The organism is Cyanobacterium sp., from assembly GCF_054166785.1.
This window is the reverse complement of sequence record NZ_JBSZCP010000035.1, coordinates 1-57,671: the sequence shown is the minus strand read 5'-3', so window position 1 is coordinate 57,671 and position 57,671 is coordinate 1. Positions and strand designations below refer to the sequence as shown.

At 38.8% G+C, this 57,671-nt stretch carries 50 protein-coding genes and 1 riboswitch (1 of these 51 running past the window's edge); of the genes, 21 read left to right on the top strand and 29 right to left on the bottom strand.

Annotated elements, in window-relative coordinates:
• On the bottom strand, window positions 1–44 hold the 5' end (the start) of the coding sequence (gene pdxA / locus ACXITR_RS06905; RefSeq protein WP_457996544.1) for a 4-hydroxythreonine-4-phosphate dehydrogenase PdxA. The gene continues 943 nt to the left of window position 1, outside the view; only the first 44 of its 987 coding nucleotides appear in the window; the start codon lies at window positions 42–44; the stop codon falls past the left edge of the window.
• Between the two features lie 153 nt (window positions 45–197).
• Between pdxA and ACXITR_RS06900 the strand changes: the two genes are divergently transcribed.
• On the top strand, window positions 198–785 hold the full coding sequence (locus tag ACXITR_RS06900; protein ID WP_457996501.1) for a DUF4126 domain-containing protein: 588 nt from the start codon (window positions 198–200) through the stop codon (window positions 783–785).
• On the opposite strand, the gene ACXITR_RS06895 is transcribed toward ACXITR_RS06900, so the two are convergent.
• The 6 genes from ACXITR_RS06895 to ACXITR_RS06870 form a co-directional block, all read right to left on the bottom strand.
• The gene (locus ACXITR_RS06895; RefSeq protein ID WP_457996500.1) at window positions 760–1,422 is read right to left on the bottom strand and encodes a Na(+)/H(+) antiporter subunit B; all 663 of its coding nucleotides are present in this window, start codon (window positions 1,420–1,422) and stop codon (window positions 760–762) included. The two genes, ACXITR_RS06900 and ACXITR_RS06895, sit on opposite strands and share 26 nt — an antisense overlap.
• A gap of 169 nt (window positions 1,423–1,591) precedes the next feature.
• Entirely contained in the window at window positions 1,592–2,686 is a 1,095-nt protein-coding gene (locus ACXITR_RS06890; protein WP_457996499.1) for a Get3/ArsA fold putative tail anchor-mediating ATPase NosAFP, read from the bottom strand.
• A gap of 67 nt (window positions 2,687–2,753) precedes the next feature.
• Window positions 2,754–2,954 carry a cytochrome b6f subunit PetP gene (petP, locus tag ACXITR_RS06885; RefSeq protein WP_457996498.1) on the bottom strand — a complete coding sequence of 67 codons (201 nt, stop codon included), beginning with the start codon at window positions 2,952–2,954 and terminating at the stop codon, window positions 2,754–2,756.
• Between the two features lie 234 nt (window positions 2,955–3,188).
• The gene (gene dps, locus ACXITR_RS06880; RefSeq protein WP_457996497.1) at window positions 3,189–3,674 is read right to left on the bottom strand and encodes a DNA starvation/stationary phase protection protein Dps; all 486 of its coding nucleotides are present in this window, start codon (window positions 3,672–3,674) and stop codon (window positions 3,189–3,191) included.
• A gap of 167 nt (window positions 3,675–3,841) precedes the next feature.
• The gene (gene tadA / locus ACXITR_RS06875; RefSeq protein WP_457996496.1) at window positions 3,842–4,315 is read right to left on the bottom strand and encodes a tRNA adenosine(34) deaminase TadA; all 474 of its coding nucleotides are present in this window, start codon (window positions 4,313–4,315) and stop codon (window positions 3,842–3,844) included.
• 8 nt (window positions 4,316–4,323) lie between these two features.
• Window positions 4,324–4,698: a hypothetical protein gene (locus ACXITR_RS06870; RefSeq protein ID WP_457996495.1), complete on the bottom strand. Its 375-nt coding sequence runs from the start codon at window positions 4,696–4,698 to the stop codon at window positions 4,324–4,326.
• Between the two features lie 319 nt (window positions 4,699–5,017).
• Between ACXITR_RS06870 and ACXITR_RS06865 the strand changes: the two genes are divergently transcribed.
• Entirely contained in the window at window positions 5,018–6,400 is a 1,383-nt protein-coding gene (locus ACXITR_RS06865) for a DUF4912 domain-containing protein (RefSeq protein ID WP_457996494.1), read from the top strand.
• A 62-nt stretch (window positions 6,401–6,462) separates the two neighbouring features.
• On the opposite strand, the gene argF is transcribed toward ACXITR_RS06865, so the two are convergent.
• Window positions 6,463–7,386, bottom strand: coding sequence for an ornithine carbamoyltransferase (gene argF, locus ACXITR_RS06860; protein WP_457996493.1), 924 nt, complete (start codon window positions 7,384–7,386; stop codon window positions 6,463–6,465).
• Between the two features lie 117 nt (window positions 7,387–7,503).
• On the opposite strand from argF, the gene ACXITR_RS06855 reads away from it, so the two are divergent.
• Together ACXITR_RS06855 and ACXITR_RS06850 are read left to right on the top strand one after the other, a co-directional pair.
• The gene (locus ACXITR_RS06855; protein WP_457996492.1) at window positions 7,504–7,773 is read left to right on the top strand and encodes a YciI family protein; all 270 of its coding nucleotides are present in this window, start codon (window positions 7,504–7,506) and stop codon (window positions 7,771–7,773) included.
• An 83-nt stretch (window positions 7,774–7,856) separates the two neighbouring features.
• A complete protein-coding gene (locus ACXITR_RS06850) occupies window positions 7,857–9,041 on the top strand; it encodes an ATP-dependent 6-phosphofructokinase (protein ID WP_457996491.1) in 1,185 nt (394 codons plus the stop codon).
• A 164-nt stretch (window positions 9,042–9,205) separates the two neighbouring features.
• On the opposite strand, the gene ACXITR_RS06845 is transcribed toward ACXITR_RS06850, so the two are convergent.
• The gene (locus ACXITR_RS06845; protein WP_457996490.1) at window positions 9,206–10,654 is read right to left on the bottom strand and encodes a DUF3084 domain-containing protein; all 1,449 of its coding nucleotides are present in this window, start codon (window positions 10,652–10,654) and stop codon (window positions 9,206–9,208) included.
• Between the two features lie 119 nt (window positions 10,655–10,773).
• Window positions 10,774–11,733: a pentapeptide repeat-containing protein gene (locus ACXITR_RS06840; RefSeq protein ID WP_457996489.1), complete on the bottom strand. Its 960-nt coding sequence runs from the start codon at window positions 11,731–11,733 to the stop codon at window positions 10,774–10,776.
• Between the two features lie 304 nt (window positions 11,734–12,037).
• Between ACXITR_RS06840 and adhE the strand changes: the two genes are divergently transcribed.
• From adhE to ACXITR_RS06825, 3 genes are all read left to right on the top strand, one after another.
• A complete protein-coding gene (gene adhE, locus ACXITR_RS06835) occupies window positions 12,038–14,629 on the top strand; it encodes a bifunctional acetaldehyde-CoA/alcohol dehydrogenase (protein WP_457996488.1) in 2,592 nt (863 codons plus the stop codon).
• A gap of 181 nt (window positions 14,630–14,810) precedes the next feature.
• Window positions 14,811–14,958, top strand: a riboswitch (cobalamin riboswitch).
• Between the two features lie 585 nt (window positions 14,959–15,543).
• Entirely contained in the window at window positions 15,544–17,799 is a 2,256-nt protein-coding gene (metE, locus tag ACXITR_RS06830; RefSeq protein ID WP_457996487.1) for a 5-methyltetrahydropteroyltriglutamate--homocysteine S-methyltransferase, read from the top strand.
• Between the two features lie 224 nt (window positions 17,800–18,023).
• On the top strand, window positions 18,024–19,376 hold the full coding sequence (locus tag ACXITR_RS06825) for a DUF697 domain-containing protein (RefSeq protein ID WP_457996486.1): 1,353 nt from the start codon (window positions 18,024–18,026) through the stop codon (window positions 19,374–19,376).
• A gap of 68 nt (window positions 19,377–19,444) precedes the next feature.
• Here the strand turns inward: ACXITR_RS06825 and ACXITR_RS06820 are convergent, their stop codons facing one another.
• From ACXITR_RS06820 to rpiA, 5 genes are all read right to left on the bottom strand, one after another.
• Window positions 19,445–19,540, bottom strand: a complete 96-nt coding sequence (locus tag ACXITR_RS06820; RefSeq protein WP_069790288.1) for a photosystem II reaction center protein T — start codon at window positions 19,538–19,540, stop codon at window positions 19,445–19,447.
• A gap of 89 nt (window positions 19,541–19,629) precedes the next feature.
• Window positions 19,630–21,165, bottom strand: coding sequence for a photosystem II chlorophyll-binding protein CP47 (gene psbB, locus ACXITR_RS06815; protein WP_457996485.1), 1,536 nt, complete (start codon window positions 21,163–21,165; stop codon window positions 19,630–19,632).
• A gap of 326 nt (window positions 21,166–21,491) precedes the next feature.
• Entirely contained in the window at window positions 21,492–22,487 is a 996-nt protein-coding gene (gene egtD / locus ACXITR_RS06810; protein WP_457996484.1) for an L-histidine N(alpha)-methyltransferase, read from the bottom strand.
• Window positions 22,488–22,583: 96 nt separating this feature from the next.
• On the bottom strand, window positions 22,584–22,922 hold the full coding sequence (locus ACXITR_RS06805; RefSeq protein WP_457996483.1) for a hypothetical protein: 339 nt from the start codon (window positions 22,920–22,922) through the stop codon (window positions 22,584–22,586).
• Window positions 22,923–23,034: 112 nt separating this feature from the next.
• Complete coding sequence (gene rpiA / locus ACXITR_RS06800; protein ID WP_457996543.1) at window positions 23,035–23,745, bottom strand: ribose-5-phosphate isomerase RpiA; 711 nt, start codon at window positions 23,743–23,745, stop codon at window positions 23,035–23,037.
• Between the two features lie 205 nt (window positions 23,746–23,950).
• On the opposite strand from rpiA, the gene ACXITR_RS06795 reads away from it, so the two are divergent.
• A complete protein-coding gene (locus ACXITR_RS06795) occupies window positions 23,951–24,910 on the top strand; it encodes an orange carotenoid-binding protein (RefSeq protein WP_457996482.1) in 960 nt (319 codons plus the stop codon).
• Between the two features lie 167 nt (window positions 24,911–25,077).
• On the opposite strand, the gene ACXITR_RS06790 is transcribed toward ACXITR_RS06795, so the two are convergent.
• Together ACXITR_RS06790 and ACXITR_RS06785 are read right to left on the bottom strand one after the other, a co-directional pair.
• Window positions 25,078–25,665, bottom strand: coding sequence for a Uma2 family endonuclease (locus ACXITR_RS06790; RefSeq protein WP_457996481.1), 588 nt, complete (start codon window positions 25,663–25,665; stop codon window positions 25,078–25,080).
• A gap of 209 nt (window positions 25,666–25,874) precedes the next feature.
• Window positions 25,875–27,959 (bottom strand): M3 family metallopeptidase, encoded by a 2,085-nt coding sequence (locus ACXITR_RS06785; RefSeq protein ID WP_457996480.1) that lies wholly within the window; start codon window positions 27,957–27,959, stop codon window positions 25,875–25,877.
• Window positions 27,960–28,095: 136 nt separating this feature from the next.
• Between ACXITR_RS06785 and ACXITR_RS06780 the strand changes: the two genes are divergently transcribed.
• Entirely contained in the window at window positions 28,096–28,728 is a 633-nt protein-coding gene (locus tag ACXITR_RS06780; protein WP_457996479.1) for a hypothetical protein, read from the top strand.
• A 68-nt stretch (window positions 28,729–28,796) separates the two neighbouring features.
• Here ACXITR_RS06780 and bioU read toward each other — a convergent pair whose 3' ends face one another.
• Window positions 28,797–29,780, bottom strand: coding sequence for a (S)-8-amino-7-oxononanoate synthase BioU (gene bioU, locus ACXITR_RS06775; RefSeq protein WP_457996478.1), 984 nt, complete (start codon window positions 29,778–29,780; stop codon window positions 28,797–28,799).
• 167 nt (window positions 29,781–29,947) lie between these two features.
• Between bioU and ACXITR_RS06770 the strand changes: the two genes are divergently transcribed.
• Together ACXITR_RS06770 and ACXITR_RS06765 are read left to right on the top strand one after the other, a co-directional pair.
• Complete coding sequence (locus ACXITR_RS06770) at window positions 29,948–32,350, top strand: GH116 family glycosyl hydrolase (RefSeq protein ID WP_457996477.1); 2,403 nt, start codon at window positions 29,948–29,950, stop codon at window positions 32,348–32,350.
• A 99-nt stretch (window positions 32,351–32,449) separates the two neighbouring features.
• Entirely contained in the window at window positions 32,450–33,550 is a 1,101-nt protein-coding gene (locus tag ACXITR_RS06765) for a glycosyltransferase (protein WP_457996476.1), read from the top strand.
• A gap of 66 nt (window positions 33,551–33,616) precedes the next feature.
• On the opposite strand, the gene ACXITR_RS06760 is transcribed toward ACXITR_RS06765, so the two are convergent.
• The 3 genes from ACXITR_RS06760 to ACXITR_RS06750 form a co-directional block, all read right to left on the bottom strand.
• Window positions 33,617–34,558 (bottom strand): hypothetical protein, encoded by a 942-nt coding sequence (locus ACXITR_RS06760; RefSeq protein ID WP_457996475.1) that lies wholly within the window; start codon window positions 34,556–34,558, stop codon window positions 33,617–33,619.
• Between the two features lie 141 nt (window positions 34,559–34,699).
• A complete protein-coding gene (locus ACXITR_RS06755; protein ID WP_457996474.1) occupies window positions 34,700–36,127 on the bottom strand; it encodes a hypothetical protein in 1,428 nt (475 codons plus the stop codon).
• A 340-nt stretch (window positions 36,128–36,467) separates the two neighbouring features.
• Window positions 36,468–38,054 carry an IS1634 family transposase gene (locus ACXITR_RS06750; protein WP_457996473.1) on the bottom strand — a complete coding sequence of 529 codons (1,587 nt, stop codon included), beginning with the start codon at window positions 38,052–38,054 and terminating at the stop codon, window positions 36,468–36,470.
• Window positions 38,055–38,196: 142 nt separating this feature from the next.
• On the opposite strand from ACXITR_RS06750, the gene ACXITR_RS06745 reads away from it, so the two are divergent.
• Window positions 38,197–38,700, top strand: a complete 504-nt coding sequence (locus ACXITR_RS06745; RefSeq protein ID WP_457996472.1) for a salt stress protein, Slr1339 family — start codon at window positions 38,197–38,199, stop codon at window positions 38,698–38,700.
• A gap of 62 nt (window positions 38,701–38,762) precedes the next feature.
• On the opposite strand, the gene ACXITR_RS06740 is transcribed toward ACXITR_RS06745, so the two are convergent.
• The 3 genes from ACXITR_RS06740 to ACXITR_RS06730 all read right to left on the bottom strand — a co-directional run bounded on the left by ACXITR_RS06740 (window position 38,763) and on the right by ACXITR_RS06730 (window position 41,371).
• On the bottom strand, window positions 38,763–40,574 hold the full coding sequence (locus ACXITR_RS06740) for an aspartate kinase (RefSeq protein WP_457996471.1): 1,812 nt from the start codon (window positions 40,572–40,574) through the stop codon (window positions 38,763–38,765).
• Between the two features lie 97 nt (window positions 40,575–40,671).
• The gene (locus ACXITR_RS06735; RefSeq protein ID WP_457996470.1) at window positions 40,672–41,052 is read right to left on the bottom strand and encodes a type II toxin-antitoxin system PemK/MazF family toxin; all 381 of its coding nucleotides are present in this window, start codon (window positions 41,050–41,052) and stop codon (window positions 40,672–40,674) included.
• Window positions 41,042–41,371: a type II toxin-antitoxin system Phd/YefM family antitoxin gene (locus ACXITR_RS06730; protein WP_457996469.1), complete on the bottom strand. Its 330-nt coding sequence runs from the start codon at window positions 41,369–41,371 to the stop codon at window positions 41,042–41,044. The genes ACXITR_RS06735 and ACXITR_RS06730 overlap by 11 nt, the downstream gene beginning before the upstream one ends.
• Before the next feature lie 201 nt (window positions 41,372–41,572).
• Between ACXITR_RS06730 and ACXITR_RS06725 the strand changes: the two genes are divergently transcribed.
• The 7 genes from ACXITR_RS06725 (at window position 41,573) to ACXITR_RS06695 (ending at window position 52,435) form a co-directional block, all read left to right on the top strand.
• On the top strand, window positions 41,573–43,675 hold the full coding sequence (locus ACXITR_RS06725; RefSeq protein WP_457996468.1) for an IMS domain-containing protein: 2,103 nt from the start codon (window positions 41,573–41,575) through the stop codon (window positions 43,673–43,675).
• Between the two features lie 9 nt (window positions 43,676–43,684).
• Window positions 43,685–44,176, top strand: coding sequence for an adenylyltransferase/cytidyltransferase family protein (locus ACXITR_RS06720; protein WP_457996467.1), 492 nt, complete (start codon window positions 43,685–43,687; stop codon window positions 44,174–44,176).
• 42 nt (window positions 44,177–44,218) lie between these two features.
• On the top strand, window positions 44,219–44,929 hold the full coding sequence (locus tag ACXITR_RS06715) for a GUN4 N-terminal ARM-like repeat domain-containing protein (protein WP_457996466.1): 711 nt from the start codon (window positions 44,219–44,221) through the stop codon (window positions 44,927–44,929).
• Between the two features lie 380 nt (window positions 44,930–45,309).
• On the top strand, window positions 45,310–46,374 hold the full coding sequence (locus ACXITR_RS06710; protein WP_457996465.1) for a mechanosensitive ion channel family protein: 1,065 nt from the start codon (window positions 45,310–45,312) through the stop codon (window positions 46,372–46,374).
• A gap of 197 nt (window positions 46,375–46,571) precedes the next feature.
• Window positions 46,572–48,599: a cation:proton antiporter gene (locus ACXITR_RS06705; protein ID WP_457996464.1), complete on the top strand. Its 2,028-nt coding sequence runs from the start codon at window positions 46,572–46,574 to the stop codon at window positions 48,597–48,599.
• 88 nt (window positions 48,600–48,687) lie between these two features.
• On the top strand, window positions 48,688–50,751 hold the full coding sequence (locus ACXITR_RS06700) for a thioredoxin domain-containing protein (protein WP_457996463.1): 2,064 nt from the start codon (window positions 48,688–48,690) through the stop codon (window positions 50,749–50,751).
• A 100-nt stretch (window positions 50,752–50,851) separates the two neighbouring features.
• Complete coding sequence (locus ACXITR_RS06695; protein WP_457996462.1) at window positions 50,852–52,435, top strand: Hsp70 family protein; 1,584 nt, start codon at window positions 50,852–50,854, stop codon at window positions 52,433–52,435.
• 42 nt (window positions 52,436–52,477) lie between these two features.
• On the opposite strand, the gene ACXITR_RS06690 is transcribed toward ACXITR_RS06695, so the two are convergent.
• The 3 genes from ACXITR_RS06690 to rsfS all read right to left on the bottom strand — a co-directional run bounded on the left by ACXITR_RS06690 (window position 52,478) and on the right by rsfS (window position 54,537).
• Window positions 52,478–53,431: an asparaginase gene (locus ACXITR_RS06690; protein ID WP_457996461.1), complete on the bottom strand. Its 954-nt coding sequence runs from the start codon at window positions 53,429–53,431 to the stop codon at window positions 52,478–52,480.
• 36 nt (window positions 53,432–53,467) lie between these two features.
• Window positions 53,468–53,953, bottom strand: coding sequence for a CGLD27 family protein (locus ACXITR_RS06685; RefSeq protein WP_457996460.1), 486 nt, complete (start codon window positions 53,951–53,953; stop codon window positions 53,468–53,470).
• Window positions 53,954–54,111: 158 nt separating this feature from the next.
• Window positions 54,112–54,537, bottom strand: coding sequence for a ribosome silencing factor (gene rsfS, locus ACXITR_RS06680; RefSeq protein WP_457996459.1), 426 nt, complete (start codon window positions 54,535–54,537; stop codon window positions 54,112–54,114).
• Between the two features lie 102 nt (window positions 54,538–54,639).
• Between rsfS and ACXITR_RS06675 the strand changes: the two genes are divergently transcribed.
• A complete protein-coding gene (locus tag ACXITR_RS06675) occupies window positions 54,640–55,551 on the top strand; it encodes an AAA family ATPase (RefSeq protein ID WP_457996458.1) in 912 nt (303 codons plus the stop codon).
• Window positions 55,552–55,588: 37 nt separating this feature from the next.
• On the opposite strand, the gene ACXITR_RS06670 is transcribed toward ACXITR_RS06675, so the two are convergent.
• On the bottom strand, window positions 55,589–56,560 hold the full coding sequence (locus tag ACXITR_RS06670) for an NmrA family NAD(P)-binding protein (RefSeq protein ID WP_457996457.1): 972 nt from the start codon (window positions 56,558–56,560) through the stop codon (window positions 55,589–55,591).
• A gap of 187 nt (window positions 56,561–56,747) precedes the next feature.
• Here ACXITR_RS06670 and ACXITR_RS06665 point away from each other — a divergent pair, with 187 nt between their 5' ends.
• Window positions 56,748–57,242 carry a hypothetical protein gene (locus ACXITR_RS06665; RefSeq protein WP_457996456.1) on the top strand — a complete coding sequence of 165 codons (495 nt, stop codon included), beginning with the start codon at window positions 56,748–56,750 and terminating at the stop codon, window positions 57,240–57,242.
• A 55-nt stretch (window positions 57,243–57,297) separates the two neighbouring features.
• Here ACXITR_RS06665 and ACXITR_RS06660 read toward each other — a convergent pair.
• Window positions 57,298–57,671 (bottom strand): TRAM domain-containing protein (locus tag ACXITR_RS06660; protein ID WP_457996455.1); only part of this gene is annotated, 374 nt, incomplete at its 5' end.

The window sequence follows — 57,671 nt, the reverse complement described above, 5'->3', positions numbered from 1 at the left end:
GCTTTGAGGATTACTTCCGAACCAATTCCCGCCCCGTCTCCCATGGTTAAAACTAAATTAACTTTATCGTTATCAATATTCAAAATATTAAAGGGTATAAAAAAACTCAAAAATCCCGTCTATATACAATTTTTGCGGTTTAACCATCCATTGTCAATCAAAAAAATCAGGTATTATCGGTTTACTATTCAGAGTTTATGATTCAAGTGTTAGCAGTTATCTCCGCCGCCGCCTCTGGGGGCTTTCGTGTGGGTTTACCCCTCCTGATTATTGGTTTAGCTAATTTAGACAAACTTTGGTCAGAAATTCCCCTCCTAAATCGTATTCAACCAGAAGTATTACTTGCCATTTTAGTCTCCATCACCATTTTTGAAATCCTCGGTACAAAAAAAATGATTGGCTTGAGGGTAATTCAAATCATTCAATTAATTCTTAGCCCTGTGGTGGGGGCAATTTTAGCGGTGGGGGCGGCTAATTGGACAAATTTAGAATATGTACCCCTATGGATAATTGCTACGATTGGGGGTTTATTTGCTCTGGTGTTGCGATTTGTATTGGTGGGCTTATTTTTTCGGTGGGGGAAAATGCCCATTATCCTGACGGTATCAGAGGATTTACTGGCGATGATATTAGCTTTATTTGCCCTTACTTCTCCTGAAAATGGCGGATTAATTGCGATGCTACTGTTGCTCCTTGCTTTGCGTATCTCTTCCGAGTGGAGACAGTGGCAAAACCAGAGAAAATTTCCCTCAGAAGACCTTACAGTAAACCCCGATAGCGAATAAATAACAGGATTACCGCCCAAGAGCCAAGGCACACCTTGATCGCTACTAAAATATTTAAAATGGGAATTATTCCACCACTAGAGAGGGTTCCCATTTGCCCATAGGGTAATTCTCCTCCCATCAGGGTAATGAGGGCAAGAATAATAAAAACTAGCACGGAAACCTTTTCGATGATGGCAATACGCCATTTATGATAAATTTCCTCTAACATTTCCCATGGTGATGTGATGGCTACAAGGGCGATCGCCGTTCCCCCTGCTACCCCCGCCGCAAATCCACCCCCCGGGCTAAGATGTCCCCTAAGAGCTAATTCTATGGCCACCAGGGTGGCAATGGTTGCCCCTAAACGGGCTAATACCACGGAGGGTTGATCAGTGAATTGATAGACCACTTGGGTGGGGGTTTCATTGGAAAGTAAAAAAGTAGCCCCTAAAATGGCGATGGTGAATACTACCACTTCAAAAACTGTGTCATATAATCGGTTTCGGAAAATTACCCCGGAGACGGAGTTGGTTACCCCAGAGTCTTGGATAATGGTTTCCATGATGCTTAATTCTCCTATTTCGGCAACGGCCGTGGAGGTAAATAGCATTTTCAAAAATAGGGCAAATCCTGCTAATAGATACAGTATTTTCATAAGGGGTTTTAATGGGGGGTGAAATGATGGCAAAAACTTAGTCTTAAAAATATTACCATCATTGCTTCTTTTCTATCTAAAAAACAAATTCTATTGAAAATCGGCTATGCTATAGTTTTATTTTACAGGGAAGAGTGATTTTTTAGTAAGTCACCTACATTAGTTATATTTATAACGAAATTACTAAATATTTATCTTGAAATTTTGCTCCTTTCACGGATTGTCCTTTTAAGGGGGGTGGTAAAAAGATGTTTCGGCGTTGATCCCCTGCTTCGATGGTAATTTCAGGGCCTGATTGGCTTAATTTAACTTGCTTTTTGGCAAATCCTGGTAAAAATACTTTTACTTCTCTCTTACTAGAGTCTATTTCTAAGGGTTTAGGTGCTTTGGTGGCACTGGCTTGGAAGTCGGGCAGGAGGGGAATAATATTATCCCAATTTTGAGAAGATATGGAGGGAATGGGATTGATGGTCAGAGGGCTAAATTTTGCGGTAATTTCGGGGGTGTTGGTGCTTTGGTTTAGTAATACTCCTCCCACGGTTAACCCTATTTGTTGCGCTCCTCCCCATGAATAGAGGGCAGAGGCGATCGCACTGGGCTGGTCATTGGTAACTAAAAAGGCAGCTACCCGAGAGGGGTTATGGATAGCTTTTTTACCGTTGTCTAATAGTTCATTGGCTTCGTTGGTGGGTTGGGAGGCAAAGTTATCGGCACTCCAAGAAACGTTTAACACCGCACTGCTAACGGGTTGAATGAAGGGGGAAAGTCCTTTAACTATATCGGAATTTTCTAAAATATCGCGCATACGGCGAATGTACCAACTAAGGGTGTCGGGAATGCCAAACATTCTTAGGCAGCTAAGGGCATTTTTACTATCGAAAATGATTACATCGTATTTTTCATCTTGTTCCCGAAGATAATTTAAGGTTAACGCTTCATCCATGCCCGGTAAAAGACTTAGTTCTGAGCCATAAATATTTTTGAGTATGGGCGATCGTAAATATTTTTTTTCTAATTCTTCAACCTTCGTCCAACTATCCTCTAATAATTTACTACTGTGAAGACGAATAGCATTGAGATTGGGGGCAATTTCAGTAACTTCTTTTTCCACATCTTTTCCCAATAGCACGGAAAAACAAGGGCTAGAATCCTGTACCGCCAATAATACTTTTTTTCCCTGTTGTGCGTATGAATGGGCTGTTGCGATCGCCATTGTGGTTGAACCAACGCCACCTTTTCCCAAAAAAGTTAAAATAAAAGCCATCTTCAGTGTAGTAAATAATTTATAAATCTAATGTAGGACGTTCCACGAACGCCCCTTGCTTAATTCATTATTGAACTAAGACAACCTCATCCTCAAAAAACCAACCCGTAGTAGAATCAGCAAACTCTACAAATACTCCGATACCACTACCATCGGTCATTTTAAAAGATTTAATAGTTGCGGCTTGTCCTTGTTTTACCTTTTCCACAATCTCAGGGGATACTTTTTCTCTTAAGCGACGGATTTTTACTTTTTGTCCAACTTCCATAAAAATTTTTATACCGTAGTTTTAAATAACAACTCTTAATTTTATCGGAATTTGGTAATTTTTAGCCCCTAGTTTTGGGAATGCTGCTTTATTAATAAATAGTGATAATAGTTTCGTTTTTCTTTTCTCTGATGACACTCCCTAGGAGGAAGTGACAAAGTGGAAGAATTAGCGGCAACGGAAGGCAAAATTTGAGGGTTATTTCTTCCTAATTAACTACCTTCCCCATTATCCTTAGTGCAAGTGAGCTTCGATAAACCAAAGACGCATATCAATGGTACGAGAAATTTCGGTGTATAAATCAGCAGTATCTGCATCACCCAATCCATCAGTGACGTCGATGGCTTTTCTTAAATGGGCTCCATAGGCGGCGTATCTATCGGCCAAGGCTTTTAAATGCTCTTCTCCCGTTACGGCGGTTAGGGGATATTCTTCTAACACGGAATTGGTGGCGGCTACTTTTGCTGTACCAAGGGCGACGGCGGCTAATGCTGTTACTCTTTCGGCGACCATATCCACATAACCTTCTAATTCCCCTGCCATTTCATCAAAGAAGTTATGGAGTTGATAAAAGTCTTTTCCTTTCACGTTCCAATGGGCTTGTTTGGTGTGGGTTTTGAGATCTAAGGTTGTGGCTAGGGTTTGATTTAATAAAGTTGCTACTTTCTCACGAACTTCTTCACTTAAGTCTAAACGTGTACTATATAGATGGGTTCCCATATATTAGTTATTCTCCTAATAAAATTATTGCTTTTTCTTACGCTGTTTTACTTCTACGATATGCTTTACCGTGGAAGGGTTTAAAACTCGATTTGTTTATTTTTGTAGCTTACGATTAGCTACTCACCTTCTTCACCTTAACAAACATTTACATTAAACCGCAAAATCTATAGGTTTCTTTTAGTTTTGAACCATTGTTGTAATAGGGTTTTACATTCTTTTTCTTTGATTCCTGCCACCACTTCTAGGGAATGATTGGAGCAATAACTGTCTGGCAAGTTCATCACTGTGCGTACGGTGCCTGTTTTGTGGTCATCTACTCCATAGACAAGGGTAGATATACGACTATGGATTATGGCTCCTGTACACATGGGGCATGGTTCAAGGGTCACATAAAGGGTACATTTATCTAGTCGCCAGTTTTTTTTTATTTGGGATGCTTGACGGATGGCGAGAATTTCGGCATGGGCTGTGGCATCTTGATCTCTTTCTTTACGGTTATGGGCGATCGCAATTAGTTGATTATTTTCATCTACTATCACTGCCCCTACGGGTATTTCCCCTTGTTTTCCTGCTTCTTGGGCTTGTTGATAGGCTTCATTCATCCACCTAAGATGATTTTGATATATGGAATTAGTCATGGGTGATTTTATTGCGGTTTGAGAGGGGTAAATGACCAACCACGGGAAGAAATAGGTCCGGTAGGAGACATGGCGCCATATTCCGACCAACGCCCCTGCAAAAGTACACCACGCCGTAATAAATTTGCCCCTTGGTTAACCTCTGCCATCGCCACTGTTCGATTACCAATCGCTTGAAGACAAGAACGCCTAGTCATCATTACAGAGCCATCTCCACCCAAAAAACGTCTTGGACTAAGTCTAATGTGGGTGGGGGACACTTCCATTATTTTCACCTCAAACTTACATTCGAGCCAATGGGAGGCGTGGCTATGGGGGTTAGAAAGTAGTAACACTGAAAAAAAAGTAACCAGTGCGATCGTGGATTTAACTATTATTTTCATTACTTAGGGTATCCGCAGATGGGATAATACTACCATTTTTTATCCTTGAAAAACAGTTTTTAGCAAAAATATAAAACACAAAACCAATTGTCATGAAATCTTGACAAACACGATCCCCAAACCCTTAATATTTGGTCATGAAAAGAAAACTGATCTTCAAAGCCATTGACAAATAAAGGATTTATTGTGTTATATAGGACTAAATAAGTGATCCCCGATCTTGTTAAGAGAAAGAAAAATCACTAAATATATCGCTTAAAAAAGGTTCTAATATGACCAAAAACATATTAAATTACCAAACCCACGGAGATTTGATCTCATGTCAAAATCACGACCACCTATTGAGGAAATGACCTTAAGGCAACTGCGCAAAGTGGCGAGTGAGCTTAATATTCCTCGCTATAGTCGCATGAGGAAAGCACAATTATTAAATGCAATCCTCGTTAAACAAAAAGAACCTACACCCACCAAAGCAATAAATTCTGTTAATACCAATAATAATTTATCAAAATTAGATTCAACTAATAATCGGAGAGAATCAAATATGGAAGTATCAAAATTTGATGTCGGACAGGGGCAAGAAGATCTCTCCATGGGAACTTTAGCCTCGGTTGATGAAGGACTTGGAGAGCTTCCCGGGGGTTATGGAGACAGTAGAATTGTACTATTACCAAGAGATCCCCAGTGGGCTTATGCTTATTGGGATGTGCCCCATGAGCAAAAAGAAAGTTTTAGGATGCAAGGGGGACAACAGTTAGCCCTACGTTTATATGATGTCACTGATATAAACATCGAATATCAAAGCCCCCACAATATCCAAGAATATCTTTGTGATGAATTAGCAAGGGAGTGGTATTTACCTATTCCTGTGAGCGATCGCGATTACTTGATCGATATTGGTTATCGTTGCGCCGATGGACGGTGGTTAGTCTTAGCCCGTTCTACCCCTGTTCGTGTTCCCCCCGTGTATCCTAGCGACTGGGTAGAAGATGTGTTTATTACTGTTGACTGGCAAGAAGACTTACAGGGTAAAAAAGTTTATGAGTTAACCCCCCCTGCGAAAAAAGAAGCCATGGCGATCGCCCAGCAAAAACAAGCTCAAATGGCGCAGCAAAGTGGCAATCAAATCTATGACGAAATTTTTGGCATGGCACAGGGTGCAGAAGCTCAAAGAGTAGCAGGTTCTCTCTATGGCAGTATGCAACAAACCCCAAGCTCCATGATCCCTGAAAATACCCTTAGTTCCTACGTATTCCCTTCAGGGATCGGTATGTGGGCAGTACCCACCGCTTCTGGAGCTGGAATAATGGGCTATGCAGGAGGTTCAGGAGTTGGCATGATGGCCAGTGGTTCAGGGGCAGGATTACTCGCCAGTGGCTCAGGGGCAGGAATAGGCATCACAGCACAACCTCGCAAATTCTGGTTAGTAGCCGATGCCGAATTAATCGTTTACGGAGCCACCGAACCCGATGCCACCGTTACCATTGGCGGAAGACCGATCAAACTCAACCCCGATGGCACTTTCCGCTTCCAGATGTCCTTCCAAGACGGTTTAATTGACTATCCCATCGTTGCCGTGGCCGCCGACGGAGAGCAAACCCGTTCCATTCACATGGAATTTACCCGTGAAACCCCTTCCCGGAACACTAATACCAAGGAAGAAGCCACCCTTGAATGGTTTCCCCCCGTCAAAAAACAGTAAATCTTTAAATAATTAATGTTTTGCCCCCTTTTCCACAGAAGGGGGTTTTTTGTTTATTTATCCTATTTGTCAAGCCCCAACAAACAAGCCATCAAAGCCTTTTGGGCGTGCATTCTATTCTCCGCTTGATCCCAAATACGAGATTGAGAGCCTTCCATCACCTCATCGGTAATTTCTTTTTCTCGATAGGCAGGAAGACAATGCAACACAATGGCATCCTTATCAGCAGTACCAAGCAATTTTTTGTTAATTTGATAGGGCATAAAAATAGGAATTCTTTGCTCCGTTTCTTCCTCCTGCCCCATACTCGCCCATACATCGGTGTATAAAACATGGGCATTTTCCACCGCCCCTTGAATATCTTGGGTAATAACCACCTGCTCAGGTTTTTTTGCCAAGGCTTGGGCTTGTTTGACAACTTCAGGGGAAGGAAGATAACCCTCTGGACAAGCTAAACGCACATTCATCCCCATCAATACACCTCCTAACAAAAGGGAATGGGCCACATTATTACCATCTCCTAAATAAGTCATGGTTAATCCTTCTAATTGCCCAAAATTTTCTTGGATAGTTTGTAAATCGGCGAGAATTTGACAGGGGTGTTCTAAATCAGTGAGAGCATTAATAATAGGAATATCACAGTAATCAGCAAAGGTTTGGATGTCTTCTTGGGCAAAGGTACGAATGGCAAGTATATCTAAATAACGATTTAAAACTCTGGCGGTGTCTTGGATGGGTTCTCCTCTACCTACTTGGGTACGACTAGGGTTTAAGTCGATGACGTTTCCTCCTAGTTGATACATGGCAACACTGAAGGATACCCGGGTACGGGTAGAGGCTTTATAAAATAATAGCCCTAGGGTTTTATTACTGTTAAATTCTTTTTTACCGCTTTTTAGGTCAATGGCTAAGTCGAGAATAGTTTTGGTTTCTTCTGCGTTTAAATCGGTGATATTTAGTAAGTCTCTACCTGTCAAGTTGCTCATGAATTACGATTACTTTAATAGTGATTTTAATAATTCCCCATTTTAGCCAACAATTTTAATGGTGTTTCATTTCATTGCTAAAATAAACAACTTAATCATTAGATATAGTACATAGCCATGGCAAAATATATTTTATTCGGTAGCTACTGCGAAAATGCCTTAGAAAAAAGAACTCCCTATCGTCAAGCCCACCTAGATGGGTTGGCAAAACAGAAGCAAGGGGGGATTTTAATTACTTTGGGTCCAACAAAGGATAATACTAAGGTATTTGGTATTTATGAGGCGGAGAGTGAAGGGATTGTTAAAAATTTGATTGAATCGGATCCTTATTGGCAAAATGGTATTTGGACAGATTACGAGGTGAAGGAGTGGATACAGGCTTTTTAGCTAATTGGTAGTTTATTCTGTTGGGTTATATCCTCGAACCCAACCTACAATATTTTTAATGTGCTGAAAAAAATTGTCATAATTTGAACATGAATCAGAAAAAGAGAATTGGAATTTTGACCAGTGGCGGAGACTGTCCGGGGTTGAATGCCATAATTCGTGCGGTGGTAAAGTATGCAACCCGAAAAGATTGGGAAGTTTTTGGGATTCCTCGGGGTACGGATGGATTTGTGGATATTATGGAGGGGAGTTTAAAAATTGAGGATTTACAATTAAGGGATCATGGGTATGATATACCGGGGGTATTGCAGGGTTTAGATATTTTGCAATTTATGAGCGGTAGTGTTTTAGGCTCTATTAGTCGCAGTAATGTAAAGAATGAGAATGTGACTGAGTCTATTTTGCAGGGTTATCATCATTTAGGTTTAGATGCCCTCATTGCCATTGGGGGAGATGGTAGTTTAGATATTATTTATGATTTGGCGAAAAAGGGTAATTGGAATTTGGTGGTAATTCCTAAAACTATTGATAATGATGTGGCGTTTACAGAGCGCTCTGTGGGTTTTGATACGGCACGAAATACCGTTACCCAAGCTCTCTATGATTTAACTTTTACGGCGGCTAGCCATGAGCGTATTATGGTGGTGCAGGTGATGGGGCGTGATGCTGGGCATTTAGCTCTCCATTCAGGCATAGCGGGAGGGGCTGATTGTATTTTGATTCCTGAGTTGACCCCTCAGTTAACGGATAGTATTGTTGATGGTATGACTCAGTATATTGCTCAGTTAAGGTGCGATCGGCGCAAGTTTGCCTTGGTGGTTATTTCTGAGGGAGTAAGGGGATTAAAGGGGGAAAAAGATTCTTACATTGCGGAAACCCTTGCTCGTCTTTTGAAAGACGCTAGTAATCGTTTCTCTGATTCTGGGGATGAGCGTTATTCTGGTTTAGACCAAGTGGACACGAGGGCAACTATTTTAGGGCATTTACAGCGTTGTGGTGTGCCTAGCTCTTTCGATCGCATTTTAGCTACTCTTTTTGGTATTAAGGCATTACATTTAATTGAGGAGGAGAGATATAATCGCCTTATTATTTGGCAAAATGGCACCGTAGAAAGTAAATCTTTAGAGCAAATTATGCCCCTAATTAAATGGTGTCACCAAGAAAAAACCTGTCCTTCCCCGGTGGATCCTGAAGGTTTTATGGTGCGTACTGCCCTATCATTGGGAATATATCTAGGAGATTCTCATTTATCTTGTAATTTTGAGTGATGACAATTTTAGACTGTATTGGTAAATCATTGCACTGAAAAAACAATCTGAACTTTATTTCTCCCTGTGGTCAATTTGTGATGGATTACGGGGAGAAATGGATGAGAATTAATTTTTTTACCGAAAAATCAGCGAAAAGCCCCTGCCTTTAGGTATGGAGAGTGTCAGAATCTCATTATTTCTCGCCCCTGAGACATCACCAATAAATTAATTTGCAAAGGCCCGGAACTATAGGTAGTATTACTCGCAATGGCTCTCATTTCGTCAATATTTTGATCAGAGGCTTCCAATTGTTGAATAAAGTTAACCAAAGAGATTAGTTGTCCATCCCCCACCACAATTCTTCCTAATACTCCTTGTTGTCTTGCTCTAAATTGGGTTACTGAAAGAAGAAAGTCTAATTTTTCTTGGATACTATTATTAGATACATCTTCCGATTCTATGGCAGATCGTGCTATTAATTCATTTTTTTGATAGACTCTTTGATTAGGGGAAACATCGGTAAAAATTCTGACGGTTTCTTCTCCTTGAACATAGTTTCCTGCTGCTAAAATTTGGATCAAATATTCTCCATTTTCTGCCAGTTGATTGCGCATTTGTTCTACTTGGGTGGTGCTTATTTGCACAAATCTTCTATTTAATGATTCTTCTCCATAACCTAATATTCTCATGGCTCCTCGGTTGGCTTCATTTAATACCCCATCTATCAATTCTTCTAGGTTTGTGTTATCCTCAACTTTAACAAGGGTAATGGTTATCAGCTGTCCTCTGACTAGGGCAATGGGTCTTTCTCTTAAGTCTTGATAGGTGCGATAATATTGTTCTAATACTTGAATTTCTCGCTCAAAAAAGATACGATCTCTTTCTAGTCGAGATAATAATTCTTCTTTTTCTGTTAATGTTTGATCTCTCTGGGCGATCGCACTATCTAAACCACTAATTTGCTTATCCCTAAACTGAATTTCAGCCCGTAAATCTTGCTGTTGTTTTTGCAATTCTTGTAAAGTGGCTGACTGTAAGGACAAAACTTTTTCCTGCTCACTAATTTCATCTAATCTTAAACTAAGTTCTTGATCTTTTTCCCTAATTTGTCTTTGTAAAGTAATACTTTCTTGTTCAATATTATTTTTTTGCTCCAACAGAGTAGCCCTTTCCTTCTCGATGGCTTCAACCTCCGCCGCTAAACTAAGGGTTTGCTCATAAATTTCATCCAACAACTCCTGAGTCTGGGTTAATTCTCGCTCAGTATTCAATAAAGTATCCCTAGCCTCCTGTTGACGTTTTTGTGCTTCCGCCAAATCCCTAGCTACCCTATCTTTTTCCCCCGTTACTTCCGCCAACTCCTCTTCCACCTCCCGACGACGATTTAAAATTTCATCCAATTGAAAAACCCCCTGTCGCAAGGAGGCACTCAGGGCAAATAGTATCCCCAGAGTAGAAGCAGAAATAAGTACCCCCGTCCCAATTGATACTACAATGGCTGTTTGTTTAGGGCGTAGATTAAATAATCTTAACCGAGCTTTACCTACTTTTGTACCGATGCGATCGCCCAGGGCAGCAATCAACCCCCCCAATATTAACACCGCAAAAATTAGTACATAAGCACTGGTCATTATAATCCTCTATAATCAAAATCCAAAACCATTGAAACTTGTAAACCTTATTAATATTATACTTTAGGGCTTATGCACCAAAACACATTTAGAAATTAATAAGAATTATTTACCTAAAATCAAGGATGGGTAGAGCCATCAGGCATGATAGTTTCCTTCAAATTCGCCCCCCCAAGGGTACTATTCCTCAAGTCAGCCCCTCTCAAGTCAGCCCCTTCCAAATCCGCCTCCATTAAATTCGCCCCCTGTAAATTGGCATTGGTAAAAACTGCCCCCTGTAGATAGCCATAACTAAAATAAGAATTTTCAAGATTAGCCCCCGAAAGATTAGCCTTCCTCAAGGTAGCATGGGTAAAAAGAATTTGACCCTTTCCCCCCGTCTTTTTTCTCAAAGGAGACAAAGTAAATCTTTTGCCCCCCAAACCATGTAACACCGCCCCCGAAAAATTAGCTCCCCTCAAATTTGCCTTGGATAAATTAGCCTGATGAAGAAATAACCCCTCTAAAATAGAATTTTTTAAATTAGCTTTTCTCAAATCACTACGGCTAAAATTTGCCTCACTCAAATTACACCCTTCCAAATTACCCTGGGATAAATCCGCCCTAGTCAAATCCGCTTCCATCAAATTTAACCCCGTCAAGTCCGCTTCCGTTAAATTAGCCCTCGTAAAATTTACCCCAGTAACATTTGCTCCCGTCAAATTCGCCCCCGTCAGATTCGCCCCCGTCAAATTAGCATTGGAAAGGAAAGTATTAGACAAATTGGCATAACTTAAATCCGCATAGCTCAAATCTGCACTATTTAAATTGCTCCAACTCAAATCACCATAACTAAAATCCGTATGCTGTAAACTAGCCCCAATCAAACGAGAACTAATAATCCTCGTATTCACCAAGTCGCTATGGCTTAAATTTGCACCACTTAAATCCGTAGAGCTTAAATTACTCCAACTCAAATCACAGTGATTTAATTCAATTTGAGTCAAATTAACCTGAATTATTTCACTAGCAGAAAGACTCAGACGACTAAATTCTCTTTGCCCTTGAAAATATAACCTCAATAATTCATCAACATTCATAAGTAGTGTTAGAAAAAAAAATCGGTCAATTTAACCGACCAACAGAAGGAAAATTGATAGAGTTTTGATGTTATGATTTTAGCCTATTCATTCTCAATGATACCTGAGATAGCTATAAAAAAGCTAAACAAAAATACTAATTTGAATTGTGAAGGAAAGTTTATATTTTAGAGCAACCCCCATCATTCGGATCTAAGATCAAATTAGAGAAAAGTAAAAAACACTTATTTAAAAATCTCTAATCAATTTTATTTAGGTGCTACTTAATAAATCTCTTTTTATCTACTTGATCAAGGAGTACATTATGAATGATAATCAAAACCAACTAGCACAACTAGAAAATTTAATTGCTAGGGTAAAAAAAGCCCAAAAAGTTTATGCAACCTTTAGCCAAGAACAAGTAGATCGTATTTTTAAAAGAGCTGCTCTTGCTGCTAATGATGCTCGTATCCCTTTAGCAAAGATGGCTTGTGCCGAAACAGCCATGGGCATTATAGAAGATAAAGTAATTAAAAATCACTTCGCTTCAGAAATTATTTACAATAAATATCGTGATGAAAAAACCTGTGGAATTATTGAAAAAGATGATTTTTATGGCATCGAAAAAGTAGCCGAACCCATTGGGCTAATTGCAGGAATTATCCCCACCACTAACCCCACCTCCACCGCAATTTTTAAAACCCTTTTAGCCCTAAAAACTCGCAACGGAATTATTTTATCTCCCCATCCTCGAGCAAAAAAATGCACCGTAGAGGCTGCCAAAATTATCCTAGAAGCTGCGATCGCCGCAGGCGCACCCCCTGATATTATCGGTTGTATCCAAGAGCCAACCCTAGAAGTATCTCAGGCATTGATGCAACACCCCGAAATTAAGCTCATTCTTGCCACAGGAGGCCCAGGGATGGTAAAAGCCGCCTATTCTTCTGGACATCCTTCCCTGGGGGTGGGTGCTGGTAATACCCCTGCTTTTGTGGCGGGTAGTGCGGACATAAAAATGGCTGTTTCTTCCATTATGCTTAGTAAAACCTTTGATAATGGGATGATATGTGCTTCTGAGCAGTCGGTAATTGTGGAAAACGACATTTATGATGAGTTTAGACAAGAATTTGAGTTTAGGGGGGCTTATTTTACTACCCCAGAGGAAACGGAAAATTTACGGCAAGTTATTTTAAAGGATGGTCGCCTGAATGCAGAAATTGTGGGGCAGTCGGTGATTCAAATTGCGGAGTTAGCTAATATTGTTATTCCCCCAGAAAGTAAGGTATTGATTGCCGAGGTGGAGGACATTGGTATTAATGAGCCTTTATCCTATGAAAAGTTATCTCCCATCCTAGCCATGTATCGTGCGAGAGACTTGGAAGATGGTACGGCTAAGGCGGCGAAGTTGGTGGAATTTGGCGGTAGGGGACATACTTCGGTAATTTATATTGCCCAAGATGATCATGACCATATAGAATATTTTGAAGCGAGAATGGAAACCAGTAGGGTATTAGTTAATACTCCTGCCTCCATGGGTGCTATCGGGGATTTATATAACTTCCGTCTCGATCCTTCCCTTACCCTCGGTTGTGGTAGTTGGGGGGGTAACTCCATCAGTGGTAATGTGGGGGTGTCTCACCTCTTGAATGTGAAAACTATTACCGAGCGTCGAGAAAATATGCTCTGGTTTAGGGTACCGCCAAAGGTATATTTTAAATATGGTTGTTTGCCCGTGGCGCTGGGAGATTTGGCAGGAAAACATCGAGCTTTCATTGTAACTGATCGCCCCTTATACGATCTTGGTATTACTAGCAAAATAGAAAACGTATTGGAACAGTTGGGCATCAGATTTGATGTGTTTTCTGATGTAGAACCAGATCCGAGTTTAAGTACCGTTAACCGTGGTTTGGAGCGGATGAATAGCTTTAATCCTGATGTGATTATCGCCGTGGGGGGAGGTTCACCCATGGATGCGGCCAAGATAATGTGGTTGTTGTACGAACATCCAGATATTGAATTTGAAGGCATTGCCACCCGTTTTATGGACATTCGTAAACGGGTATATGATCTCCCTCCTTTGGGGGAAAAAGCCATCATGGTAGCCATTCCTACCACCTCTGGGACAGGTTCTGAGGTGACCCCCTTTGCCGTGGTAACAGACGATCGCACAGGGGCAAAATATCCTTTAGCAGACTATGCCCTAACTCCGAATATCGCCATCGTTGACCCAGAATTGGTTTTAAATATGCCTAAGAGTTTAACGGCTTTTGGGGGGATAGATGCCCTCACCCACGCCCTAGAAGCCTATGTTTCTGCCTATTCTACGGAGTTTACCAGTGGTTTGGCACTCAAAGCCATCGGTTTAATTTTTGACTATCTCCCCCGCTCCTATAATGAAGGGGCAAAGGACGTTAAGGCAAGGGAAAAAGTTCACTATGCCGCCACCATTGCGGGGATGGCTTTCGCTAACGCTTTCCTTGGTATCTGCCATTCTTTGGCTCACAAATTGGGTTCTCGCTTCCATATTGCCCATGGCTTGGCTAATGCGCTGATGATTTCCCATGTGATTCGTTACAACGCCACCGATGCCCCTTTTAAACAGGCGATTTTTTCTCAGTACAAATATCCTAACGCCAAATACCGTTATGCTCAAATTGCCGATTACCTTCATTTGGGGGGTGAAACGGACGAAGAAAAAGTTGAGTTACTTATTGAGGCGGTGGAAAACCTGAAACGGGCGGTAAATATTCCATCTTCGATTAAAGAGGTTTATTCAGGCACTGAAGAAGAATTTTTAGGGGCGATCGCCACTTTAGCAGAAGAAGCCTTCGATGATCAATGTACAGGGAGTAATCCTCGTTATCCCCTAATCAAAGACATGAAGGATTTATATATCACTGCTTACCATGGCCGTTAGTTTATTTCTCCCCACGGTAAAAATGAAAGTAGGGTGGGCATTGCTCACCCATAGTCAATTATTATGATGAAGAAAAAATCATCAAAACAAAATCAATTACAGTTCAATTGTTCATGGTTAACCGTCAATTAATCATGAAAAAAAGCAGACAAGTGTAATTGCAAAAAAAGAATTAAGTATGCTATTATCTTAGTTATTCGGTTTTAATAATTGTAAAAAAATTATTGAACGTAAGGGGGAAAGACTGGCGAAAATCCAGCACTGTCCCGCAACTGTAATTGGTAAAACTTACCATAAGTCAGAATGCCCACCGATTATTAACCATGTTATTAAATTTATCTGCGAGGCACAGATGATGGTACTAAAACAGCACGTTTTCTTGTTCTATAATCATAATCACTGGTTAGATTATCAGTAGTAAACTGAAAAAATATTAAAAATAAGATCATTCTTCGTCCCAAAAATATGACCCTCAGTACTTTTTAGGATAGAAGAACCTTCATAGTAATCATTGCTAATCTTAGTAAAATAGTCACAAACTTTGTCGTTAATGCTTAGTTATGCCAAATATTAAGTTAGTTTAGTAATTGTCCTTAGCCTTTTTGTCCCTTGGTAGAAAATTATAGGCGACTCAAGGCATATCGCTACCCCAAACCCCGATAGAGGATGACAATAAATTAACTTTGCACAGAATTTTTGACTATACCCCATTTTTAAGATAGTCAATGGATTGCACATTTGCCTATGACCCATAGGAATAAAAAGGTAGTGGAAAAATTACTATACTTTTCTCCTGCTTACAAATATTTCCTATCTTGGCGTAACTTCGTGGTGCAAAAAAATCAAACACTGCCGTATATCTTCATACGGTTAAATTCACCTATCCATTATTTCAATAATTAATCTCACCATCCATGACAAATACATCACATAAACTGACTACCGTAACCTTAGGATACCCTCGCATCGGCGAAAAAAGAGAAGTAAAAAGAGCCTTAGAATCCTACTGGGCAAAGAAAAGTAGTTCTGATGAACTTCTTAACACCATTGAAAACATCGAAAAATTAAACTGGCAGAAACAAATAGATGCAGGGCTTGATTTAATTGCCGTGGGCGATATGACCCTGTATGATCATGTATTAGATTGGACTGTTTATCTGGGTTTAATTCCCTCTCGTTTTCAATCTTTTACTGGTTTACAACAATATTTTGCCATGGCAAGGGGCGCTGATGGTATTCTGGCCCTAGAAATGACTAAATGGTTTGATACCAACTATCATTATCTTGTCCCTGAAATTGAAGCTAGTTGTCAACCCCAAGCTAATTTTGACGGCTTTTTGCGTCAGGTAAAACGAGGACAAAATATTTTAGGTAAACGTACTAACCCAATTATCCTTAGCCCTGTAACTTTGGTTGCCCTGAGTCGATATGAGGGAAGTTTACTAGAAAATGTGGAAAAATTATTACCTCTATATCAATCTTTGTTAGAGGATTTAAAGGGTTATGGCATTGAAGAAGTACAAATTCATGAGCCAATTTTAGTTACCAACGAAACTCCAGAGGTAAAACAAGCTACTATCAAAACCTATGACATTCTTAGTCAAGTAGGTTTACCTATCAATTTAGTTACCTACTTTGAGGATTTGGGTAATAACTACAATTGGGTTGTCAATTTACCTGTAAAAGCCATTAGTCTCGATTTTACGAGGGGTAATAACCTAGAGTTACTCAAACAGCATGGATTTCCTATCGATAAACGTTTAGGCGTAGGCATTGTGGATGCCCGTAATGTCTGGCAAGTAAATTATACAAAAGTGCAGAATGTCTTAAACTCCGTTAAAGAAGTAACCACAAATATTAGTATTCAACCTTCGGCTTCCTTGCAGTTTGTGCCTTTGGATGTGGAAAAAGAACTTAATTTACCCGCGCCCCTTAGAAATGTACTCAGTTTTGCTCAACAAAAATTAATTGAGTTAAAAATGCTTTCTGGGGAAGGAAATGAGCAGTTTTGGCAACAAAAGGCTGACCATTGGACATCGTTTAAATCTTTTGCCCCCCATAGTGCGGTGGTGCAAGAAAAAGTTAACGGTTTAACTACCCAAGATTTTGATCGCACCTTATCATATCAAGAAAGAATCAAGGAACAAATACAGTTACCTATTTTCCCCACTACTACCATTGGCTCTTTTCCTCAAACTAAAGAAGTGAGAAGGTTACGACTCAATTATAAGAAGGGAGAATTAAGTTTACAAGAATATCAAGAGGCTATTGACAAGGAAATAGCTGAGTGTATCAAGTTACAAGAGGATATTGGCTTGGATGTGTTGGTACATGGAGAATTTGAACGTACTGACATGGTAGAATTTTTTGGACAAAAGCTGTCTGGTTTTGCTTTCACTGAGTCGGGCTGGGTACAAAGTTATGGTAGTCGTTATGTACGTCCCCCCATTATTTTTGGAGATGTGGAAAGAAGTGAAGCCATGACGGTAAGAGAGTTTAAGGTGGCTCAATCCCTGACAGATAAACCCGTTAAAGGTATGTTAACCGGCCCTGTAACCATGTTAAATTGGTCTTTCCCCCGCTCAGATATTTCCCGTAAACATCAGGCTTTACAAATCGGTTTGGCACTGCAAAAAGAAGTGGCTGATTTACAAGAAGCTGGAGCGTTAATTATTCAAATGGACGAACCTGCTTTTCGAGAAGGATTACCCCTCAAAACTGCTCTCTGGGCTGATTATTTGACTTGGGCAGTGGATGCTTTTCGGTTAGCAACGGCGATCGCCCGTCCTGTAACACAAATACATACTCATATGTGTTATTCAGAGTTTGGAGACATTATCAAGGATATTGAAAGACTAGATGCCGATGTTATTTCCATCGAAAATAGCCGTAGTAATAATCGCACCCTTGAGGAAGTAACCACCGCAGGATATAAACACCAAATCGGGAATGGAGTCTATGATATTCATAGCCCCGTAGTACCTTCTACCGCACAAATGGTAAAACAGTTAGAAGAAGGAGTGAAAAACCTACCTTTACAACAGATTTGGGTAAATCCAGACTGTGGTTTAAAAACCCGTCACTGGGATGAAGTTATTCCCGCCCTGAGTAATATGGTAGAGGCGACTAAAATTATTCGTCAAAAAGCCGAGGAGTTAGCTTCTAAATAAAAGACATTAGGCAGTAGGGGCTTAATATATTAAGCCAAGTCCGATTTATAAACTATATACTTATTGTTTTGGCAATGGGCTTAAACCCATTGTTTGCTTTATTAGTACACTTTTATTTACGGATTTAATATTAAGTCCTTACAAGGGTTAGGTTTTAGCAATTTAAAGGAAAGTAGAGGGATGCTGTAAAATAATCATACCAGAGTGATATTTCCTCAAATACTATGACATCGAAAACAACCCCCGCCGTATCATCTATTATCGGTTTAGCCCGTGCAAGTTTACAACAATCCCTTTCTTGGTATGCCAGTAGTCGCCGTCACTGGAATTATCCCCCAGATGCTAAGTTGCAAGGGGCGGTAAAGGATGATTTGCGTAACCTCAAAGGGGCATTGGAAAAGTTAGAGCAACAGGTAATTAAGGTATCAGCTTTTGGGTTGGTTAGTCGTGGTAAATCCACCGTGATTAATGCTCTTTTGGGGGAAGATGTTTTGGCTACGGGGGCGATAAATGGGGTGACAAAATGGCCCAAGTCCATTCGTTGGCAACCTCCCACGGGCAAGGTAGAAATTGAGTTTATTGATACCCCAGGATTAGATGAGATTGATGGGGAAAGTAGGGCGCAAATGGCGAGGGAAGTTAGTCGTCAGTCTGATTTAATTTTATTTGTGGTGGCAGGGGATATTACGAGGACAGAATATTTGGCTTTGTTGGAGTTACGCCGTTTTCAAAAGCCTTTGTTGTTGGTGTTTAATAAGGTGGATTTGTATCCTGAGGCGGATATTAAGAGTATTTATGACCAGTTACAGCAGTTGAGTAATGAGACAAATCAGCCTTTGTTTACCCCTGATGAGGTGGTGATGGTGGCGGCACAGCCACAACCCATTAAGGTAAGGGTGGAGTTGCCTGATGGTACTTTAAGGGAGGAGTGGGAGCATTTGCCGTCTCAGGTGGATAGTTTGAAGGAAAAAATTTTGCTCATTCTCAATCGGGAGGGTAAGGCGTTACTGGCTTTAAATGCCCTCTATCAGGCTAGGGGTGCCCAAGAAAATATCGCCCATAAAACTGTGGCTTTACGAGAGAAGGAGGCGGAAAAGATTATCTGGCAATATGCAAAATATAAGGCTTTGATAGTGGCGGTTAACCCCATTGCCCTAGTGGATTTGATGGTAGGGGCGATCGCCGATTTGACTATGATTAGAGCTTTGGCAAGGTTATATGGTTTACCTATTACCAGCTATGAGGCGGGGAAGTTGTGGCAAACCATTGTTAAAAGTTTACTTAGTTTGATGGTGGCAGAAGTTGTCACGATGGTGATGTTGGGTTTTGCGAAAACGGGTACGGCTATTAATAGTTTGTGGGAAAATCCTGCTAATTTTACGGCTTTTGCAGGGGCGGGGTTAGCCCAAGGAAGTATTGCTGGATATGGCTCTTATGTAGTAGGTAAAGCAGCACAGGTGTATTTAGAAAATGGTTGCACTTGGGGAAGTTTTGGCACTTCTTCGGTAATTAAGGAAATTATGGCTCAAGTACCGGCAGATTCAATTATTGCTCGATTAAGGAGCGATTTGTCATAAAAAACACCCCTAAATAATTTTAGAGATGTTTTATGGATGTTTATTCAAAATTAGTTAAACTTCTGAACCTATTTTTGAATTTTGGGAGGCTCACGGAAGGCAACAGCAAAGAATAGAACTGAAATCATCATTGCTAATACAAGAATATATGCAACACTTTCCATAATTTTTTTTCCTCAATTGATTATAAGATTTACTTAAAATGAAATCAGGATAGTATTCAATAAATAAAACCCTGACTTCATCTTAACAATTAGGCAGACTCACTGCGGGTACGGGTAGATTTGTCTCCCACTTTTTGGAATAAGCCCCATTCTACCTGTTCTGGATCTAAGTCTGGGTCAACCCCAGCGAATACATCACGGAATAAGGTACGAGCTCCATGCCAAATGTGACCGAAGAAGAACAACAAGGCGAAACAAGCATGACCAAAAGCAAACCAACCACGGGTGCTAGTACGGAATACACCATCGGAGTTGAGGGTTTCAATGTCAAACTCAAAGGGTTCACCTAATTGAGCTTTACGGGCATAACGTTTTACGTCTAGGGGATCTGAGAAACTTTGACCATCTAAGTTACCACCCAAGAAGGAAACGGTAACGCCAGTTTGTTCTACACTAAGGGCTGATTCAGCACGACGGTAAGGAATGTCTGCACGAACTACGCCATCAGAGTCACTTAACACGACGGGGAAGGTTTCAAAGAAGTTGGGAAGACGACGAACGGTTAATTCTCTGCCTTCTTTGTCAAAAAATACGGGGTGTCCAGACCAACCCTGGGCAATACCATCACCTTTATTCATAGGACCAGTACGGAATAAACCACCTTTTGCGGGGCTGTTTCCTACATAGTCGTAGAAGGCTAGTTTTTCGGGGATAGATTCCCAAGCCTGTGCAGGGGTTGAACCCTGGGCGATCGCACTTTGGACACGACGTTGAATTTCTTGTTGGTAATAGCCTTGATCCCACTGATAACGGGTAGGACCAAACAATTCTACGGGGGTAGTGGCACTACCATACCACATAGTTCCAGCTACGATGAAAGCAGCGAAGAATACGGCGGCAATACTACTAGAAAGTACGGTTTCAATGTTACCCATACGAAGAGCTTTATAAAGTCTTTCGGGGGGGCGTACACTGAGGTGGAACAATCCAGCAATGATACCTACAACCCCTGCGGCGATATGGTGAGCAACTACACCACCAGGGTTAAAGGGGTTAAACCCAGCAGGTCCCCATTCAGGGGCGACAGGTTGCACATGACCAGTCAGGCCATAGGCATCGGATACCCACATTCCTGGACCCCATAAACCAGTTAGGTGGAATGCACCAAAACCGAAGCATAGGATTCCAGATAGGAATAAGTGAATACCAAACATTTTGGGTAAATCCAATGCAGGTTCACCCGTACGAGAATCGGTAAATAGTTCTAAATCCCAATATACCCAGTGCCATACGGCTGCTAGGAATAATAAACCAGAGAGGACGATATGGGCGATCGCAACTCCTTCAAAAGACCAAAATCCGGGGTTAACACCAGTTTCTCCAGTGACACTCCAGCCACCCCAAGAACCTGTTACACCTAAACGAGCCATGAAAGGTAGTACAAACATACCTTGTCTCCACATGGGGTTTAAAACAGCATCGCTAGGATCAAAAACTGCTAACTCATAAAGAGCCATAGATCCAGCCCAACCTGCTACTAATGCGGTGTGCATTAAGTGAACAGAGATTAGGCGACCTGGATCGTTAATTACTACTGTGTGTACTCGATACCAAGGTAGTCCCATTGACTACGCGCCTCCTATTGTGTTAATCGTTTTTTTGCTTGGATATTATTAGTTTACTATATCCTTTATATGTTTTTAGGGTCTCCAATCGTTATTTTCAACAATCTTCTACCCTTATATACTTGATTTTATTTTTAGTTATTTTCTGACAATAACTATTATTAAAAAAAATTATACCATAGGGGGTTATCAATTTTATGGCGTTGCTGATTTTAGATATAATTTGTCTGCTATGTGGGCAATGGTGATAATATCTCAAATACTGATTTATCTGAACAATTCCGTCACACCATGATTAAATAATATCCTTTCCCTCTTGCTCCATATCATTTTCTCACTTGAGCAAGAATTAGACCAAACCATTTTTTCTCATCCGTCCAACACTCAACAGTATTTAAACCATGGGATTTTAAAAACCCTTCCATGGTGTCTAGGTCAAATTTACGAGAAATTTCCGTGAGGATAAAGTCATTATCGGTGAAATCTACTGTCAAATCAAGACTTTCAAGAGATACCTGATGTTTTTGATGACAATGTAAATACATCTCAATTTGATTTAACTCTTGGTTATAAATCGCCTGATGAGTCCATAGGTTAGGGTCAAAATTGCCTTCAAATCGATGGTTAAGGTGGGATAGTATATTTAAGTTAAACTCTGCTGTAACACCCAAAGAGTCGTTGTAAGCCTTTTCTAAAATGGCGACGGGTTTTTGTAAGTCCACCCCCAACAGAAAGTAATCTCCCTCCTCTAGTACCTCTGCTATCTCCGTAAAGAGGCGATCGCACTCTACCATAGTAAAGTTACCGAGGGTACTGCCCAAAAAAACCACCATTCTTGAAGATAATTCCTTGGGCGGTAAATGCAATAAAGCCTGTTCATAGGTACCCACCAAACCCAAAATGGACAGGAGGGGGTATTCTTTTTCTAGCTGTAAAGAGCTATGCTTGAGCATTTCTCCGCTCACATCAATGGGAATATAACGCCAAGGTTTGCCCATATTTTCATAGGAAGATAATAGTAATCTGGTTTTGGTTGAACTACCACTACCCAACTCTACCAATTCACTAATACCCGTTAAACAAGCTATTTCTGGGGAAGCGGTTTTTAAAATTTGTGTTTCGGTGCGGGTAGGATAATATTCTGGCAAATCACATATTTTCTCGAATAATAGTGAGCCAGTGCGATCGTAAAAATACTTCGGAGGTAATACCTTCGGATTACTGCCTAAACCGTTAATAACATCTTCGCCATTGTCTTGAATCGGGGAGATATTCGGTAAATACTTGATCTCTACTTTTTCCCTTTGATTAGCAAATAACATGAACAAAAAAACTTTTAAATAATGGCTATGGCAATTTTAGCCCAAACAGTTCCCTTAAGATATTGAAGCCTAGCAAAAATCATTAGCAGCCAATTATTAGACAATAAAAGGCTTCTCTTGCCAATCAACAATCCATCCCTGTTCATTAAGATATTTTAATAACTTAGTGGTAGTCGGTAAATCTTTACAAAACCAATAATGACTTCTACCATCAAAACCCGTATAAGTAATCTGATAATTATAAGCATGACCCAAAGTTTTTAACAGCCCAGGATACTTATATAACTCTCTTTTAATCTCCTTGTCAGAATAAGTAATAATATCGTTTTTCTGAAAATGATATGGTATTTTAACTAATCTTTTAGGTTTCTCCTTAATAACAGGAGGAGGATTTGGACTACTTTTCTTGGGAAATTTTGGACGAAAAGAAAACATTTTATTAATTATTCTTTCACTAACGAGGCAAGAGGAAAAAGTATAAACCTTTCCCCCTTAATATTAACATCAGTGATTAACTTGAATGGGGGAGAAAAGTTAGGCTCAGATTTTAAAACTCTCTTATGCTAGGTTTTCCATCAATAATTTCACCCACCAAAATCACATTGGCTACCCCCACAAATAAACCATTTTCTAATACTCCTGGAATATTATTAATAGTAGCTTCAAGGGTAGTAGGATCTGATATATCATCAAACTTCACATCAATAACTAAATTACCTTGATCCGTGACCACAGGACCTGCCTTTTTAACCCCCATTCTTAAGTCAGGTTTACCGCCCAACTCCTGCAACTTACGCATAACAGGAGTAACAGCCATGGGAATAACCTCTACGGGTAAAAGAAAAGTAGAGCCTAATTTATCTACTAATTTGCCACTATCCACCACCACAATAAATTCTTTGGCAAGACTATCAACCACTTTTTCACGGGTATGGGCAGCACCACCACCTTTAATCAGGTTTTTTTGAGGATCAACTTCATCCGCCCCATCAATGGCAACATCGATATGATCAATAGCATCTAAAGTAGTTAGGGGAATACCATATTTTTTTGCCAATACTTCCGCCTGAAAAGAAGTAGGTACTCCCACAATATTTTTAAGATCTCCACTGGCTAGTCTTTCCCCAATGTATTGAATAGCAAAAGCCGTGGTCGAACCTGTACCTAACCCTACAATCGAGTCAGATTTAACCCTAGCAGCGGCAGCTTTACCAACTTCTTGTTTCATTAAAGTAACTGGATCTGTGGTCATAATTATCTTTTAATTTTTAAATTAATAGTCAATGCTCAATTATCAGGGATCAACCATTCATTAGGCAAATATTTTCTTTATGGATGAAATCTGGCAGCAATATCACACATTTATCTAAAAGACTTGGTGCAAAATCCACACCTTGTTATTAAATTTATCTTAATGAGGCTGTGCTAAATTTAGACTATAGATTAGTAAAACGGAGCAATTTATGCCTTTTACCATTGATTCAGCCAGAAACATTTTTCCCAGTACCCTTTCCGCCGATGCAGTTCCTGCCACTGTCGCCCGATTCAATCAACTTAATGCAGAGGATCAACTTGCATTGATTTGGTTTGCATATTTAGAAATGGGTAAAACGATCACCATTGCAGCTCCGGGAGCAGCTAGTATGGTGTTAGCTGAGGCTACCCTTGAAGAAATCAAAAAAATGAGTTTTCAAGAACAATCTCAGGCCATGTGTGACTTAGCTAACCGTGCGGATACTCCTTTATGTCGTACTTATGGGGGATGGTCTCCTAATATTAAATTAGGTTTTTGGTATCAGTTAGGTAAATTTATGGAGGAGGGTATCGTTGCCCCCATTCCTGAAGGTTATAAATTATCAGCTAACGCTAATTCAGTTTTAAATACCATTAAGGGTTTGGAATCTGGTCAACAGATTACTGTTTTACGTAATGCGGTGGTTGACATGGGTTGTGATGTTAGCAAGTTAGAGAATTATACCCCTGTATCTGAACCTGTTGCTCCTCCTAAGGATATGCAACAAAGAACTAAGGTTTCCATTGAGGGTGTTACCAATAAAACTGTCCTTGACTATATGGACAATCTCAATGCCAATGATTTTGATACTTTAATTACTTTATTTACTCCTGATGGAGCGCTTCAACCTCCTTTCAAACGTCCTATTGTGGGTAAGGAAAATATTTTCCGTTTCTTCCAAGAAGAATGTCAAAATCTTAAGTTAATTCCTGAAAGAGGTATTACTGAACCTGCAGACGATGGATATACTCAAATTAAGGTTACTGGTAAGGTACAAACTCCTTGGTTTGGTGGTAATGTAGGTATGAATATTGCTTGGCGCTTCCTTATCAATCCTGAAGGTAAAATATTCTTCGTTGCGATCGATTTACTTGCTTCTCCTAAAGAGTTATTAAACTTAATTCGTTAATATTTCTTTTTTCATCTAGTAGATAAAAGGGTTTTCTTTTCTTGGGAAACTCTTTTTTGCATGGTAATTATTATACTTATAAACTATGGGGCGATCGCCCTAAATTACTGTTAATAGGGAAATTTGCAAATAATAAATACACATTATAACTACTATAAATACGATGTTTATGGTAGTTCATCTATTTTTTCAATCCCTTCATAAATATCTTTTAAGTTCACTTTTATTGATATGGAATTTAAAGTTAATGTGTTGTTAATATTTTCAAGAATATTTAATGACCATTGTTGATCACTATTTCTATGGTAACTCATTACTAAGGGTTTTTCTGGGTCAACTAAAATGTATTCTTGCAAAGAGTGTAAACTACGGTAATATTCAAATTTGCGACCTAAATCATAATCTCTAGTAGAGTTAGATAAAATTTCAATGATAATAATAGGATTGGTTACGGTAGTTTTATTTTCGCCATGATATTCAGGATTTTGGGCTATCACCATCACATCGGGATAGGTAAACATTTTGTGTTGGGCTATCCATAAACGGACATTTTCAATAAAAACAGGATAGTTTTTTCCTTTTAATGCCAATCTGAGGGCGATGTAAATATTTCCCGTGACTAGATTATGATTTGTTGTGCCTCCTGCCATTTCTAATATCTCCCCATCTATGTACTCATGTCTAACTTCTGCCTGACTTTCTAATTCTAAATATTCCTCGATGGTGTATTGCTGTTTGGTGAGTTGGGCAACCATAGTTATATTCTCCCTTGTCTCTTTTATCGATTATAAGCTGATTTTAGATATGATTTCTCATTTAGGCAGGGAACAGGGAACGGGGAACAGGCAACGGTAATAATATTTTGACGTCTCAATTTTTAATGTCATTCAATTATATTTCATACCATGATTAAGCAATGCCTTATAAAGTGGTAAGGGTGAGCAATGCCCACCCCCATAATTTATTAATTAGCTGTTGCTAGTAGTCCACTATGTCTTAATAATGCTTCGGTTTGGGGTTCTCTTCCTCGGAATTGTTTAAATACTTCCATGGGTGATAAACTACCGCCTAATCCTAGTACAGTATCACGGAAACGTTTACCGATAAGGGCGATCGCACTTTCATCCTCTAAATCAACTTCCTCAAAAGCCGAGAAAGCGTCAGCACTAAGCACTTCAGCCCACTTATAACTATAATAACCAGCAGCATAGCCCCCCGCAAAAATATGCCCAAAAGCACATAAAAATTTATCTTCAGGTAAAGGAGACATCACCATGGTTTTCTCTGCCAACTTCCTTGCCACATCATGGGGTGAAACCTCATCACTAGGGGAATAACGGGCGTGTAACTCCAAATCCAACAAACTAAAATGTAACTGTCTTAACATCCCCGTGGCGCTCATATAATTTTTAGAAGCCACCAATTTTTCATAATAGTGAGTGGGTAAAGTTTCCCCAGTCTCATAGTGTTTCGCCATGCCAAACAAAGTGCTTTTTTCCAAACACCAATTTTCCATAAACTGACTAGGTAACTCCACCGCATCCCATTCCACATTATTGATGCCAGAAGCCCCGATATAGTCAATTTTAGTTAACATATGTTGTAAACCATGCCCAAACTCATGGAAAAGAGTTTCTACCTCCCCAAAAGTCATCAAACTGGGTTTACCATCCACAGGGGGAGACTGATTACAAGTAAGATAAGCCACAGGTAAACGGGTAGTTACAATCCCATTTTCCTCAATCCTTGCCCTACCAACACAATCATCCATCCATGCACCCCCTCTTTTTTCCGCAGGGCGGGAGTAGGCATCAAGGTAAAAATAAGCCATGGTTTCGTTACTCTCATCCGCCACCTGAAAATATTTCACATCCTTATGCCACACAGGCGCTAACCCATCCGCAGGGGTAATATTCACTCCAAAAATCTTCTTAGCTAAACCAAATAAACCATCCAACACCCTCTCAAGGGAAAAATAAGGGCGTAACTCTTCCTCAGTAAAATTAAACTTAAATTCCCTTTGTTTTTCAGCCCAGAAACTCACATCCCAAGGCTTCAAATCCTCAGTTTTCGCAAAAGCCTTTAACTCTTGCAACTCCTCTTTTGCCACATCATAACTAACCACCCTCAACTCTTCTAAGAGTTTCTCCACTGCTTCCACACTGTCAGCCATCTTACGGGCGAGACTAACTTCTGCGTAGTTATCGTAACCTAAAATATCTGCTTGTTCTTGTCTGAGTCTTAAAATCTTGTTAATCAAGGGATTGTTATCCGTATCTCCCTCACTAGCACGGGTAACAAAAGCACGGTAAACCTTTTCCCTTAAATCTCTGCGGGTACTAAATTTAAGGAAAGGACCAAAACTAGGATAATCTAATGTGATAATCCAGGGGCCTTTTTCAGCAGTGGCCTCTTCTTCTCCTTCCATTCTTGCGGTTTGGGCAGCTAAACTCAATAAACTAGCGGGTAAACCGTCCACGTCTTCGGGGGTTGTTAACTTTAACTGAAAAGCCTTGGTAGAATCTAAAACATTATTGGAGAATTTTGTGGATAACTCTGCTAGTTGTAACTGAATTTCATTGAAACGCTCTTTTTTTTCACCCTCAAGGGCAACCCCAGACAATTCCGCTTCTTTGATAGCAGACTCGATAATTCTCTGTTGGGCGGATTCTAGTTTTTCCCAATCATCACTGGCTTGGATTTTGGTAAAACCTTCATAGATAGGCTTACTCTGACTTAATCTACTAGCAAACTGTACTAATTTTGGCTGTACGGTTTCGTAAGCGGTGCGCAATTCTGGGCTGTTTTTTACTCCCATCAAATGCCCGATAATACCCCAACTCCAACGCAATCTTTCTTCAATGTCGTTAAGTGGGTTTACTAATGCTTCCCATGTAGGGGTTATATTTTCTTCTAGCTTAGTTAATTCTGTCTCTAATTCGGTTAATAATTCTTCTATGCCTGGCACGATATGCTCAGGTTTGATGTCTGCAAAGGGGGGTAATCCTTTGCCAATTAGGAGGGGATTTTTTACCGCTGTTGTGGTCATATTTTAATTTCTCTTAATATCTCTTTACATTCAATATTAAGGGATTTGGGGGTTTGTTTGGGTGTAGATTGCCCTACACAATTTGAAAATCAAAAGTTATTATATATAAAACTTAATAGCAATAAAATATATTGATATGAAAGAAAATTTTAAAGATTCAGAAATTAAGCATTTTATTAAACTGAAAAAGAAGTATAAGGCACAAGCCCATAAAAGTGAGTCACTATCTAGCCCTCTGTATCCCATTCTTATAAAAATTGATTCAGACGAAAAACTCATGAGAAAAAATCATCATCAAAATACAGCCGATGTTGACGCAATTGATGAGATTCAATGGCTAGAGGATCATAGGTTATATGAAACTTTAGTGATTTATTACGAAAAGCTATATGAAAAGACCAAAAAGACTTGGATTATCACACAAATATGTGGATGTTTGCGAAAGCTCGGAAATCCTGAAGAAGTTCTTAAATTAACTGATGAGTTCTTAAAGAAAAAAGTCTATGCTGATGCACGGGTAAAAAGTGCTATTTTAACGACAAGAGGGGGAGCATTTCTTGATTTAGGCAATTTATCAATGGCTGAACAGTGTGGATTAGAGGCTATGAAGCTATATGAAAGTTATCAAGCGCATTTTTTCTTAAGCAATGTATATGCCAAAAAAAAAAGTGAACAGGATAAAAGTGACGAAAATTTTATTAAAAGTGAAGAACATTTTAAACGTGGAACGGAGATAAAAGATCGGATTGATCGGAGAAGAAAGAAATAGCGCAAAAATCAAGATGAGCAATATTAATCAAGACTCTTAGATTTAGGTGGGCAATGCCCACCGTACATTTATTTTACAAACAAAGGCATTACTTCAGCCGCAGTTAATAAACCATTGATACCTTTCTCTCTTAATTTTACACCTGCCTTGAGATAACCAAAAGCCGGACCACATACATTAGCTGCCATGCTAGTTTCATCCCCAAGGGTGAAGGTATGGGCGGAGATTTTGCCCTCGAAGGTGCGCCCTGTAATTTTTACATTGGTGCTGATGGGTTTTTTGGGGTTACGGGTATCGACAACACCCCCTACAGATACCTGAGTGCGATCGCATATACCCGCTAGTTCTAACATAATATCATCGGCGTGTTCCATGTTTTCGAGGGTTAAAATGCCGTTGGTTTTATCCAAAAATGCTTCTACCTCCGCATCAGTCATGGCGTTGGCTTTATCTACGTCAAACCCTGGCATATGGGCAATATCTTCACGGATGGTGGCACGGTAGGCTTCCCAATTAGCAATACCTACCCCAAAGGTAATTTTAACATTATGAATTTCGGCAAAACTTTGGGCAGCAACGGCGGCGGCGGCGGTTAATAATCCGGGGGTGGCACCACAGCCAGTAAGATAGGTAATACCAGCTTTTTGCAGGTCGTCTTTTAGGGCTAATAACTGTTCTACGGCGCTGGTACGTTTGAGTGCATCTACTAATACCCCTTGCCAACCACTTTTAATAAATTGACGGGTAACGTCTGCCATAAACGTATTGGGTAAGTTGGGCAAAGCGAGGAAATAACCATCTACATCAGCTTTATTAATTAATTCTTCGATGCTGTTATCACTAATTACCCCACCTTCTGCATATCCTGTAGAGCCTTTTTCGTGGTAGGTGTGAATTAATTGATCAATATCTAACCCTGAGTTATTGTAAGCGTATCCGTGGCGATCGGCAACGGCTACTAATTCCATTTCTGATTTAGGTTGTAATATTCTTCCTGCGGCTTGTCCTAATCCGCCAAAACCCAATAATCCTACTCTAATCTTGTTATTCATAAAATATTTACTTTACACAGTCAAGATTTAATCATAATATTTTCTGAGTCATTTTTATGTTTTGGGCTATGTCCCCGTTAAAAAACTTGACTTTCGGTGCAAAATTTTTGTAAAAGTTAAACCCTTAACCTTAAAATGGGGAAATTGTAAACTATCAATCACTAACTATGTTCAAAATCGAACTACCAAAAATCCCTTCCCAATCTTGGCAATGTGAAATCGGTAAAACATGGGATAATCCCTATACTGTACGCTACGAAAGTAATTTGGATGATGGGCCAAACCATGGGATGCCTTTGGGGGGTTTTGGGGCTGGTTGTGTTGGTAGGGCGCCTAGTGGTGATTTTAATTTGTGGCACATTGATGGAGGAAATCACACTTTTCAGAGTATTCCTGCTTGTCAGTTTGCGGTATTTGAACATCCAGAAGGGGAAGATGCCCAAGTTTATGCCCTGAGTACCAATGCGCCTGAAGATGGTAGTTTATCGAGTTGGTCATGGTATCCTCAAGGGAAGGGTACATACTCAGCGTTATATCCCCGTAGTTGGTTTAGTTATGAAGGGGTTTTTAAATCCCAGTTGGTGTGTGAGCAATTTTCCCCCGTATGGGCAGGGAATTATCAAGAGTCAAGTTATCCTGTGGGGGTGTTTGAGTGGAGTATTCATAATCCCACTGATAAGCCTATAACGATTAGTATTATGGTTTCTTGGCAAAATACGGTGGGTTGGTTTACCAATGCTATTAAGTCACCGACGGTAAAGGTGAGGGATGATGGTAGTCCTGAGTATGATTATCAACCATGTTTGGGTAATAGTACGGGTAATCTGAATCAATGGATACAGGATGGATTTAGGGTTGGTTGTTTATTTGACCGCATTAGGCTTGAGGATGAGCCTATGGAAGGGGAAGGACAATGGGCGATCGCAACGACAACAAATCCTAGTTTAGAGGTATTTTATCATACCCGTTGGAATCCTAAGGGAGATGGGAGCGAAATTTGGGATAGATTTGCTATGAATGGCTCTCTACCAGACTTTCAAGACGAAACCCCCGCCGAACCGGGGGAACAAATTGCGGGGGCAATGGCGATCAGATTTACTATTCGCCCCGGGAAAACGAAAAAAATTCCTTTCATTTTGGGGTGGGATTTTCCTGTAACGGAGTTTGCCCAAGGAGTTAACTATTTTCGTCGCTATACAGACTTTTTTGGACGCAACGGGCGTAATGTGTGGTCAATGATTCGCACGGGGTTAAAACACCATGATATGTGGCAGAACAAGATTAAATTATGGCAAGAGCCGATTTTAAATCGTTCTAATCTTCCTGATTGGTTGAAGATGGCTCTGTTTAATGAATTATATTTACTTACCCAAGGGGGTACATTGTGGACGGCTGCCACGGAGGATGATCCTGTGGGTCAATTTGGGGTGTTAGAATGTATTGATTATCGTTGGTATGAAAGTTTGGATGTGCGTTTGTACGGCTCTTTTGGACTTTTGCAACTTTTCCCCCGTCTGGAAAAATCGGTGATGGAAGCGTTTTCTCGTGCAATTCCCACGGCGGATGATACTCCCCGTATTATCGGTTATAACGGTGCTTCAGCGATTAGGAAAGCAAAGGGGGCAACTCCCCACGATTTAGGTGCGCCCAATGAGCATCCTTGGCAAAAAAGCAACTATACCAGTTATCAAGATTGCAATTTGTGGAAGGATTTAGGTTCGGATTTTGTGCTGTTGGTATATCGGGATTATCTTTATACGGGCAAAAATGATCAGGATTTCCTCTGGGAATGTTGGGATAGTGTGGTGGAGACTTTGCACTATGTCAAAGGGTTTGACCTTGATAATGATGGTATCCCTGAAAATTCGGGAGCGCCTGATCAAACTTTTGATGATTGGCGCCTACAGGGTATTAGTGCCTATTGTGGTGGTTTATGGATATGTGCGCTAGAAAGTGCGATCGCCATTGGTAATATCTTATTAGATAATCCCCCCGTAAATCCTGCCTTGGAAAAGGAAAACGCTAGGGAAAATATTGAAGGTGCGATCGTCCTTTTCCGTCAATGGTTACATCAGTCAAGGGCAATTTACCACGATACCCTCTGGAATGGGGAATACTATAACCTAGACAGTAAGAGCGGTTCAGATGTCGTAATGGCAGATCAACTTTGCGGACAGTATTACGCCCAACTGTTGAAGTTACCCGATGTGGTGGAAAAGGAATATGTCACCGCCACCCTGCAAAAAATCTATGATGCTTGTTATCTTAAGTTCCATAACGGCACTCTCGGCATCGCCAACGGGGTTAAACCCGACGGAAGCCCAGAAAAGGAAAATGATACCCACCCCCTCGAAATTTGGACGGGAATTAACTATGGTATCGTTGCTTTTATGATTCTTAATGGCATGAAAGAAGAGGGTTTACAGGTAGCCGAAACGGTGGTTAACCAGGTGTATAGTAATGGTTTACAATTCCGTACTCCCGAAGCGATTACGGCGGTTAATACCTTCCGCGCTAGTCACTATTTACGGGCGATGGCGATTTGGGCTATTTATCAGGCTTTGAGTTAGGGCATAAAGATTAATTGGAAATTAAGATTTGAAATATGTAAATAAATATATTATTAAGATCAAATTTAGTATGTGATCTTAATAAATTAGGAGTTTTTTATGAGTAGTGATTGGTTAAATAACAACAAAATATATTTTTACATACCTCAAAAATATTGGCCTAACGATGGAATACCAACTGAACCTAATATTTATTGGCACAATTTTGGAGGTGGAATTACTCCAACTGTATATGCTTGGAATGTCCAAACCTATCAATATTTACAAGCGGAAGGTTTACCCTGCGAAATGGTAGGAAATATTCCTGATCGGGGAATTATTTTCGCCTCTCGAGTACATATTCCTGAAAATTTTCGGCCAAATTCTCAACAACTTGTGATTTGTCTGAAAGCTGAAAATAATATCCATCCCTATGCACAAATTCATATTGTAGGAAATAATCAAGATATGGAATCAAATACTATGTTATTTGGTGATCAGTATTTATTTCCAGGAGAAAAATACTACATACCCCATTGGCCGCAGCCTGGTTTAATTCCTAGAAATAGTAATAGAAAAAATACTTTTAAAAATGTAGCTTTTCTAGGAGAATCAAGAAATTTAGATTCTCAGCTACAAACACTATCTTGGGAAAATAAACTCAATCAAATGGGATTAAAATGGTACTTAATTGATCGAGATCGTCGACATTGTTGGCATGATTTTTCATATATAGATGTTATTATTGCCGTGAGAGATTTAAGTGGAAAATCTTACTTTCAGTGGAAACCAGCACTTAAACTTTATAATGCATGGTTAGCAGGTGTTCCAGCGATTTTAGGGAAAGAATCAGCTTTTCAACATGAAAGAAAAAATGCACTAGATTATATTGAAGTTAATTCTTTAGATGAAGTTTTAGTGGCTCTAAAGTTACTAAGAGATAACTCAGACTTACGCCAAGAAATGATTGAAAATGGTTTTAAACGTGCTCAAGAATACTCGTCAGCTATTATTGTAACTAATTGGAAAAATTTAATAGAAAAAAAACTAATTCCAGCATATTTATACTGGTGTAATAATCCCCTATATCGTAAGAATTTTTTGCTACGTCGAAAACTTGCAATTAATACTCGTCCTACTCGAAAAAAATTACAAAAATTAAGAAACAAAATAGGAATTAGAACTAAAATTAGTAATTTATTATCCAACTTTCATAATTAATTGTAATTTTAATATGTCTTTCGATCATTTCATTGGATTAATTTTAAGGATATAAAAAATATGTAACTAGTACCATAATTCAGAAATCAAATCATAATGCCCCGCTTGATCGGGTGGAAAATTTCCCCCTTCAATTCTCTGAATAATATTTGGTAAAGCCTTAATAAATTCAGGACTTCTATCTTTGGGATGAATAGTCCAAGCTCTTTTATCGGCCAAAACCCCCCGCCAAAAATTGTTCTTCTCTAATTGTTTAGACACCATTACTTCCCACGAGTCTAACTTTCCTTTCTGAAAAATGTAATTTAATAATGTTTGTAATTTAGTAGGCAACTTTTCCATAAACTTTTGTCGGTAAGGTCGCCAAATAATCGGTAAAGGTAACAACTTATCAAAAGTTTTTTTATTAATTAAATATGCTCTACTACCAAAAAACTTAAACTTATAAAAACCATCCATATCATATTCATAACTTTGTTTTTGATACATTGTGTTATCTTCTAATGGAGGCCCCGTCAGAGGACGAAAAGACATAATTTCTGGATGTTTTTCTGATAGTTTAATTGCCTCGTGTATCCAACAAAAATCTTGATTTTGATATAAGAGCATATCACTATCAAAATGTAACATATAGTCTGTTTTAGGTTCTTCTATGGTGAATACAGTTCCTAAAATTGGATAACCTTTATAGTTATGACTCTGATGCAAAGGGAAGCCAAAATGCTTTTGATAGACTTTACGGCGATATTCGTCATCATAATTAATATCAACAACCCTATCAACTATTCCTTTCTCTAACAGTTCTTGAGTATTTTTTCTTAATTGTTCCATTGTACCCACCCCCGGACGATTTACCTTATCCCCTGATAATGGGGCTGTATCAACCGCCAAAACCTTTTCTGTAAAAGGAAAATTACTCATTCTGATTAAATGAGGAATTGTGAACATCATGAAGGGAATATCTGTTCTAGCAACCAAAATCCAAAGGGAGCAAGTGGGAGAATTCATATGAAAATTACCTATTGAAAAAGGTTGAAAAGTTAAAGAATTGATTAGTAAATGCTAGCCTATCAAATTTATTTAGTCAACATAATTCGTGATATGATAAAGTCTCATATATTTCATATCTTAGATTAGAGAGAATATTTTCTATTTTTTCGTAGTCAACTCAAAACTTTTTTCTAAAATAGGAATGGTTTGCCCGGAAACACTATAAACTAAAGCCTCTTTATACAATCTTTGGGCGGTATTATCTTGTAAATTAGCTGAACCTTTGCTAGTGATTACTGCCCCTTGGGTGCAACGAAAAGCTAAGTTGATGGCTTTTGCTCTTAAAGTTAGTTTCTGCTGAGGAGTTTTTGATGGATTTTCGATTTCTGTCAAGATATTTTCTTTCAAATTATTTAATTCTGTGGTTAATTTTTCGTAATTAAAAAATACTGATTCAAGTTCTAGTTTATCGGCATTTTCTTTTATTAAATCAAGGCTTGCCATGGCACAACCAAGGGCAAAAGCACTATTATTTAATACTTGTTTTTCACTATCTTTAACAATAGTTTGGGGAGGATTTATTCTAATAATATCATCATGATGAATATACCATTTTTCCATGGTTGCACTGACGGTATTAGTTGATGCCATTGCCCCTAATCTCATGGTTTTATTAATGGTTATTTTGCCTCCATTTTTGTTGGTACTAGCAAAAGGTGCGATCGCATATAATTCTCTACCATCCTCTAAAATGGCTCCCACCACAAAATGCTCAAAAATATTAAATCCTGTAATCCAAAAAATGTTTCCTGTCAATCGATAACCTTTTTCATCAACTACTGCCCGTAAAGGAGGATTTTTTAAACGACGCAAATGGGAAAAAGCGACCCCACAAAAACTTAATCCTTTAGCAATTTTTGGTAAATATCTTTGTTTAATAATTTCGTTTTCAGATGAAGATAATATTCCTACCGCTGTTTGATGTTGTGCTTGTAAAAAAGCTAAAGCCCCTGAATATTTTGCCATCATCATTTTAGATGTGAAAAAGTCTCTTTTATTAACCTGTAAACCGCCCCACTCGACGGATAATTTTAAACTTAACCATAAAGGATTCTCATTTGCTATGGCAGAAAAAACTTGTCTTAATAAATCTGAATTTTGATCTAAATTATTGGCTATTTTTTGATCAATATTTTTGTATAAATAATTATGTAAATCCTTTTCAATGTTGATATTTTTATTTAAATCTTGTTTAATTATATTATTCTCATAAACTGAAATTAATTGTATTCTTTTATCAAAAATCCCTCTTTCTTCCCCTTTTTCCTTCTGTACTTCTTTTATTTCTTCTTCATTCAATTCATACACTTTTATTATTGCAGATAAAACTTCATAAACATCTGCTATTTCATCTATTAAATCTTTAGTATTATTTGCTTCTAAAACTTCGTAAACTTCCTCTAATAATTTATTTTTTAATGATTGTTTATATTCCCTAACGGAAAGTTTTTTTATTTCACACTGTTTATTATTATTTTTAATAATTTCAGGAATTTTATCTCGAATAAGTTTGTTATATATAGTCATTGATAATTTTATTTTAGAGAAATTAGACAATAATTGTAGATTATTTAACCAGTAAATTTTAGGCTAAAAAAATTATAATAAAAATGAATAACAGCACTAGCACTATGCTTACGGTGGTTAAAGCCGACTTTCCGCACTTCATTTTGTCACAAATAAAATGACATAAACAAGATGAGCTATTTGTAATGGTTTGAGTAAAATTTATCTTTAATGTCTTTTTCTCTGCTATTTTACTCTTGGACTATTTCTATGTTTTTCCACCACAAACCTATGCCATCAATTTTTTTTATGTTGTAATGGCTCTTATTTTTGTTGATGTTTTCCTAACTATTAAGGTTTTTTATTGATAATATTCACGACATTTTGCTGGTAAATATTCTAATATTTCTTCTCTATCTTTATTCATATTTACGATTCTTTCTTCTTTATTTATTTTTGCCAGATAGATTCCTTGAAAGCATTGGAATATCCATCTCATTGTTACTTTTTCTGTTCTTTTTCCTAATTGGTTTCTCAATCCTACTTTTCTTCTTTTTAATTCTTTTCTCATTTCTCTTTGAGCTAGGTTATATATCAATAAGCTCAAGGACATTAACCATAATATCCCTTCCAATCTCTCTACCTTTTTTACATAAAAACTCTCGGTAAAAAATAAAGGATTCTTTAAAAATCTAAATCCTCTTTCTACTTTTTGTTGTTGTTTATATTCCCATAGTATTTCCCATGGTTTTAATCTTTCTTCCTCCATTACATTGGTTGCTAAGATAAATCTTCCTGCTTGATTTTTCTTTTTTTCTATTTCTTCTTCCTTCTCTTTTACCACTATACTTACTTCATATTTTCCTTTCTCTTGTCTTCTAATTTCTTCTATTTCTAACTCATAATATTTAAACCTTTTACTCTTTTTCTTTATTTCTCGTTCACATTCTTTTTTATCGCACCACAATTTTCTAGATATTCTCTTTTTCTCTTTTTCTACTTCCTCTTTTTCTAGGGGAATTGCTTTTCTTATTTTTTTAAGATCACTTTCTTTTCTTTTTTTATTTTCTACTACTAACCATCTCTGGTTTATTCCCCCATAGTTTTCCTTGATTATTTTCCATTCATAACCTCTTTCTTTCAATTCTTGTTCTTGCTCATTTTCTATCTCTGTCCATAATATTTCTTCTTTTTCTACTAATTCTCTCCCTTTTTTTACTGTTAATGGTACTCTTGTTATCCATTTCATTTCCCCTAGTAATTGGATATTCTCTTGACTATATAAGGCACTATCACATACTGTTATGCTCTCTATTTCTATACTTTTCTTATACTCTTTTACTATCTTGACAAATTCTTTTTTATCACTTTGATTTCCTTGTCCTGATTTCATCCATAATGGTATTTCTCCGTCCCCTGATACTATTAAATTTAATACACATTGTTTTAAATCTGGACGATTATCTCTTGAATACCCATGACATATTTTGATGGTTTTTCTATTTTCTTCTTCTTCTTCATTCTCATATTTACCATCCACATGAAATGATGTGGAATCTAAGTGATGATAATTACTTTTTATTTGATATTTTTTTATTACTTCTATGACTATTTCTATGAACAAATTGCTTAGTCCATATTCGTATAGTTCATCTAAACTTCTCCCTAATTTGTCATCATTTAAGTATTCTTTTTTTACTTCTTTTCCTAGTAATTTTTCTATTGCTTTATCGTTAAAAAACTCTGAAAATAGGTACAATGGCTGAGATACAAAACCCAAGGCATTGAGAATCATTGCCTTGACTACTAATCCTTTACTAATTTTTTCTGTCGGATAGGATGGTAGTTTTTTGTTGATAATCTCTACAACTCCTACCTCGTCTACTATTCCAGCTATTATACCTAAATGATCAATATTTTCTATTTCAATGTTTATTGATTCAGACATTTTCCTAGACTTATCTTAAGATTAATTTATTCTATTCCATCACGTCTTTTGTCGTATTTTTGCTTTTTCTTGAACTATGCGGAAGGTGGGTTAAAGAGCATATAATAGAGCAAAGGCAAAATTAAGTTAAGCTAATTCAATCATGACTCATCCAGCAGAAAATGATCCTATTGATTCTGTTTTAGCAAGTTTAACCGATCAGTATCAACAAAAATCTTCATCTGTTCCCCAAAAGAATCAGCCATCGGATGATTTACTCGCAGATATAGAGGCTAAGTTTCAACAAAAAAAGCCCATAAAAAATAACTCTCAGAAATTTTCTGCGGTAGATGATGCTTTAATTTCTTTAACTCAGAATTTACAAGAAAAAATTAAGCCCCGTGATCAAATTTCCAGTAATGATTTTGAGGAAATTAAAAAGAAGGAATTAGAAGCCCAGAGGAAAGCTAAGGCAGAGGCAAGAAGGAAGGAAGAGTTAGCAAGGGCAGAAGCTCAAAAGATAGAGCAGTTAACCAAAAAAGCTGAAGTTTGGTTAAAAAACCTAGATATTAATTCCGATGAGGGATTCTGGTTTTCTCAGTTTGCCATGTCCTATGATTCAAAACTAAAAGCTGCTATGGATTACCTTAAAGCCTTAGAAAATTAGGCATTACTTCATCTCAGTATTAAGTAACGCCGAAAATTAATTACTTAAGCAAGATAACTTTTTTATTTCCAGCTTACGGCAGGAATATCCGCTTGTACTTCTGTGCCGAGGTTAAATGCCTTATGGACGGCTTTGAGGGCTTGAATGCCTTGCTCTTGGGATACCACACAACTGATTTTAATTTCTGAGGTGGTAATCATGGAGATATTAATTTTTTCGTGGGCAAGGGCGCTGAAAAATTGAGCAGCGATACCGGGATGCCCTACCATGCCTGAGCCGACAATGCTTACTTTGGCGATGTTGTCATCGATCGCAACTTGTCTAAATTTGAGAGTATCTTGTAATTTATTGATAACTTCCATGGCTTGGGGGGCATCGGAGGAAGCGACGGTAAAGGCAATATCGCGCATGGGTATTCCATCCACTAGGCGACACCGTTGAGATTGGATAATCATATCAACACTGATATTTTCATCGGCGAGGGTAGTAAAAATTTTGGCAGCCATACCCGGTATATCTGGTACATAGAGGATAGCAATTTGAGCTTGATTTTTGTCAAGGGCAACTCCCCTGACGGGTACGAGGTGATCTTGGTTTTGCTTTTCTTCGCTGTAGGTGATATTAGAACTATCAATGTTAAAAGTATCACACAAAGAGGCGATCGCCCGATCGCACTCATCCTGATTAACAATACAACTAACCTTCACCTCGGAGGTGGAAATCATTTGAATATTTACCCCTGCCTCCGCCAAAGCCCGAAACATTTGAGCCGCAATACCAGGTCTGCCAATCATCCCTGCCCCTGCGATGGCTATTTTGGCAATTTTTTGTTCCACTAAAATATCGGTGGTACCGTTTTCATCAAGGATAGGGGCGATCGCATTTGCCACCGCTTCAGCGTGGGGTAACATCCCCTTAACCACCGTAAAGGCAATATCATTACTATTCCCCTCATGGATAGACTGAATAATTAGGTCCACATCCACATCCTGACGGGCTATTTCCCCGAACAACTTGGCAGCTACCCCGGGGCGATCGGCAACCCTGAGAAGGGCTATTTTAGCTTGATCTGAGTCAAATTGCACCGCATCCACCGCCTTAGTAATCTCCAAACCGATTAATGAGCGCCCCTGATTTGGGGGAGAAATTACCCTAGTACCCACATCATCCGTCCAACTAGACTTGACCACCAAAGGCATCCCAAAATTACGGGCAATTTCCACCGCCCGAGGGTGCAACACCTTCGCGCCCAAACTTGCCAACTCCAGCATCTCATCACTGGTAATCTCCGACAAGAGTTGAGCTTCCGGGACAATTCTGGGGTCAGTGGTTAAAATACCCGGTACATCCGTATAAATTTCGCAACAATCAGCCCCAATGGCGACAGCCAAAGCCACCGCCGAAGTATCCGACCCCCCCCTACCGAGGGTCGTAATTTCCAACTCCTGAAGATTACTAATACCTTGGAAACCTGCCACCACAATAACCTTTCCTTCCCCAAGGTGCTTATTAATTCTTTCGGTTTTAATTTCTAAAATTCTAGCTTTGCTGTGATGGGCTTCTGTGACGATACCCACTTGGGCGCCCGTGAGAGAGATGGCGGGTTGTCCCATTTCCTGTAGAGCCATACTAAGCAACGAGATGGAAACCTGCTCCCCTGTGGACAACAACATATCCATTTCCCGACGACAAGGACTACTAGAAATTTCCTGCGCCAACTTGACCAAACTATCGGTAGTTTTCCCCATGGCAGAAACTACTACTACAACCTGATTTCCTTGTTTAACGGTTGCACAAATCCGCTTACTAACTTCTTTTATTCTCTCCGTAGAGCCTACAGAACTACCACCATATTTTTGGACAATTAGCGCCATATCTGAACCTAGATTTTTACATCACAACAGCAATAACTTACTAATATTAACCTAGATCTTGTTTCTATGCTATGTCTTAAATCTTGTCACAGAATGTCTAGGATAGAAATAGATCTAAATCTACATCTATTATGGTGATAATTGAAAGGGCAATACTTTGCATTTCTTCAGCGGAAATAATACCTATTTTTTTGATAAAGCGTTGAATATCAATTCCTCTTAGTTGTAAAGCATCAACCGCAGAAGTTTTAGTTAAATTATTCTGGGTATTAGGGGTGATTTTCACGTGCCAAGGGTTTTGGTTAAAATGGCTTTTCCAGTCAGTTATGGGGGCAACTAATTTTAATGGTAGTTTACCCATGGCATTAGAATTTATGACTATAACAGGACGAGTTTTTTTTATTTCTGCTCCTAAAGTAGGGTCTAAATTAACTAACCATATTTCTCTTTTTCTTGGCAAAGTTTTGTTAATAATCAATAAAATCTCCTCCCTCTAAGTCTTGCCGTTGTTTATCTTCTGCGTAGTGGGATAAGATTTTTTCGACACTATTTTTTAAAATATTGGCTCTTTCTTCCTTTGGTGATTTTAACATAGCTAATTTTTCGGCAAGGGTTAAATCTCTATCATCTAAATTAGCTGAAAATTTTTCAGGGGTAGATAAGCGTTGATATTCCTCGATTGATAAGATAACAGCGACTTTACGCCCTTGTTTTTTAATTAATACAGGTTCTTGTCTTGCCCAATCTAATAACATTCCAAAGCTATTTTTTGCTTGTGTGGCCGTTAAATTTTTCATAATTTTTTCCCAATAACTTAACTATTTTAGCTAATTTTAAAATAAAGCTCGTGGTAAAGCAAAAGCCGAAGGTGTTAACCTAGGGTTCCAATCCGCAATTTTAGATCGAACTAGGGTAGAATTTTGTTGTCACTTAGTCACCTTTATGGTTATTTATTATGGTAAGTGAGCAAACCATCATCATCAAAACTTAGGTAAACCGTGCAAATACCCTTAGACTATTACCGCATCCTTGGTGTGCCTCTTCAGGCAGAGGATAATTTGATTCATCAGGCTTACGAAGATCGTATGCTACAATTGCCCCGTAGTGAATATAGTCAATATGCGATCGCCTCTCGTCAAAACCTCATAAAATTGGCTCATGCCGTGTTACAGGACGAGGAAAGCCGTCAACAGTATGACGATGAAATTTTCCCTTCCAATGGTTCTGCCATCATTAACGGTGATGGTAATATGGATATGAGCATTGATGATGCCCTTAGTCTTTCGGAAACGTCCATTGTTACTCCCACCATCGAAGCGGACGGAGATTTACTCCTTGGGGCATTGATGATGTTGCAGGAGTTAGGAGAATATGAATTACTACTCAACATCGCCCAATCTTTTTTAGAAGGAAAAGAGTCCCTTGAGGAAATCAGCACCGACACCAATCAACTACAATTATGGTGGCAAGATTTAATTTTAACCGTTATCAGTGCCTATTTAGACCTTGCCAAAGAAAAATGGCATCAGCGGGAATATGAAAATGCGAGTCTTTACCTTTTAGCCGCCGATGCTATCCTAGAGCAAGAAAATGTCTTTATTCCCATTCGTCAAGAAATTGATAGTGATTTACAAAAAGTTCGCCCCTATGAAATTATTGAGCTAATCTCCAAGGCAGACTCTCAACTGGTGGACAGACAAAAGGCGATCGCCCTGCTCCAAAAAATGTTAAACTCAAGGCAAGGTATAGAAGGTAAACAACCAGATCAATCAGGATTAAACACCGAAGACTTTTTAAGATTTTTACAAGAAGTTAGAACCTACCTAACCCCCCTGGAACAAGAAGAATTATTTAAACAAGAATCATCAAGACCATCCATCGCTGCCACCTATCTTACCGTTAATGCCCTCATGGTGAGAGGTTTTGTAGAAAGAAAACCCACCCTAATAATCCAAGCTCAAAATATCCTTGATCATCTTAACCAATATCAAGACGTATATCTTGAACAATCCATCTGCTCATTATTATTAGGAAACATTAATCAAGCAGAAAAACTACTCAACCATAGCTATGAATCAAAAAAAGTTAAATACATCAAACAACTTTCTAAAGGCTCTCCTGACATAGTGCCGGGGTTGATTGTCTATGCTGAAAATTGGTTTAAAGAAGAGCTATTTCCCCACTTCAAAAACCTAGATAAAGAATCATCATCCATTCAAGCATATTTTAATGACCCTCGACTACAACGGGCCCTCGAACAAATAGCCCCCCCCGAAATTGCCCCCATGGATGAGCAAGATCCCTTATCCTTATTAAAAGATTATCCTCAGGAATTTAATCCCCAAGAAACTCCCCTTCCTTCCCCAGCAATCCCCATCACCTCCGACACCTCCCCCGCCGAAATAGAGGAAATAGAAGAAGATTCTTCCCTAGTGGGTTTCTCCTCCTTCCTTGAAGCAAGCATTGATGATGATGAATCAGCAGAGCCTTTTGTCATGGATGACTCTTTGGAGGAAAAGGAAGAAACATCGTCCACCAATAGCTTCTCATCACCGATGATGATATTAGTAGTATTGCTAATTCTATTAGGTATATTTTCCGTTCTGTTTTATCGACTTTTTAACCCATTCCGTGAAGATAGTCTCGAAATAGTTTTAAATCAACCTCTCATCGAATTACCCGAAGAATTAGTCGCCGAAGATGCTTCCCAAGCACCTTTATCCGCTGTGAGCGCCCTAGAAATTGTTAATGGTTGGCTAGAAGCAAAAGCCTTGGCAACAGGACCAGATTATAACCTAGGGGCTTTAGAAAATGTTTTGGCAGATCCCTTTTTGTCCATTTGGCGTGGTAATATAAACACCCTACGCAATCAAAATGCTTATCGTCGCTATGACCATGATGTAACCATTGAGGAAGTAAATATTAACCCCCAAAATAATATGGAAGCAAATATCACGGCGAGGGTGAGGGAAAACTCTCAATACTTTAGCAATGGACAATTAAATAATCAACAATCCTATGATTCTAATTTATTGGTCAGATATGAGCTTATTAGGGTTAATAATCGTTGGTTAATCAGGAACAGTCAAATTATTAATTAGTGCCAGTTTATGAGCAAAATATACCCCTTAGAACAGTTAAAATTGATTATTGATCAAAATCCCCACCAGTGGCGCCCCCTTGTTTTTACTAATGGTTGCTTTGATTTACTCCATGTGGGACATATTCGTTATCTCCAAGAAGCTAAAAATCAAGGTAAAACTTTAATTGTGGGGGTAAATGGCGATCGCAGCGTACAACAAATCAAACCCCCCAGCCAAGGGAAACCAGAGCGCCCCATCATTCCTGAAGCCCAAAGGGCAGAACTTTTAACCGCCTTGGGTAGTGTTGACGGAGTAGTTATTTTTTATGAAACCACCGCTACTAAAATTATTGAAACCCTTCAACCAGATATATATGTGAAAGGGGGAGATTATCAAATTGAAACTTTGCCCGAATCCCCTGCGGTATTCGCCTATGGTGGTAAAATTAAACTGGTTGACATTGAAATACCAACTTCAACCACTAAAATTATCAACAAAATTTTAGATATTAATAAATAAAATATAGCATTAGTGCAGATAGGTAATTAAACTTTAGTAAACATGAATGAATTAGGGACTATTACAGAAAAATTTAATCAGGCATCTAATAAAAATCAACTAAAACTTATTGATGATATTATCGCCCAAGGGGAAGACGGATACCAGTTTCTAAAAGAGTTTTTATCTTCATCTCAAGGACAACCACCCACTCCAGTTTTAGGTAAAATATATCAAGCCTTAAAAAATAGTGATAATGAGGAAAATAATAATTTTATTGCTGATAAAATACCCCAAGGAATAGTAGAAACCCAATCATCTACAAATATAGACTATTCAGAACTACAAGAACTTTTAACCGTTAAGGAATATCAAAAAGCAGATGTTTTAACTAGAGTTAAACTTTGTGAAATAGCAGGACAAAAAGCAGTTCAAAGAAAGTGGCTTTATTTTACTGAAATTGCAAAATTTCCAGTCCAAGATTTACAGACCATTGATTTGTTGTGGAATGTTTATTCTGAGGGAAAATTTGGCTATAGTGTCCAAAGAAAAATTTGGCTCTCCCAAGGTAAAGACTACATCGAATTGTGGGCAAAATTAAAATGGAAAGATGGTAATAGATGGACAAAATATCCCCAAGAATTTATCTGGGATTTGAGCGCTCCCCTCGGACATTTACCCCTTTCTAATCAGTTAAGAGGTGTCAGGGAAATTGATGCTTTATTTGCCCATCCTGCCTGGACTACGGAAAATGTTCTTACGGGGAAAGTTTAACATAGTTTTTCCTTGGTAAAATGATCCCAATGTTGACAAAAAACCTTCCATGATATTGACAGCATTTGAGAGGTATCATGATGATTTTTTTTTGAGTCTGCTATATTTGTTCGTAGAAAGAGAATTTAATTTGTGATTCTCTTTAATTTTTCTCTTACGCCTTACTTTTTCTTGTTATTCTTTGTACTTAGGTTAACTACAACAATTAACGTGTGCTAAATTGAATTAAAGTTAATTTTTTCTAGCATCTTTTTTTCCCATTAGTTCGCTCATCTTTTTAAATTTGATCTTATCCTTTGTCCGTTGACTTTTTTTAATAGAATAATTTTCATAAATAATATAGGATTGCTATATAATTACCAATTTTACCTTAAATTATTATGGTACAACCATTAAATGTAGCTTTACTAATCAGGTTTTTAACTCCTATCTCTATTTTTATAGTTGTTATTGCCATCGGTTTAATAATAGAAAATAGACTAAAAAGTATTGTCGAAAATATAGAAACTAGACCTAAACTAGGACAATATAGTTTTGCCTTGAAGGCTTTTAATGGTATTATATTTGTCTGGTCAGTGGCAGGTGCGATCGCCCTTATATTGCCCCTAATAGACTTACCAAGATCCATCAATACCTTGGTAGAAACCACTTTAATTGTCGTTGTCCTCAGTGCGGCTACCATCCTCGCTTCTCGCCTAGCAGTTAGTATAATACAATCCTATAGCGTTAAAAACGAAAGCACAGTATCCCTTAGCTCCCTATTTGAATACTTAACCAAAGTAATCATTTATAGTACAGGGTTTTTAATCATTATCCAATCCATCGGCGTAGAAATTACCGCCCTAATTACCGCCTTTGGGGTGGGTAGTTTATCCATTGGTTTAGCCTTTCAAAATACCCTTAGTAACCTAATTTCGGGGGTAAACATCATCCTTGCTCGAAAAATTCGGGTAGGAGACTATATCAGGATTAAACAAGGGGAAGAAGGATACGTTATCGATGTAGAGTTACGTTACACCATCGTTAAAGACATCTACGAAAACATTACTGTCATACCGAATAGTCAAGTAGTCAATGGTAGTTTTAAAAACTATACCCTTGAAAATACATCCATGTTATTACCCATTGAGATTGGTATTAGCTATGATAGTGACTTGGAAAAAGTAGAAAAGGTAACCCTAGAAACGGCTAAATATGTGATGGAAAATGTGGAAGGAGGTATAAAAAACTATGAACCTTTTATGAGGTACGAAAAGTTTGATCCCTTTGCCATTAAATTTGTAGTTTACTTAAAAATCAATGAATATTTTGATAAACTAATCATCACCCATGAATTTCTTAAAAACCTATATAAAAACTACCAAGAAGAAGACATAAAAGTAGCCTATCCTATTACTAACAATTTTCTCAGCCCAGACACTTTAAAAACCGTGGACAAAATATAAATTTTAGCCTTCTTTTTTTCATAAAGACTTTAAACCCCTTGCTCTCGAGAATATCCCCTATTCTGAGACTACCCTTTACCGTAAAACTATCTTTTATCTTCAAACTTTCTGATTATCTCGTAATATTTATATTGTTAATATTCCCCAGCAAAACTACAAACAACATTAAAACTTAACTCCCCCCAAAACTCACATATATGATTCAAAACCAACTTTTTGCCTTCTTACCCGGCCCCATTACCGATCCCGTAGCCATTTTTTTGGTTATGATGGCTGTATTATTAATAGCCCCCCTTGTTTTTGAAAAAATAAAACTCCCCGGCATTGTCGGTTTAATCATCGCAGGAGTATTCATTGGAGAACATGGATTAGGTATCTTAGAAAGAGATAATACCATTGTACTATTTAGTACCGTAGGTTTATTGTTTCTAATGTTCATGGCAGGGTTAGAAACCAGCCTTGATGATTTAAAGCTCAACGGCAAAAAAGCCACTATTTTTGGACTAGGAACATTTTTAGTACCCATGGTAATAGGTACACTATGTTTTTTAGTGCTAGGCTACGATATTCTTGCCTCCGTCTTAGTTGCTTCCTGTTTTGCATCCCATACCCTTCTTGCTTTACCCATCGCCATCAAACAGGGCATCATGCGCACCCCTGTGGTGACAATTATTTTGGGGGGTACCTTAATTGTAAATATTATCGCCCTTTTAGTGTTAGCGGTGGTGGTAAAAGCGGATCAAGGGGAATTAACCCTAGGCTTTTGGTTATTCTTGATTCCTAGTTTAACGGTTTATACCTTTGCTACTCTTTTTGGTTTACCCGTGGTGGGAAGATGGTTTTTCAAAAAATTTGGAAGGGATGAAGGGGCAGAATTTACTTTTGTTATCGCTGCTTTATTTGTGGTTTCCTATGTGGCAAGGTTAATCGAAATTGAACCGATTATCGGAGCATTTTTAGCTGGGATTGGTATTCGCCCTCTGATTCCTCCCCTCAGCCCCCTGATGAATCGTATTCAGTTTATCGGTAATACTTTGTTTGTGCCGTTATTTCTTATTTCTGTGGGAATGTTGGTTAATCCTGCTACCTTGATAGAAGAACCTCGCTCAATTTTGGTTTCTGCGGTAATGATAGTGGCGGCGATTGTGGGTAAGTTTATTCCTGCTTGGGTAATTGGAAAGTATTTTAAGTTTGCTTTGCCTAGCATCATGGTAATGTTTGGCTTATCGGTAGCCCAAGCTGCTTCTACCCTTGCGGCCATCACTGTTGCCTATGAAATTGATTTGGTGGATGAGTTTACGGTTAATGGTACCATTGCCATGATTTTAGTTACCAGTGTAGTGTCTCCATGGGTGACGGAGCGTTATGGGGGGCAGTTAAAACAAGTTCAGCAGAAGGCTTTGGATGGGGATAATGATTCTTCTATGGTGGAGGAAGAGGAGGAAAAAAACAAGGCTTATCGGGTGTTGGTGCCTGTGGCAAATCCCAATACGGAGGATAATTTACTTAATTTGGCTTTGTTGTTGGTGAATGCGACGAAGGGAACTTTATTACCTTTAAATATTTTAGTTGACCAAGGGGAGGCGATTTCTGCGAATACGAAGGAAAATCAGGGAAATTTGTTGGCTACGGCGGAGATGATTGCCCATGCTACTTCTACTCCTGTGGAAACTATTGCCCGTATTGATAGTTCTATTGATGAGGGTATCATTCATGTGGCACAAGAGCGCAATGCTAATTTGATTATTTGTGGTTGGAAGGGTTTTTCTACTTATCGGGAAAATTTGTTTGGCAATATTATTGATAATTTGGTTAATTTTTCCCCTGTGACGGTGTTGATTACCCGTTTTACTAAGCCTATTAAAAATACTCAAAGGGTAATTTTGGCGATCGCCGATAATCAGCATAATATGAAGGGTTTTCCAGAGGTTTTGAATATTACTCAGGCTTTATCTTCTCAGTTACAGAGTGAGTTTTTTATTATTCATGTTTTATCGGGGAAACCTAGCCCTACGGTTAATAAAAGTTTGGCGGAGTTACCTGTGCAACAGATGCGGGGTAATTTTACCAAGAGGGTATTGGAAGAGTTGAAAACAGGGGATTTATTGGTGTTAGTTAATCCTATTGATAATCATCTCATTGGTAGGTCTGCTTTGGGTACTGTACCACAGGCGATCGCCCGTAGCAATGAAAAAATTTCTTTGATGATTGTTAATATCCGTTAATGGGAAAATAACCGTTAACATAACTACATCTATCCTCACTTTCATTTTTGATAAGATCAGAGTGTTAATGATAAAGCCAGTGATAGCTATGCCCAATAATCTCCTCCATGCCCAAAGTCTTTACCTCCGTAAACACGCTTATAACCCTATTAACTGGCATTCTTGGGGCGAAGAAGCCCTAACAAAAGCAAAACAGGAACAAAAACCTATTTTTCTTTCCATTGGTTATTCTAGCTGTCATTGGTGTACGGTTATGGAAGGGGAAGCATTTTCAGACAGTGCGATCGCACTTTATCTTAACAATAACTTTATCCCCATCAAAGTAGATAGGGAAGAGCGCCCCGACATCGATAGCATCTATATGCAAGCCCTGCAAATGATGACAGGGCAAGGAGGATGGCCCCTCAATATCTTCCTCACCCCTGATGACTTAGTACCCTTTTATGGTGGCACATACTTCCCCCTCGAACCCCGTTACGGGCGCCCCGGTTTCCTCCAAATCCTCGAATCCATCCATAACTTTTATCATCAACAAACCGACAAACTTAACTCCCTCAAACAAGAAATCATTGGTATCCTCGAAAATAATAGTAATCTTAACCCCACCCCAAACAACCAACTTACCCCCAAACTCCTTATCCAAGGACTAGAAAAAAATAGTCAAATTCTTGCCCGTAACGAATACGGCACCCCTCGTTTTCCCATGATGCCCTATAGTAATACCACCCTCCTAGGCATCCACACCATGATTCCTGAGAGCGCCAACAAAGCCCATCAACTAGCCATCCAAAGAGGAATCGACTTAGTAAACGGCGGAATTTATGACCATGTAGGGGGAGGATTTCATCGTTATACCGTGGACTCCACTTGGACAGTTCCCCACTTTGAAAAAATGCTCTATGATAATGGTTTAATCATGGAATTTCTTGCCAACCTTTGGAGTAGTGGGGTAGAAAACACCCAATATCGGGTTGCCTGTGAAGGTACATTGCATTGGTTAGAAAGGGAAATGAGCGCCCCTGAAGGTTATTTTTACAGCGCCCAAGATGCCGATAACTTTGCTAACATTCAAGATGAAGAGCCAGAGGAGGGAGACTTTTACATTTGGCACTATCTCGATTTACAACAAATCCTTAGCCATGAAGAATTAATTGCTTTTCAAGAAGTATTCACCATCAGTAATGAAGGTAACTTTGAAGGGAAAAACGTCTTACAAAAACATCCTGATAAACCCATCACCCCCATCATTAAAACGGCCCTTGATAAACTTTTTACCATGCGTTATGGGCGCAAACCAGATAAGTTAGCCACCTTTGCCCCCGCACGTAATAACGATGAAGCGAAATCTTTGGAATGGTTGGGGCGTATCCCCCCCGTTACCGATACTAAAATGATTGTGGCATGGAATAGCCTAATGATTTCGGGATTGGCAAGGGCTTATGGAGTTTTTGGGGATAGTAAATATTTAGAAATGGCTGATATGGCTGTTAAATTTATTCTTAAAAATCAGTGGGAAAATCAAAGGCTACACCGTCTCAATTATGGTAATAGGGTTAGTATTTTAGCTCAGTCGGAAGACTATGCTTTTTTAATTAAAGCCCTGCTGGATTTACAGCAAAATTCCCTCAATGCTGGAAACTATTGGTTAGAAAAAGCTATTAAAGTTCAAGAAGAATTTGACCGTTTTTGTTATGATCAAGAAAATGGTGGTTATTATAATAATGCCCATGATAATAGTAATGATCTATTAATTAGAGAAAAGGGTTATATTGATAATGCTACTCCTTCTCCTAATGGCATTGCAGTTTCTAATCTAGTTAGGTTAGGATTAATGACTGATAATTTAGACTATTTTGATAAAGCCGAAAAAACTTTAAAAATATTCTCGGAAAAAATGAGTGAATCTCCTGTCAGTTGTCCTAGTTTATTTATGGGTTTAAAATGGTTTTTAGATGGTAGTAGTGTTAAAAGTAATGTACAGCTTTTAGAGGATTTAAACAAATTATATTTACCTAGTTTTATGCCTTCTATTAGTAAAGATATTCCTAATAATAGTGTAGGTTTGGTTTGTCGTGGTTTATCATGTTTAGAACCAGCTGTCAGTAAAGAGCAGATTGTGGAACAGGTAAAAATATCTGGGGAAATTAAATAGGTTTATTTTCTCTTGAAAATAATTATTCCTACTAATTTAAAACCATTATTTTTTTTGATTTTTTGTTAACATAAAATTTATTTTTTCAGAATATAGCATAATGGCGATCGCAATTGATTTTGGTACAAGTAATACGGTTATTGCAAAATTTGATCCCGAAACTCAAACAACGGAAGTAGTTACATTACCAAATATTGCTCAAAAAACAACTAATAATCCAGAATTAATTCCTAGTTTATTATATGTTAATAATGCTAAAATTAAAGACTTATTAATAGGGCAAAAAGTTAAAGATAAAGGTTTAGATATTAGTGATAATCAAAGATTTTTTAAGAACTTTAAAAGGGGTATAGGCTCAAATATTCAAGGTTTTTTACCAGAATTAGATGGGCAAAATATCACCTTTGAACAGGTAGGGGAATGGTTTTTATTTGGCATTTTACAAGAATTATCAGAAAAGCCAGATTCTTTAATAATTACTGTCCCTGTGGATAGCTTTGAGAGTTACCGAAATTGGTTAACGGATGTCTGTCAAAAATGGGAAATTGAGCAGGTAAGGATTATTGATGAACCTACCGCAGCGGCTTTGGGCTATGAAACGGAGCAAGATAATTTTATTTTAGTGGTGGATTTTGGGGGAGGAACTATCGATTTTTCTTTAGTACAATTAGAGTTAGGAAAAAGCAAACAAGCCCAAGGATTTATTTTAAAATGGGGGGAAAAGGTTTTAGGAAAAAGTTCGGCTCAAAAAAATAAGGTTGCCAAGGTAATTGCTAAGGCAGGAATGAATTTAGGGGGTGCTGATTTAGATAACTGGTTAATGGATTATTTTCACCAAGAAAAAGATATACCTAAATCTAGTCTAATTAGTCGCTTGGCGGAGAGAATAAAAATTAAATTGTCCCAAGAAGAAACCGCCGAAGAAGTTTATTTTAACGATCGCACTTTAGAAACCTATGAGTTATCTTTAGATAGAAAAACCTTTGAACAAATATTAAATAAAAATCAATTTTTTGAGCAATTAGATAAGCTCATAGATAACCTCCTACAACAAGCCCAACGTAATGGGGTAGTTAAAGAAAATATCGAAAAAGTGTTACTGGTGGGGGGAGGTAGCCAAATTCCAGCCCTACAAACTTGGTTACAACAATATTTTAGCCCAGAAAAAATAAAGTGCGATCGCCCCTTTTCCGCCATTGCCCTGGGGGCATTAAAAATCGAACAAGGTTTACAAATAAAAGACTTTCTTTACCATAGTTACGGTATTCGTTATTGGAATCGCCGTAAAAATCGCCACGACTGGCACACCATTATCCCCAGTGGGCAACCCTATCCCATGGCAAATCCTATCCCCCTATACCTCGGTGCATCGGTGGAAAATCAGCCCAGTATCGAATTAATTATCGGGGAATTAGGGCAGGAAACCACCAGCACGGAAGTATATTTTGATGGCGATCGCATTGTAACAAAACAGGTAAGCAGTGGTACTACCACCGTACAACCCCTCAACGATAAAGAAGGGGGAAGAAACATCGCCCCGTTAAATCCCCTCGGTATTCCGGGGAGTGATCGAATTAAAGTATTATTCACCGTAGATGAACAATGTACCCTAAAAATCACCGTAGAAGATTTGTTAACCAATGAAACCCTCATGGATAATTGTGCCGTTGCCCAACTTAGTTAGTCCAGCGGTAAGGGGTTTAAACCCCTTGTAAAAACGACCTCTCTACACAAAAGTGCATTCTCCAGCCACTTCCAGACGGCGATATTCATCAATTTTCAAAAATTTATCCCCTAGCTTATCTGCCACATCGGGGGAAATCCACCCCATTTGCTTACAAACATGGATAGCCGCCGCATATTTTGCCCGTCTTGCCCCATCCAATACCTTAATGGCTAATCCCATATCTTGGCTAATATTACCGATACATTGTACCCCCTCAGCCCCTGACTTACTGACTAAAGCCCCTTCGGTAAGGGTCATAAATTCTGTATCAAAAGCCCCTTCCCCTGCTATCATATGGGGATTATGGGTCATGGCTCGTAAAATTCTTTCTAAGTCAATGTTACTACCACAGGCAAGTTTGGCATAAAGAGTGGCAATTTGAGAAAGGGGTAGGGCATAGGTAGGTACCCCACAATCATCCCTCGCCGCCATCAACTCATCAGGGGGCATGGATAACAACTCAGAAATTTTCTTTAATACTAAGCCCTGTATGGGGTTAGAGCGATGGAAATAGTTTTCTAAACTCCAGTTACGCTGTTGACAGGCGGCCAACATTCCTGCGTGTTTCCCTGAGCAATTGTGCTGGAGGGGGCTATCTTTTCCTTCGGGAATCGGGCATTTAAGCGCATTGGGGTCAATATCCGCTTTCCAAAGGATGTTAAATACCTGTCTAGCTTGTTCGATGGTACCTTTGTGGGAGGCACACATGATGGCTAAATCTTGATCATTGAGATCAAATCTTTCCAATACTCCTGTACTAGAAACCGCTAGGGCTTGAAAGGGTTTAAGGGCGGAGCGAATGAAGGTGACAGTTTCTGGATCTCCTGCTGCGCATAGGGTACGTCCTTTATCATCGGCGACGGTAACTTCCACTTGGTGGATAGATTCGGGGATACCTTCTCTTAATAGATGTACCTCTAGGGGGGGATATGGACTACGTTTTAATCTACTCATTTATTATTTTGCTTGGGTTTGTGTGTCGATTTTTGCTTACGTTAACCAAAATAGGATGATACCACTCACCATCAGGGCGATGAGCAATAAACCGCTTTTTTCTAATCTTTTTAAAACTGGTTCTACTTGATAGCTAAATATCAATCGATCTCGATTATAAATTTCTAGGGGTTTTTCCCATACTTGTCCATCATACCAGCTTGATTCTTCGTAAACTATTTTTGTTTTTTTGAGGCGATCGCCTATATACTTCCATCCGAGATATAACCTTACCAAAACAAAGGCGACGAATAAACCCGAACCCATGGCACTGGCAATCAGAAAAGGAAAAATTTGCTCATCGGGGGGAAAACTAGCACCAGAAATGGGGGCGGTAAGTAATAGACTTAAACTCCACACTCCCGATAACTTGGAAAAAAATTTAGTTTTGGGTAGTGTTACCCACTGAAAAAACCAAGATTTGCTTAATTCTTGATATTCATTAACGGGTTGTTGCTCAACTGGTACAGGACAAAATGACATGATAATGAGTAATGGATAATTAATAATAGATAATGAAACAAGATTAGTCATCAACTATCAATTGTAAATTATTCTTACCGTCACTTGTTTTACATCCACTACTAAACAAGGGGTTTAAACCCCTTGCCCTTAAATTTTATATATCTCATTGGTGGTAACTAATTATTCATCCATTCTTTATTATCAACGGTGGTAGCCCTGCCCCAAAATGCTTCTAAACCATAATATTCACGGGCTTCAGGCAAAAAGATATGGGCGATCACATCTCCATAATCATGTAAAATCCAGTTACCTTCACTTTTTCCCTCAACTCTGATAGGCTCAATACCCATTTCATCGTTTACTTTTCCTTCAATAGAAAGGGAAATTGCCCTTAATTGAGGTACAGAAAAACCAGTAATAACTACGAAATAATCCGCAAGATAAGACAACTCGGAAACATCCAAAATTTTTATATCTGTACCCTTGCGATCATCTGCTGCATCAGCAATAATAAAAGCTAATTGTTTACTATCAAAAGGTTTATTTACATTGTCCGTTGTGGGGTTTGATTGATGTTCTATTTGTAGATCAGATTTAGTCATTCAAAAAATACTATACATTCTATTTTTTCTTATTATAACCATCCTTTGCAGAAGGTGAAGCGTTGCTATAATTAGGGGATAAAATCCATTCATAATGCCTCCATGAGAGAAAAAATTACCGCCCTCCAAGAAAATTTAGCCCGTGCGATCGTGGGAAAAGAAGAACCGATAAAATTAGTTATGGTAGCCCTCCTCAGTGGTGGTCATGCCCTACTTGAAGACGTTCCGGGGGTGGGTAAAACCTTATTAGCAAAATCCCTCGCTAAGTCCATTAATGGTAGGTTTCAGAGAGTCCAATGTACCCCTGATTTATTACCTAGTGATGTGACGGGTACTAATATTTGGAATCCTAGCACTCGAGAGTTTGAATTTTTACCCGGTCCTGCTTTTGCGAATATTCTCCTTGCCGATGAAATTAATCGTGCCACCCCTCGCACCCAGTCTTCTTTACTTGAGGTAATGGAAGAAAAACAAATTACCATAGATGGTGAAGCCCGTAGTGTACCTAATCCTTTTTTTGTAATTGCCACTCAAAACCCTGTGGAATATCAGGGAACATTTCCCCTCCCTGAAGCACAAATGGATCGTTTTACCATCTCTTTAAGTGTGGGTTATCCTTCCCCTGATGAGGAACTTTTGATGTTACAAAAACAATTGGATAAGGGTTTGATGGGGGATGATTTGACCCCTTGTCTTTCTTTGGAGGATGTCATTGATTTACAAAAGTCTTGTCAAAAGATTAAGGTTGCCCCTGAGTTGCAAAAATATATTGTCGATTTGATCACTACATCGAGGAATGATGATGAAATTAGTTTGGGGGTAAGCCCTAGGGGTACATCGGCTATGCAAAAAGCTGTCCAAGCCCTTGCTTTTATTGAGGGTAGGGAGTATGGAACCCCTGATGATGTGAAGTTTTTAGCTCCCCATGTGTTGGCCCATCGTTTGATTGCTCGGGGGGGAAGAAATCCCAAGGTAATTATTGACCGTTTGTTGCGTACGGTACCTTTGCCTTAATATTTTGGTGGGCATTGCCCACCCTACCAAGATAAATTTATTTGAAGAAACTGCTTTTCTTTTTCTTTTTCTTTTTGCTTTGTTCTAGGTCAATTTCCCTAACTTTTTTCATAATACGAGTAAAGTATTCTTGTAGGTAGTCCTCTAGTTTAGTAATATCGCTTCTATCAACCTTTAATTTTTCATATACTTCGTCCATGGGTGCGTCCATGGGTTTCCCCCCTGCGATGACTTCGGCAAAGGCAAGACGGTCTGAGGCGTTCAATGTCCAGCCAAACCAACGGGTAAAGCCCCTTAAAAATCTGAGGAGTCCTATGGGGATACGGGATACTTTTGCTTCTTTTCCTGAGAATTTTTCACATAATGATATTATTTCTTCTCCGCTCCAGGCGCGATCGCCCATAATGGGGTAAGTTTGTTTTTCGGTGCCAGAAATTTCTAGGGCATTGATGACAAATTTGGCAATGTCTTGGGTGTTCATATAAGCGATGGGGGTATTTTGCCCACTCACCCACACAGGCTGATTATCTAAAATAGGAATACCGTATTGAGGAATTAAACCCTGCATAAATCCAGCGAGTTGGAAAATGGTGTAGTCTAACCCTGATTCTTGTAAAAATAGCTCGGTACAATATTTAATATTCATTAAGGGAACTTTCTCAAATTCCTTGGCATTAATAATACTAAAGAAAATATAACGTTTAATATTGGCTTCTTGGGTGGCTTGAATTAAGTTAACTTTACCTTGCCAGTCCACTTGCTTAATACTTAATGAACTGGTAGCCCTTGTGGTGGCGGCATCCACTACCGCATCTATTCCTTCTAGGGCTGGGGGTAAACTTTCGGCATCGCAAATGTCACCGATGATTAATTCTGCTCCCCACTCTTTTAAAAAACTGGCTCGGCTACTACTTCTTACTAAACATCTTACCTGATAATCATTATCGAGGGCATGGCGCACAATCTGTCTTCCCAGAGTGCCTGTTGCTCCAACTACTAATATTTTCATTATAATTATTAATTTATTTTACATATTTTAAACTTTCATTAAGATTTTATCAGAAAAGCTCTTATTTAATTTTTGTTTATTTATTGAGGTTTACCTTAAAATTGTGGGAAGATAAAAGCAAAATGATGCCATAAACCAAGGCAAGTCAAAGTATTATCAACGGTGGAACTCCTGAAAAAAAAGAATTATGGGTGAGTCAGAGCAAGATAGGGAAAAGGATTTGGAATTGCGTCGGGATGCTTTACGGGGGAGGGAGTTTTCCTTGGCGGACTTGATTGGGCAAGAGGGAGGAGGATTTTTGAAGGGAGAGTCTCCTGTGCCTTTTATTATTAGGTTGAAAACGGAGATTAAGTTATTTATTAGTAATAATCTCAGGGATAGCTCTGGCGCATTACAAGCGGTTTTGCAAAATATGGTGGATGGGGCGGATACTAATATTGGTAGCCATGAAACGGATCCTTTGTCGGCTCTTCGGGATATTATTGAGGGCATTATGGCAAATGAGAACATCTATTATGATTTTGTGAGACAGGTTGACCTTAAGTCTGGACAAATAAGTGGCGATCGCCCCTACTTCCAAAAACCCGGACAACCAGCCCACCCCGATGACGAGTATTCCCATGAATCTGTTAAGGAAAAACTCATGGAACTTTTAAATATAATTGATGCTATTCAAAAATAAATGGGGAATAGGTCATAGGGTTAATTTCAACTCACTAAAACCTAATCCCTACCGCTTACACTTCCACCAAGCTGAGGGCTTCCCCTGTGAGACTAAAAGCCCTTACTTGAGTAATTTTGACAGGGACAATTTTCCCTTTTAACTCATTTATATCCCCAGTAAAGAAAGTAAGACGATTACCATCGGTTCTACCCACCACCTGAGTAGCATCTTTGGGGTTTACATCTTCTACCAATACCTGCTCAATTTTACCTAAATAACGCTGAGAACGTTCCGCCGCTTTTACCGATACTAAGTGATTTAGGCGCGCGAGGCGATCGCCCTTTACCTCCTCACTAAGTTGATTTTCCCATTCCGCTGCGGGGGTTTGAGGACGGGGAGAATAAGCCGCCGTATTCAATTGGTCAAAACCAATATCTTCTACCAATT

Bases quoted from the DNA above. Each gene is read 5' to 3' on its own strand.
- ACXITR_RS06900 (WP_457996501.1), top strand. From the start codon at position 198: ATGATTCAAGTGTTAGCAGTTATCTCCGCCGCCGCCTCTGGGGGCTTT.
- ACXITR_RS06895 (WP_457996500.1), bottom strand. From the start codon at position 1,422: ATGAAAATACTGTATCTATTAGCAGGATTTGCCCTATTTTTGAAAATG.
- ACXITR_RS06890 (WP_457996499.1), bottom strand. From the start codon at position 2,686: ATGGCTTTTATTTTAACTTTTTTGGGAAAAGGTGGCGTTGGTTCAACC.
- petP (WP_457996498.1), bottom strand. From the start codon at position 2,954: ATGGAAGTTGGACAAAAAGTAAAAATCCGTCGCTTAAGAGAAAAAGTA.
- dps (WP_457996497.1), bottom strand. From the start codon at position 3,674: ATGGGAACCCATCTATATAGTACACGTTTAGACTTAAGTGAAGAAGTT.
- tadA (WP_457996496.1), bottom strand. From the start codon at position 4,315: ATGACTAATTCCATATATCAAAATCATCTTAGGTGGATGAATGAAGCC.
- ACXITR_RS06870 (WP_457996495.1), bottom strand. From the start codon at position 4,698: ATGAAAATAATAGTTAAATCCACGATCGCACTGGTTACTTTTTTTTCA.
- ACXITR_RS06865 (WP_457996494.1), top strand. From the start codon at position 5,018: ATGTCAAAATCACGACCACCTATTGAGGAAATGACCTTAAGGCAACTG.
- argF (WP_457996493.1), bottom strand. From the start codon at position 7,386: ATGAGCAACTTGACAGGTAGAGACTTACTAAATATCACCGATTTAAAC.
- ACXITR_RS06855 (WP_457996492.1), top strand. From the start codon at position 7,504: ATGGCAAAATATATTTTATTCGGTAGCTACTGCGAAAATGCCTTAGAA.
- ACXITR_RS06845 (WP_457996490.1), bottom strand. From the start codon at position 10,654: ATGACCAGTGCTTATGTACTAATTTTTGCGGTGTTAATATTGGGGGGG.
- ACXITR_RS06840 (WP_457996489.1), bottom strand. From the start codon at position 11,733: ATGAATGTTGATGAATTATTGAGGTTATATTTTCAAGGGCAAAGAGAA.
- adhE (WP_457996488.1), top strand. From the start codon at position 12,038: ATGAATGATAATCAAAACCAACTAGCACAACTAGAAAATTTAATTGCT.
- metE (WP_457996487.1), top strand. From the start codon at position 15,544: ATGACAAATACATCACATAAACTGACTACCGTAACCTTAGGATACCCT.
- ACXITR_RS06825 (WP_457996486.1), top strand. From the start codon at position 18,024: ATGACATCGAAAACAACCCCCGCCGTATCATCTATTATCGGTTTAGCC.
- ACXITR_RS06820 (WP_069790288.1), bottom strand. From the start codon at position 19,540: ATGGAAAGTGTTGCATATATTCTTGTATTAGCAATGATGATTTCAGTT.
- psbB (WP_457996485.1), bottom strand. From the start codon at position 21,165: ATGGGACTACCTTGGTATCGAGTACACACAGTAGTAATTAACGATCCA.
- egtD (WP_457996484.1), bottom strand. From the start codon at position 22,487: ATGTTATTTGCTAATCAAAGGGAAAAAGTAGAGATCAAGTATTTACCG.
- ACXITR_RS06805 (WP_457996483.1), bottom strand. From the start codon at position 22,922: ATGTTTTCTTTTCGTCCAAAATTTCCCAAGAAAAGTAGTCCAAATCCT.
- ACXITR_RS06795 (WP_457996482.1), top strand. From the start codon at position 23,951: ATGCCTTTTACCATTGATTCAGCCAGAAACATTTTTCCCAGTACCCTT.
- ACXITR_RS06790 (WP_457996481.1), bottom strand. From the start codon at position 25,665: ATGGTTGCCCAACTCACCAAACAGCAATACACCATCGAGGAATATTTA.
- ACXITR_RS06785 (WP_457996480.1), bottom strand. From the start codon at position 27,959: ATGACCACAACAGCGGTAAAAAATCCCCTCCTAATTGGCAAAGGATTA.
- ACXITR_RS06780 (WP_457996479.1), top strand. From the start codon at position 28,096: ATGAAAGAAAATTTTAAAGATTCAGAAATTAAGCATTTTATTAAACTG.
- bioU (WP_457996478.1), bottom strand. From the start codon at position 29,780: ATGAATAACAAGATTAGAGTAGGATTATTGGGTTTTGGCGGATTAGGA.
- ACXITR_RS06770 (WP_457996477.1), top strand. From the start codon at position 29,948: ATGTTCAAAATCGAACTACCAAAAATCCCTTCCCAATCTTGGCAATGT.
- ACXITR_RS06765 (WP_457996476.1), top strand. From the start codon at position 32,450: ATGAGTAGTGATTGGTTAAATAACAACAAAATATATTTTTACATACCT.
- ACXITR_RS06760 (WP_457996475.1), bottom strand. From the start codon at position 34,558: ATGAATTCTCCCACTTGCTCCCTTTGGATTTTGGTTGCTAGAACAGAT.
- ACXITR_RS06755 (WP_457996474.1), bottom strand. From the start codon at position 36,127: ATGACTATATATAACAAACTTATTCGAGATAAAATTCCTGAAATTATT.
- ACXITR_RS06750 (WP_457996473.1), bottom strand. From the start codon at position 38,054: ATGTCTGAATCAATAAACATTGAAATAGAAAATATTGATCATTTAGGT.
- ACXITR_RS06745 (WP_457996472.1), top strand. From the start codon at position 38,197: ATGACTCATCCAGCAGAAAATGATCCTATTGATTCTGTTTTAGCAAGT.
- ACXITR_RS06740 (WP_457996471.1), bottom strand. From the start codon at position 40,574: ATGGCGCTAATTGTCCAAAAATATGGTGGTAGTTCTGTAGGCTCTACG.
- ACXITR_RS06730 (WP_457996469.1), bottom strand. From the start codon at position 41,371: ATGAAAAATTTAACGGCCACACAAGCAAAAAATAGCTTTGGAATGTTA.
- ACXITR_RS06720 (WP_457996467.1), top strand. From the start codon at position 43,685: ATGAGCAAAATATACCCCTTAGAACAGTTAAAATTGATTATTGATCAA.
- ACXITR_RS06715 (WP_457996466.1), top strand. From the start codon at position 44,219: ATGAATGAATTAGGGACTATTACAGAAAAATTTAATCAGGCATCTAAT.
- ACXITR_RS06710 (WP_457996465.1), top strand. From the start codon at position 45,310: ATGGTACAACCATTAAATGTAGCTTTACTAATCAGGTTTTTAACTCCT.
- ACXITR_RS06705 (WP_457996464.1), top strand. From the start codon at position 46,572: ATGATTCAAAACCAACTTTTTGCCTTCTTACCCGGCCCCATTACCGAT.
- ACXITR_RS06700 (WP_457996463.1), top strand. From the start codon at position 48,688: ATGCCCAATAATCTCCTCCATGCCCAAAGTCTTTACCTCCGTAAACAC.
- ACXITR_RS06695 (WP_457996462.1), top strand. From the start codon at position 50,852: ATGGCGATCGCAATTGATTTTGGTACAAGTAATACGGTTATTGCAAAA.
- ACXITR_RS06690 (WP_457996461.1), bottom strand. From the start codon at position 53,431: ATGAGTAGATTAAAACGTAGTCCATATCCCCCCCTAGAGGTACATCTA.
- ACXITR_RS06685 (WP_457996460.1), bottom strand. From the start codon at position 53,953: ATGTCATTTTGTCCTGTACCAGTTGAGCAACAACCCGTTAATGAATAT.
- rsfS (WP_457996459.1), bottom strand. From the start codon at position 54,537: ATGACTAAATCTGATCTACAAATAGAACATCAATCAAACCCCACAACG.
- ACXITR_RS06675 (WP_457996458.1), top strand. From the start codon at position 54,640: ATGAGAGAAAAAATTACCGCCCTCCAAGAAAATTTAGCCCGTGCGATC.
- ACXITR_RS06670 (WP_457996457.1), bottom strand. From the start codon at position 56,560: ATGAAAATATTAGTAGTTGGAGCAACAGGCACTCTGGGAAGACAGATT.
- ACXITR_RS06665 (WP_457996456.1), top strand. From the start codon at position 56,748: ATGGGTGAGTCAGAGCAAGATAGGGAAAAGGATTTGGAATTGCGTCGG.